The sequence below is a fragment of the Caballeronia sp. ATUFL_F1_KS39 genome (assembly GCF_023630985.1).
Lineage (GTDB): Bacteria > Pseudomonadota > Gammaproteobacteria > Burkholderiales > Burkholderiaceae > Caballeronia > Caballeronia zhejiangensis.
The window spans coordinates 1-55,846 of record NZ_JALQDZ010000039.1 but is presented as its reverse complement, the minus strand read 5'-3'; the positions used below and the strand labels follow the sequence as shown (position 1 = coordinate 55,846).

General features: G+C 64.0%; 52 protein-coding genes and 1 pseudogene (1 of these 53 cut by a window edge). 23 read left to right on the top strand and 30 right to left on the bottom strand.

Annotated elements, in window-relative coordinates:
• Positions 1-455: the beginning of an MlaA family lipoprotein gene (locus NCR93_RS19850; RefSeq protein ID WP_175982338.1), read on the bottom strand. Its footprint begins 520 nt before the window's first position; only the first 455 of its 975 coding nucleotides appear in the window; the start codon lies at positions 453-455; the stop codon falls past the left edge of the window.
• Positions 452-3,112 carry a hopanoid transporter HpnN gene (gene hpnN / locus NCR93_RS19845; RefSeq protein WP_175982337.1) on the bottom strand — a complete coding sequence of 887 codons (2,661 nt, stop codon included), beginning with the start codon at positions 3,110-3,112 and terminating at the stop codon, positions 452-454. The genes NCR93_RS19850 and hpnN overlap by 4 nt, the downstream gene beginning before the upstream one ends.
• 213 nt (positions 3,113-3,325) lie before the next feature.
• Between hpnN and NCR93_RS19840 the strand changes: the two genes are divergently transcribed.
• Positions 3,326-3,943: an MlaC/ttg2D family ABC transporter substrate-binding protein gene (locus NCR93_RS19840; protein ID WP_175982336.1), complete on the top strand. Its 618-nt coding sequence runs from the start codon at positions 3,326-3,328 to the stop codon at positions 3,941-3,943.
• Positions 3,944-3,970: 27 nt separating this feature from the next.
• Here the strand turns inward: NCR93_RS19840 and NCR93_RS19835 are convergent, their stop codons facing one another.
• The gene (locus tag NCR93_RS19835) at positions 3,971-4,609 is read right to left on the bottom strand and encodes a response regulator (protein WP_008354278.1); all 639 of its coding nucleotides are present in this window, start codon (positions 4,607-4,609) and stop codon (positions 3,971-3,973) included.
• Entirely contained in the window at positions 4,599-6,026 is a 1,428-nt protein-coding gene (locus NCR93_RS19830; protein ID WP_175982335.1) for a cache domain-containing protein, read from the bottom strand. The genes NCR93_RS19835 and NCR93_RS19830 overlap by 11 nt, the downstream gene beginning before the upstream one ends.
• A gap of 195 nt (positions 6,027-6,221) precedes the next feature.
• Between NCR93_RS19830 and NCR93_RS19825 the strand changes: the two genes are divergently transcribed.
• From NCR93_RS19825 to NCR93_RS19815, 3 genes and pseudogenes are all read left to right on the top strand, one after another.
• Positions 6,222-8,306 carry a carbon starvation CstA family protein gene (locus tag NCR93_RS19825; RefSeq protein ID WP_008354280.1) on the top strand — a complete coding sequence of 695 codons (2,085 nt, stop codon included), beginning with the start codon at positions 6,222-6,224 and terminating at the stop codon, positions 8,304-8,306.
• A gap of 11 nt (positions 8,307-8,317) precedes the next feature.
• Positions 8,318-8,512, top strand: a complete 195-nt coding sequence (locus NCR93_RS19820) for a YbdD/YjiX family protein (RefSeq protein WP_008354281.1) — start codon at positions 8,318-8,320, stop codon at positions 8,510-8,512.
• Between the two features lie 79 nt (positions 8,513-8,591).
• Positions 8,592-8,699, top strand: a pseudogene (locus tag NCR93_RS19815) (PIN domain-containing protein); the annotation flags it as partial.
• Positions 8,700-8,765: 66 nt separating this feature from the next.
• Here NCR93_RS19815 and hpnH read toward each other — a convergent pair.
• Together hpnH and ispH are read right to left on the bottom strand one after the other, a co-directional pair.
• Positions 8,766-9,920, bottom strand: coding sequence for an adenosyl-hopene transferase HpnH (hpnH, locus tag NCR93_RS19810; RefSeq protein WP_008354282.1), 1,155 nt, complete (start codon positions 9,918-9,920; stop codon positions 8,766-8,768).
• Between the two features lie 13 nt (positions 9,921-9,933).
• Positions 9,934-10,896 carry a 4-hydroxy-3-methylbut-2-enyl diphosphate reductase gene (gene ispH, locus NCR93_RS19805; RefSeq protein WP_008354283.1) on the bottom strand — a complete coding sequence of 321 codons (963 nt, stop codon included), beginning with the start codon at positions 10,894-10,896 and terminating at the stop codon, positions 9,934-9,936.
• A gap of 431 nt (positions 10,897-11,327) precedes the next feature.
• On the opposite strand from ispH, the gene NCR93_RS19800 reads away from it, so the two are divergent.
• The gene (locus NCR93_RS19800) at positions 11,328-12,530 is read left to right on the top strand and encodes a glycosyltransferase (RefSeq protein ID WP_008354285.1); all 1,203 of its coding nucleotides are present in this window, start codon (positions 11,328-11,330) and stop codon (positions 12,528-12,530) included.
• A gap of 10 nt (positions 12,531-12,540) precedes the next feature.
• On the opposite strand, the gene NCR93_RS19795 is transcribed toward NCR93_RS19800, so the two are convergent.
• From NCR93_RS19795 to hpnA, 4 genes are all read right to left on the bottom strand, one after another.
• Complete coding sequence (locus NCR93_RS19795; protein WP_008354286.1) at positions 12,541-13,059, bottom strand: hypothetical protein; 519 nt, start codon at positions 13,057-13,059, stop codon at positions 12,541-12,543.
• A gap of 104 nt (positions 13,060-13,163) precedes the next feature.
• Positions 13,164-14,675 carry a tetratricopeptide repeat-containing glycosyltransferase family protein gene (locus NCR93_RS19790; RefSeq protein WP_175982334.1) on the bottom strand — a complete coding sequence of 504 codons (1,512 nt, stop codon included), beginning with the start codon at positions 14,673-14,675 and terminating at the stop codon, positions 13,164-13,166.
• 152 nt (positions 14,676-14,827) lie between these two features.
• Positions 14,828-17,074 carry an NADP-dependent isocitrate dehydrogenase gene (locus NCR93_RS19785; protein ID WP_175982333.1) on the bottom strand — a complete coding sequence of 749 codons (2,247 nt, stop codon included), beginning with the start codon at positions 17,072-17,074 and terminating at the stop codon, positions 14,828-14,830.
• A gap of 244 nt (positions 17,075-17,318) precedes the next feature.
• Positions 17,319-18,329, bottom strand: a complete 1,011-nt coding sequence (gene hpnA, locus NCR93_RS19780) for a hopanoid-associated sugar epimerase (RefSeq protein WP_175982332.1) — start codon at positions 18,327-18,329, stop codon at positions 17,319-17,321.
• Between the two features lie 161 nt (positions 18,330-18,490).
• Between hpnA and NCR93_RS19775 the strand changes: the two genes are divergently transcribed.
• From NCR93_RS19775 to NCR93_RS19755, 5 genes are read left to right on the top strand one after another with little or no spacing between them, the layout of a single operon-like run.
• Complete coding sequence (locus tag NCR93_RS19775) at positions 18,491-21,637, top strand: response regulator (protein ID WP_241814289.1); 3,147 nt, start codon at positions 18,491-18,493, stop codon at positions 21,635-21,637.
• Positions 21,634-22,479, top strand: coding sequence for a CheR family methyltransferase (locus NCR93_RS19770; RefSeq protein ID WP_008354292.1), 846 nt, complete (start codon positions 21,634-21,636; stop codon positions 22,477-22,479). Before NCR93_RS19775 ends, NCR93_RS19770 begins: the two co-directional genes overlap by 4 nt.
• Before the next feature lie 2 nt (positions 22,480-22,481).
• Entirely contained in the window at positions 22,482-23,078 is a 597-nt protein-coding gene (locus tag NCR93_RS19765) for a chemotaxis protein CheB (protein ID WP_175982331.1), read from the top strand.
• Positions 23,079-23,100: 22 nt separating this feature from the next.
• Positions 23,101-24,240, top strand: a complete 1,140-nt coding sequence (locus tag NCR93_RS19760; protein WP_175982330.1) for a hybrid sensor histidine kinase/response regulator — start codon at positions 23,101-23,103, stop codon at positions 24,238-24,240.
• A 48-nt stretch (positions 24,241-24,288) separates the two neighbouring features.
• Positions 24,289-24,585: an acylphosphatase gene (locus NCR93_RS19755; protein ID WP_008354295.1), complete on the top strand. Its 297-nt coding sequence runs from the start codon at positions 24,289-24,291 to the stop codon at positions 24,583-24,585.
• Here the strand turns inward: NCR93_RS19755 and egtD are convergent.
• On the bottom strand, positions 24,582-25,550 hold the full coding sequence (gene egtD / locus NCR93_RS19750; RefSeq protein ID WP_033535963.1) for an L-histidine N(alpha)-methyltransferase: 969 nt from the start codon (positions 25,548-25,550) through the stop codon (positions 24,582-24,584). The genes NCR93_RS19755 and egtD overlap by 4 nt on opposite strands.
• A gap of 374 nt (positions 25,551-25,924) precedes the next feature.
• On the opposite strand from egtD, the gene rarD reads away from it, so the two are divergent.
• Positions 25,925-26,902 carry an EamA family transporter RarD gene (gene rarD, locus NCR93_RS19745; protein WP_175982329.1) on the top strand — a complete coding sequence of 326 codons (978 nt, stop codon included), beginning with the start codon at positions 25,925-25,927 and terminating at the stop codon, positions 26,900-26,902.
• Positions 26,903-27,107: 205 nt separating this feature from the next.
• Here the strand turns inward: rarD and NCR93_RS19740 are convergent, their stop codons facing one another.
• Positions 27,108-27,815, bottom strand: a complete 708-nt coding sequence (locus NCR93_RS19740; protein WP_239295346.1) for a hypothetical protein — start codon at positions 27,813-27,815, stop codon at positions 27,108-27,110.
• Between the two features lie 151 nt (positions 27,816-27,966).
• On the opposite strand from NCR93_RS19740, the gene NCR93_RS19735 reads away from it, so the two are divergent.
• Positions 27,967-28,284: a hypothetical protein gene (locus NCR93_RS19735; RefSeq protein ID WP_175982328.1), complete on the top strand. Its 318-nt coding sequence runs from the start codon at positions 27,967-27,969 to the stop codon at positions 28,282-28,284.
• A gap of 111 nt (positions 28,285-28,395) precedes the next feature.
• Positions 28,396-28,746, top strand: coding sequence for a hypothetical protein (locus NCR93_RS19730; RefSeq protein ID WP_175982327.1), 351 nt, complete (start codon positions 28,396-28,398; stop codon positions 28,744-28,746).
• A gap of 91 nt (positions 28,747-28,837) precedes the next feature.
• Here NCR93_RS19730 and NCR93_RS19725 read toward each other — a convergent pair whose 3' ends face one another.
• From NCR93_RS19725 to NCR93_RS19715, 3 genes are all read right to left on the bottom strand, one after another.
• A complete protein-coding gene (locus NCR93_RS19725) occupies positions 28,838-29,413 on the bottom strand; it encodes a transglycosylase SLT domain-containing protein (protein ID WP_008354302.1) in 576 nt (191 codons plus the stop codon).
• A gap of 105 nt (positions 29,414-29,518) precedes the next feature.
• Positions 29,519-30,928, bottom strand: coding sequence for a DHA2 family efflux MFS transporter permease subunit (locus NCR93_RS19720; RefSeq protein ID WP_033535971.1), 1,410 nt, complete (start codon positions 30,926-30,928; stop codon positions 29,519-29,521).
• A gap of 117 nt (positions 30,929-31,045) precedes the next feature.
• On the bottom strand, positions 31,046-31,594 hold the full coding sequence (locus NCR93_RS19715; RefSeq protein WP_175982326.1) for a phosphonate degradation HD-domain oxygenase: 549 nt from the start codon (positions 31,592-31,594) through the stop codon (positions 31,046-31,048).
• Positions 31,595-31,698: 104 nt separating this feature from the next.
• Between NCR93_RS19715 and NCR93_RS19710 the strand changes: the two genes are divergently transcribed.
• Together NCR93_RS19710 and NCR93_RS19705 are read left to right on the top strand one after the other, a co-directional pair.
• A complete protein-coding gene (locus NCR93_RS19710; RefSeq protein ID WP_239295348.1) occupies positions 31,699-32,019 on the top strand; it encodes a hypothetical protein in 321 nt (106 codons plus the stop codon).
• Positions 32,020-32,107: 88 nt separating this feature from the next.
• Positions 32,108-32,701 carry a J domain-containing protein gene (locus NCR93_RS19705; protein ID WP_175982324.1) on the top strand — a complete coding sequence of 198 codons (594 nt, stop codon included), beginning with the start codon at positions 32,108-32,110 and terminating at the stop codon, positions 32,699-32,701.
• A 6-nt stretch (positions 32,702-32,707) separates the two neighbouring features.
• Here NCR93_RS19705 and NCR93_RS19700 read toward each other — a convergent pair whose 3' ends face one another.
• The 3 genes from NCR93_RS19700 to NCR93_RS19690 all read right to left on the bottom strand — a co-directional run bounded on the left by NCR93_RS19700 (position 32,708) and on the right by NCR93_RS19690 (position 34,004).
• Entirely contained in the window at positions 32,708-32,956 is a 249-nt protein-coding gene (locus NCR93_RS19700; protein ID WP_008354307.1) for a hypothetical protein, read from the bottom strand.
• 341 nt (positions 32,957-33,297) lie between these two features.
• Positions 33,298-33,669 (bottom strand): VOC family protein, encoded by a 372-nt coding sequence (locus tag NCR93_RS19695; RefSeq protein WP_250457980.1) that lies wholly within the window; start codon positions 33,667-33,669, stop codon positions 33,298-33,300.
• Positions 33,670-33,680: 11 nt separating this feature from the next.
• Positions 33,681-34,004, bottom strand: coding sequence for a hypothetical protein (locus NCR93_RS19690; RefSeq protein WP_175982322.1), 324 nt, complete (start codon positions 34,002-34,004; stop codon positions 33,681-33,683).
• Between the two features lie 245 nt (positions 34,005-34,249).
• Here NCR93_RS19690 and NCR93_RS19685 point away from each other — a divergent pair, with 245 nt between their 5' ends.
• The 3 genes from NCR93_RS19685 to NCR93_RS19675 all read left to right on the top strand — a co-directional run bounded on the left by NCR93_RS19685 (position 34,250) and on the right by NCR93_RS19675 (position 38,269).
• Positions 34,250-36,445, top strand: coding sequence for a SulP family inorganic anion transporter (locus NCR93_RS19685; RefSeq protein ID WP_175982386.1), 2,196 nt, complete (start codon positions 34,250-34,252; stop codon positions 36,443-36,445).
• Positions 36,446-36,498: 53 nt separating this feature from the next.
• On the top strand, positions 36,499-37,026 hold the full coding sequence (locus NCR93_RS19680; protein WP_239295350.1) for a DUF3280 domain-containing protein: 528 nt from the start codon (positions 36,499-36,501) through the stop codon (positions 37,024-37,026).
• Between the two features lie 172 nt (positions 37,027-37,198).
• Complete coding sequence (locus NCR93_RS19675) at positions 37,199-38,269, top strand: beta-propeller fold lactonase family protein (RefSeq protein WP_033535973.1); 1,071 nt, start codon at positions 37,199-37,201, stop codon at positions 38,267-38,269.
• A 236-nt stretch (positions 38,270-38,505) separates the two neighbouring features.
• Here the strand turns inward: NCR93_RS19675 and NCR93_RS19670 are convergent, their stop codons facing one another.
• Positions 38,506-40,809 carry a TonB-dependent receptor gene (locus tag NCR93_RS19670; protein WP_175982320.1) on the bottom strand — a complete coding sequence of 768 codons (2,304 nt, stop codon included), beginning with the start codon at positions 40,807-40,809 and terminating at the stop codon, positions 38,506-38,508.
• Between the two features lie 176 nt (positions 40,810-40,985).
• Between NCR93_RS19670 and NCR93_RS19665 the strand changes: the two genes are divergently transcribed.
• Complete coding sequence (locus NCR93_RS19665) at positions 40,986-41,990, top strand: ATP-binding protein (protein ID WP_175982319.1); 1,005 nt, start codon at positions 40,986-40,988, stop codon at positions 41,988-41,990.
• Here the strand turns inward: NCR93_RS19665 and NCR93_RS19660 are convergent.
• From NCR93_RS19660 to NCR93_RS19615, 10 genes are read right to left on the bottom strand one after another with little or no spacing between them, the layout of a single operon-like run.
• A complete protein-coding gene (locus NCR93_RS19660) occupies positions 41,936-42,610 on the bottom strand; it encodes a response regulator (RefSeq protein WP_175982318.1) in 675 nt (224 codons plus the stop codon). The genes NCR93_RS19665 and NCR93_RS19660 overlap by 55 nt on opposite strands.
• Positions 42,607-43,803 carry a pyrroloquinoline quinone biosynthesis protein PqqE gene (gene pqqE / locus NCR93_RS19655; protein WP_175982317.1) on the bottom strand — a complete coding sequence of 399 codons (1,197 nt, stop codon included), beginning with the start codon at positions 43,801-43,803 and terminating at the stop codon, positions 42,607-42,609. The genes NCR93_RS19660 and pqqE overlap by 4 nt, the downstream gene beginning before the upstream one ends.
• A 4-nt stretch (positions 43,804-43,807) precedes the next feature.
• A complete protein-coding gene (gene pqqD / locus NCR93_RS19650) occupies positions 43,808-44,116 on the bottom strand; it encodes a pyrroloquinoline quinone biosynthesis peptide chaperone PqqD (RefSeq protein WP_008354319.1) in 309 nt (102 codons plus the stop codon).
• Positions 44,113-44,859 (bottom strand): pyrroloquinoline-quinone synthase PqqC, encoded by a 747-nt coding sequence (gene pqqC / locus NCR93_RS19645; protein WP_008354320.1) that lies wholly within the window; start codon positions 44,857-44,859, stop codon positions 44,113-44,115. The genes pqqD and pqqC overlap by 4 nt, the downstream gene beginning before the upstream one ends.
• A 22-nt stretch (positions 44,860-44,881) precedes the next feature.
• Positions 44,882-45,802, bottom strand: a complete 921-nt coding sequence (pqqB, locus tag NCR93_RS19640) for a pyrroloquinoline quinone biosynthesis protein PqqB (RefSeq protein ID WP_175982316.1) — start codon at positions 45,800-45,802, stop codon at positions 44,882-44,884.
• Entirely contained in the window at positions 45,799-46,371 is a 573-nt protein-coding gene (locus tag NCR93_RS19635; RefSeq protein WP_008354322.1) for a cytochrome b, read from the bottom strand. The genes pqqB and NCR93_RS19635 overlap by 4 nt, the downstream gene beginning before the upstream one ends.
• 46 nt (positions 46,372-46,417) lie before the next feature.
• Positions 46,418-47,239, bottom strand: a complete 822-nt coding sequence (locus NCR93_RS19630; protein WP_008354323.1) for a formylmethanofuran dehydrogenase subunit C — start codon at positions 47,237-47,239, stop codon at positions 46,418-46,420.
• The gene (fhcD, locus tag NCR93_RS19625; RefSeq protein WP_175982315.1) at positions 47,236-48,177 is read right to left on the bottom strand and encodes a formylmethanofuran--tetrahydromethanopterin N-formyltransferase; all 942 of its coding nucleotides are present in this window, start codon (positions 48,175-48,177) and stop codon (positions 47,236-47,238) included. The genes NCR93_RS19630 and fhcD overlap by 4 nt, the downstream gene beginning before the upstream one ends.
• Positions 48,178-48,180: 3 nt before the next feature.
• The gene (locus tag NCR93_RS19620) at positions 48,181-49,875 is read right to left on the bottom strand and encodes a formylmethanofuran dehydrogenase subunit A (protein ID WP_008354326.1); all 1,695 of its coding nucleotides are present in this window, start codon (positions 49,873-49,875) and stop codon (positions 48,181-48,183) included.
• Complete coding sequence (locus NCR93_RS19615; RefSeq protein ID WP_175982314.1) at positions 49,872-51,134, bottom strand: molybdopterin-binding domain-containing protein; 1,263 nt, start codon at positions 51,132-51,134, stop codon at positions 49,872-49,874. The genes NCR93_RS19620 and NCR93_RS19615 overlap by 4 nt, the downstream gene beginning before the upstream one ends.
• On the opposite strand from NCR93_RS19615, the gene NCR93_RS19610 reads away from it, so the two are divergent.
• Positions 51,133-51,351 (top strand): hypothetical protein, encoded by a 219-nt coding sequence (locus tag NCR93_RS19610; protein ID WP_175982313.1) that lies wholly within the window; start codon positions 51,133-51,135, stop codon positions 51,349-51,351. The two genes, NCR93_RS19615 and NCR93_RS19610, sit on opposite strands and share 2 nt — an antisense overlap.
• A gap of 726 nt (positions 51,352-52,077) precedes the next feature.
• Here NCR93_RS19610 and NCR93_RS19605 read toward each other — a convergent pair.
• Complete coding sequence (locus NCR93_RS19605; protein ID WP_175982312.1) at positions 52,078-52,809, bottom strand: HisA/HisF-related TIM barrel protein; 732 nt, start codon at positions 52,807-52,809, stop codon at positions 52,078-52,080.
• A gap of 13 nt (positions 52,810-52,822) precedes the next feature.
• On the opposite strand from NCR93_RS19605, the gene NCR93_RS19600 reads away from it, so the two are divergent.
• The 3 genes from NCR93_RS19600 (at position 52,823) to NCR93_RS19590 (ending at position 55,646) form a co-directional block, all read left to right on the top strand.
• Entirely contained in the window at positions 52,823-53,863 is a 1,041-nt protein-coding gene (locus tag NCR93_RS19600) for an ATP-grasp domain-containing protein (protein WP_033536946.1), read from the top strand.
• Positions 53,860-54,990 (top strand): hydantoinase/oxoprolinase family protein, encoded by a 1,131-nt coding sequence (locus NCR93_RS19595; RefSeq protein ID WP_175982311.1) that lies wholly within the window; start codon positions 53,860-53,862, stop codon positions 54,988-54,990. Before NCR93_RS19600 ends, NCR93_RS19595 begins: the two co-directional genes overlap by 4 nt.
• Before the next feature lie 68 nt (positions 54,991-55,058).
• On the top strand, positions 55,059-55,646 hold the full coding sequence (locus NCR93_RS19590; RefSeq protein ID WP_175982310.1) for an amino acid kinase family protein: 588 nt from the start codon (positions 55,059-55,061) through the stop codon (positions 55,644-55,646).
• The last annotated feature ends 200 nt before the right edge of the window (positions 55,647-55,846 follow it).

Below are 55,846 nucleotides of genomic sequence, written 5' to 3'. Positions count from 1 at the left end.
CCCGATGGCATGCCGTAGTGCCCGAGCGTCAGCCCGAAATCCTGATGATGCTTCGGCAGACCCGCCGGCGATGCGATATCGATCAGACCGCCGATGCCGAATACCGAGTTCATCGCGATACGCATCAGATCTTGCGTCGCATCGGTGATCTTCAACTGCAGCAGGTTGTTCGCGAAGTTGGAGAAATCGCCGAGATTCGAGAAGAAGTTGCTGACGGCCGTGCGGAACGGGCTCGGCGTGTAATCGACGTAGAACTGCGCGACCGGCTTGGCGACATAGGTATCGAGCGTGTCGTTGAACGTGAAGATCTTGCGGTTCATCGGTTCGAGCGGATCCTTCGGATTGCGATCCGGGCCGGTCGCGCATCCCGTCGTCGCGAGCGCGCCCACAATCGCGAGACTCAAGCCCAATTTACGCACAGCACGAGCGGTCAAAGCCGTCGATCCCGACTTCATTCTTCAATTCCTCTTAGGTTGTCATGTCGTTGCGCCGCCCTGAGCTTCGCGCGCGCCGCCGCGCGCACCTTGCGCGGCTTGCCCATCAATACCGGCTGAAAGACCACCGCGCCGATCAGCGTGCAAAAGAGCGACAGCGCCAGCAGCCGTCCCATGCTGGACGTGCCCGGATGATGGGAAAACCACAGGCTGCCGAATGCGGTCGCGGTCGTGGCCGCACTGAACATAACGGCATGCGTGAGACTGGACTGAAGCAGCCGGGTCTGGCCGGAACGCCACGCCATCACGAAATAGATCTTGAAGGCGACGCCGACGCCCAGCATCAGCGGCAACGCGATGATGTTCGCGAAGTTGAGCGGCATCCTGAAGACGACGCACAATTCCAGCGTGACGATCGCGGAAACGAGCAACGGTACCAAAGTTCTCAGAACGTCGCCAAAACGGCGCAGCGCGATCCACAGCAGCACCGCGATCGCGATCAGCGAATAGAGCGCCGCCTGCTCGAACGCCTTGATGATCGTTTCCGCCGAATGACGCACGGAGATCGGCCCGCCGATCGCGTTCGGCTCGGCTTTCTGCACGGCATCGGCGAAGTGCGCGAGCAGCGCGTCGTCGTTGGGATCGACGCCAGGCGGAATCTTCGGCGCGACATCGACGAGCGCCTGGCCGTTCGGCGTCACGAACGACGCGACCATGTGCGGCGGCAGCGTTTCGCGCGTGATCTCCGCCGGCGTGAGCAGCGCGCGCAATTGCGCGAGCGCGATACGCAGCGGCTCGGCCATCGCATGCTCGGCGCGATCGCGCGTCGCGGCGTCGGCTTGCGCCAGCTTCGCGAGCGTTTCGGACAGATGCTTCGCTTCCTTATCGCCCGGACCGGGATGCTCGTCGGCGGCGAGCGAGAGCTGGCTCGATACGCGCTTCAACGCCGCCACGCGCACGGCGTCCGTCACGGGCGAGGCCGTCTGCTGATCGAGCGCGGGCAAAAGCTGATCGGCGGCGGCCTTGATCAGTTCGAGCTTCTTCGGCTGATCGCCGGGAATGAGCGACGAGAGCGTCGTGGCGCTGTCGACTTCCGGCAGCTTCTTCAGCTTCGCGGCGATGGCATCCGCATCGGCGAGCGAGGGCGCGAGCACGGCGACGTCGTTCACCGCGCCTTCCGGCGAGTCCTGCAGCGAGATGAGCGTCGCCATCGACTCGGTGTGCGGATCCTTCAGATGCAGCGGATTGAAGTCGAATCGCAGATTGAAGAGCAGCGGCAGCGCGCCGATCACGATGACGAGCGTGCCAATCAGCACCGGCTTGCGATGCCTGTCGAGGAACTCGTCGACGGGCGCAAGAATCGGAAAGCCCGGCGATTGCGCTTCGCCCGGCGGCGCGAACACCTTGATGAGCGCGGGCAGCAGCGTCATGTTGGTGGCATACGCGACGAACATGCCGACGCCCGCGATCAGCCCCAGCTCCGACACGCCGCGATACGCGGTCGGCAGAAACGAGAAGAAGCTCGCGGCGGTCGCGGCGGCGGCGAGCGTGAGCGGCACCGCGACATGGCGCGCGGTTTCCGCGAGCGACACATCGAGCCGCTTGTGCTTGTAGCGCTCTTCGCGATACTTCACGCCGAACTGGATGCCGAAGTCCACGCCGAGTCCGACGAAGAGCACCATGAACGCGACCGAGATCATGTTGAGCGCGTGGACCATCATGAGTCCGAGCGCCGCCGTGATCGCGAGCCCGACGAAGAGCGTGATGAACACCGCGAGGATCATGCGCTTGGAACGCAGCGCGACCCAGAGGATCATCAGCACGACGAGGAAGGTCAGCACGCCGTTGAGCACGGCGCCGTCCTGCACGGACGCGAACTCTTCGTCGGCGAGCGGCTGCGCGCCCGTCAGATGCAGCGTCGCGCCGTACTTCTTGTCGATGCCGAGTTCCGCCGCCTTCGCGCGGATCTCTTCCGAGGTGCCCGCCGCCGCCTTCAGCGCGTTGAAGTTCAACTCCGGCAACACGGTGACAAACGCGCGCCCGGGCGCATCGTTCGGCGATGAATCCGCGAGGCCGCGCCATGAGAACGCCGCCGGCTGATTCGCCAGCACGCGATCGAGCACGGTCGCGCTCTTGCCGAGCAAGCCGGCCATCTGGCCGAGATTGACCTGTCCGAGCGTCAGCGGCAGGTTGAGCGTGGTGTTGAGCGTCTGCGCGAGGCCGGTGAGCGTCGGGTCGTGCGCGAGCGTATTGATGAGCGGACGCGCCTGCACGAGCTGTTTCGTGACCTGCTCGACCTTCTCCGTCGGGAGATAAAGCAGTCCGTTGTGCTCGAAGAACTCGCCGCCCGCCGGTTGCGACACCGACCTGAAGCGCTCCGGCTCTTTCGCGAGCGCGGCGGCGAGCGCGCTTGCGGCGGCATCGGCGAATTCCTGCGCGGGCGCCTGAACGACGATCAGCAATGCCGCGCCGCGCTGCGGAAACGCTTCCTCGATGGCCTTGCTGCGCGCGGCCCACTCCGGCTCCGTCTCGATCAGCTGGCTGACGTCGGTGCTGATCTTGAAGTGATGGACGACATAAATCGTGGACAGCACGCCGAGCAGCAGCGAAACGGCGATAATCCACGCCGGCCGGCGAATGGCGAGGGTGACGAAGCGAGTAATGTTGGACGTCAGCATGAAGACGTTACCTGGAGTGCCTGTTATTTTTGCGCGCGCGAGCGCGTGAATCGCATGATGCCGCGCAAGTATACCGGGCGCACTGAACGGTCCGTCCTTGAACTGTTACGCTGGCAAGGTGTCGATATACTGACTCGCAGCCGCCTGGCCGCTCCTGCAACGTCCGAAGGCCGCACTACCCGCGCCACCAAACCTGATTAGAGAACGGGTGCCATGAAACGCTATCTGTCTATTTGCTTCGCTTTCCTCCTTGCCTCGATGTCTTTCACAGGCGAGGCATTCGCACAAACGAGTCCCGATGCCGTCGTCAAGAATGCCGTCGAAGGCACGGTCAAGGCCATGAAGGCCGACCCGCAGGCGCGCGGCGGCGACATGGCGAAGATCACGCAACTCGTCGAGACGCGTTTCCTGCCCGCCACCGACTTCCAGCGCACGACGCGCATCGCGGTCGGCAAGGCGTGGGCGACCGCCACGCCCGAGCAGCAGAAGCAGCTTTACGACCAGTTCCAGACGCTGCTGGTCCGCACCTACGCGGCATCGCTCGCGCAGCTCCGCGATCAGGACGTGACCTTCAAGTTCGACGCGCCCAACGTCGACGCCAACGCGAAGGACACCGTCGTCGAATCACATGTCATTTCCACGGGCGGCGACAATCCGGTGCGCTATCGCCTGCAGAAGACACCGCAGGGCTGGAAAATCTACGACATCGACATGATGGGCGCATGGCTCATCCAGGTCTATCAGCAACAATTCGTCGGTCAGCTGCAAAAGGGCGGCGTCGACGGTCTCATCAAGTTCCTTTCCGAGCATAACGCCCGTTCCGCGGGCTGATCGCTCTCTGTCAGGCCGGGCCGGGCTTCAGGTGCGGCGGTGCTCCACCGCGAATTTGATGAGTTCGGCCTGTCCGTCGATATCCAGTTTGCGCTTCATGTTCTGTCGATGCGTTTCCACCGTCCGCACCGACAGCCCATGCTGCTGCGCAATCTGCTTGCTCGATAAGCCTTCGGCGAGCGCATCCAGAATGTCGAGTTCGCGCGGCGTCAGGCGTTCGAGCGGCGTCTGCATCGACTGTGCCTGGATCATGCGCGCGGCCAGCCCGGCACTGAAAAACGTCTTGCCGGCGAGCACCGCGCCGATCGCCTGAATGATCTCGGCGGCGGGCGAATCCTTCAGCACGTAGCCGCTCGCGCCCGCGCGCACCGCCTGCTTCACGTATTCCACGTTGTCGTGCATCGACAGCATCAGCACGCGGATACCCGGATGCCGCTCGTGGAACAGCGCCGCGAGTTCGATTCCGCTCATGCCGGCCATGCCGACGTCCATTAGCGCGAGATCGGGCGGATTCGCTTCGTCGGCGGCGAGCGCGAGCGCTTCCTTCGCGTTGCCGGCCTCGCCGATCACGCGCAGATGCGGCACGGAGTCGAGCCGCGCGCGCAAGCCGTCGCGCACGAGCGGATGGTCGTCGACCAGAATGATGCGGGCGATTTCAGCGCTCATCGGTATGTCCTTGAAGATTCGGTGCGGCGAGCGGCAGCGGTACGCGCGCCACGATCGACGTGCGGCCCGGCTGCGAGTCGATCGCGAGCGTGCCGCCGAGCGTGTCGAGCCGCTCGCGCATGTTGCGCAGGCCGATGCCGCTCGCCGGATCGGAAAACGCGTCGTGCGCGTCGAAGCCCCGGCCGTTGTCGGTGATGTCGAGCGTGACGGCGTGCGTCGCGATATCGAGCGTGACCGCCGCGCGCGAAGCCTGCGCGTGCCGCGCGACGTTGGTCAGCGCTTCCTGCGCGATGCGGAAGAGCACGGTATTGACGGGATCGGGCAGCGTCGCGCGTTGCGGTGCACAAGGCTTGCCGTCGGCGGTCGCTTCGAAGCGCACTTCGGGGCCGTCCTGTCCGTCGAATTCGCGCGCGAGCTGTTCGAGCGCGGCGGCGAGGCCGAGATCGTCGAGCATCGCGGGACGCAGCGCGTGCGAGATGCGGCGCACTTCGCGCAGCGTGCCGGAAAGGCGTCCGAGGCTCGTCGCGAGCGCGGCTTCGGCGGTCGGTTCGCGCGCCGCGCTCCGTTCGAAACGCGCCAGCGCCGATTCGAGCAGCAGCTTCACGGAGACGAGCATCTGGCTGATGCCGTCGTGCAATTCGCGCGATAGCCGCGCGCGTTCCTGTTCCTGCGAATCGACGACTTGCCGCGCGAGGCGCTTCAACTTCGCGTCCGCGCTGCGGTGCTCGCTGATGTTGAGCACCGCGCCGCACACCGCGATGATCGCGAGCCCGAAAAGCGCGATCGCGCCGATCCACATGAGCGTGCGGCGGATATTCCCGGCTGCCTGCGAATCGATGCGCGCGAGCGTCGTCTCGACATCTTCCAGATAGATGCCCGTGCCCATCATCCAGCCCCAGCGTTCGAGCGGCACGACATAGCCGAGCTTCGGCGCGATCAGTCCGGTCGACGGACGTCGCCACACGTAGCGCACATAGCCGCCGCCTTTCGACGCCTGTTGAATCAGCTCCTGGATGGTCAGCGCGCCGTTCGGATCGCGCATGAGCCAGAGATCGCGTCCGACGAGATCCGGCTGGCGCGGATGCATCAGCGACGTGCCGCGCATCGTGTAGACGAAAAAGTAGCCGTCCTGCCCGAAGTCGAGACGTTGAAGCGCGTCGAGCGCGAGGCGGCGGCGTTCGTCGTCGCTGCGCGGATCGTCGGCGGGTGCGTCGTAATAAGGCGCGATCGCGCTCGTCGCAATCTCGACGTAATGGCGCAGTTCGATCTCCTTGCTCGTCAGGTACGCGGCCTGCGTCGTGTCGTGCTGCGCTGCCGCGAGCGCTTGCGCCTGCTGGCGCACGCCGTAGGTGATGCCGCCGATCGCAAGCGCGAACGGCACGATCGCGAGCAGGAAGATCTTTGCCTTGAGATTCATCGATACAGGGTGTTCACATTCGAAGCCGCGGCGCGCCGCTTGCTGGAAACACAGGGTTTTCCGCTACGTGAAGCCACGTAGCGCGCATAAGTAGTTATGCGCTTGTAAGCGCCCGGGCGAAAGCGAATACTACCGCCCAATGCGCTATCACGGCGCAATCATCGGCCCGGAAGGGTCAATAACTAAGGAGACGCCATGAATCGGGCTTCCGGATTCCTGGTCTGGATCGCGCTCGCGCTACTGGGCGCGTTCGCATTCGGCACCATCGCGCTCGCGCACGGCGAGCGGATCAGCGCACTATGGATCGTCATCGCGGCGGTCTGCGTCTATCTCATCGCTTACCGCTTCTACTCACGCTTCATCGCGACGAAAGTGCTGCAGCTCGACGGCCTGCGCATGACGCCGGCCGTTCGTCACAACGACGGTCTCGACTACGTGCCGACCAACAAGTACGTGCTGTTCGGCCATCACTTCGCGGCGATCGCGGGCGCGGGTCCGCTCGTCGGCCCGGTGCTGGCGGCGCAGATGGGCTACACGCCCGGCATGCTGTGGATTCTCGCGGGCGTGGTGTTCGCGGGCGCGGTGCAGGACTTCGTCGTCCTGTTCATCTCGACGCGCCGCGATGGCCGCTCGCTCGGCGATCTCATCAAGATGGAACTCGGCACCGTGCCCGGCGTGATCGCGCTGTTCGGCGCGTTCCTCATCATGGTGATCATTCTCGCGGTGCTCGCGCTGATCGTCGTGAAGGCGCTGACGAATTCGCCGTGGGGCACGTTCACGGTTGCCGCGACGATTCCGATCGCGCTCTTCATGGGTGTCTATACGCGCTACATTCGTCCGGGACGCATCGGCGAGGTGTCCATCATCGGCTTCGTCGGTCTGATGCTCGCGATCGTGTACGGCGGACAAGTCGCCGAATCCGCGACGCTCGCGCCGTACTTCACGTTCACCGGCGTGCAGCTCGTGTGGATTCTGATCGGCTACGGTTTCGTGGCGTCGGTGCTGCCGGTATGGCTGCTGCTCGCGCCGCGCGATTATCTGTCGACGTTCCTCAAGATCGGCACGATCCTCGGCCTCGCGATCGGGATTCTCATCGTCGCGCCCGAACTGAAGATGCCGGCCTTCACGAAGTTCGTCGATGGCACGGGTCCCGTGTGGTCGGGCAATCTGTTCCCGTTCCTCTTCATCACGATCGCATGCGGCGCGGTGTCGGGCTTCCACGCGCTGATCTCGTCGGGCACGACGCCCAAGATGATCGACAACGAAGTCAACATGCGCTTCATCGGCTACGGCGCGATGCTGATGGAATCGTTCGTCGCGATCATGGCGCTCGTCGCCGCGTGCGTGATCGAACCGGGCGTCTACTTCGCGATGAACAGCCCGGCCGCGCTGCTCGGCTCGACGCCCGAAGCGGTCGCGCAGACCGTCTCGGGCTGGGGCTTCGTGCTGACGCCCGACATGCTGACGTCGACGGCGAAGGCGGTCGGCGAGACGACCATCGTCGCGCGTGCCGGCGGCGCGCCGACGCTCGCGGTCGGCATGGCGCACATTCTTCATCAGGTGATCGGCGGCCCGGCGATGATGGCGTTCTGGTATCACTTCGCCATTCTGTTCGAGGCGCTGTTCATCCTCACCGCCGTCGATGCGGGCACGCGCGCCGGCCGCTTCATGCTGCAAGACTTGCTCGGCACGTTCCACCCGGCGCTGCGCCGCACGGAATCGCTGCCGGCCAACCTCGTCGCGACGGGCCTGTGCGTCGCCGCGTGGGGCTACTTCCTGTATCAGGGCGTGGTCGATCCGTTCGGCGGCATCAACACGCTGTGGCCGCTCTTCGGCATCTCGAATCAGATGCTCGCGGGCATCGCGCTGATGCTCGGCACCGTGGTGCTGTTCAAGATGAAGCGCGAACGCTATGCGTGGGTCACGCTCGTGCCGACTGCGTGGCTGCTCATCTGCACGTTGACGGCCGGCTGGCAGAAGATTTTCGATGCGAATCCGAAGGTCGGCTTCCTCGCGCACGCCGGCAAGCTGAAGGACGCCTACGACGCGGGCAAGGTGATGGCGCCGGCGAAGTCGCTCGCGGAAATGCAGCGCATCATCTTCAACGATTACGTCGATGCGGCGCTTGCCGGCCTGTTCATCTTCGTGGTGTTGAGCATCGCGGTATATGGCGTGCTGGCCGTGCTGCGGGCGCGTCGCGAAGCGAAGCCGACCGTGCGCGAAACGCCGTTCGAAGCGATGCCTTCCGGCGCTTCCACCGCGGTGCGCGCGGGCCACTAAGGAGTCGAGCGATGTTCAGCGATCTTCGGCAGGCAGGACGGTATCTCGGCCAGACGATGCGTCTGATGGTCGGGATGCCCGATTACGACGCATATGTCACGCACATGCAGACGACGCATCCCGACAAGCCGGTGATGAGCTACGCGGAGTTCTTCCGCGAGCGGCAGGAGGCGAGGTACGGGTCGGGAGCGGGGAAGTGCTGCTGAGTTGATGCTGCTGGGTGGTGATTGAAGATAACGCGACGGTGAGAGCCGTCGCGTTTTTTTTGGGCGCTGCGCGAGGTGCGATCCAGCCGACCGCATGATAGTCGCGACGGCGCGTTCGCTATCCGCTCCGCTGGTGACCAAGGACCGGCAGATTCTAAGCTACGAACACGTCACGACGATTCGGTAGCAGAGAAAACAAAAAGGGCGAATGACCCAAGCCATTCGCCCTTTCCACGCTCCGTTCAACCGAAGCTCAATTCACCGCCGCCGCCGTCTTCGCGCCCTTGTTCTTCTGCGCGCGGCCGATCTCTTCCAGCTTGATCTCGACGTGCTTCGAGAACACGTACTCGGCCGGACGCTGCTTGTCGATCGGCAGATCCTTCGCGAACGCGCCCGTCGTGCGCGGGCCCGACAGCGCGATCTTCGCGGCCTTCAGCGGATGCGCCACCGTGTCCATCACGGCGGTCGCCTCGAAGCCGCAGTGGACCATGCAGTCCGCGCACTTCTCGTACTTGCCCGTGCCGTACTTGTCCCAGTCGGTGGTTTCCATCAGTTCCTTGAAGGTCTTCACGTAACCTTCGCCGACCAGATAGCACGGCTTCTGCCAGCCGAACACCGTGCGCGCCGGGTTGCCCCACGGCGTGCATTGATACGTCTGGTTGCCCGCGAGGAAATCGAGGAACAGCGTCGACTGGCTGAACGACCAGTTCTTGCCGTTGTTGCCGCGCTTGAAGATCTCGCGGAACAGGTTCTTCGTCTTTTCGCGATTCAGGAAGTGCTGCTGATCCGGCGCGCGCTCGTAGGCATAGCCCGGCGAAACCGTGATGCCGTCCACGCCGATCGGACCGAGCGTGTCGAAGAACTTCGCGACGCGTTCCGGCTCCGCATCGTTGAACAGCGTGCAGTTGATGTTCACGCGGAACCCGCGGCGCTTCGCTTCCTTGATGGCCGCGACAGCCTTGTCGTACGTGCCCGGCTGCGAAACCGAGTGATCGTGCGCCTCGCGATCGCCGTCGAGATGCACGGACCAGACGAAGTACGGGCTCGGCTCGTAATCGTCCATCTTCTTTTCCATCAGGAGCGCGTTCGTGCAGAGATACACGAACTTCTTGCGCGCCATGATGCCCTTCACGATCTGCGGCATTTCCTTGTGCAGCAGCGGCTCGCCGCCCGCGATCGACACGACCGGCGCGCCGCATTCGTCGACGGCTTCGAGGCATTCCTGCAGCGACAGACGCTGGTTCAGGATCGGATCCGGATAGTCGATCTTGCCGCAGCCGTTACAGGCGAGATTGCAGCGGAACAGCGGTTCCAGCATCAGCGCGAGCGGGTAACGCTTGGTGCCCGTCAGGTGTTGCTTGAAGATATAGGCGCCAACGCGGGCCTTCTGGAGCATCGGGATAGACAATTGTGTCCTCTCCTTATTCTTCGCGAACCGCGGCTGCCGCAACGGCGGCGACCGGCTGAGTGAGCTTCGCGGGGAGTTTGAATTCGACCTTTTCCTCGCGGCCGTTCATCGTCGTGACTTCGACGTGTCCGAACGCGCGCAGGGCATCGATCACATGTTTGACCATTTCCTCGGGCGCCGAAGCGCCCGCGGTGATGCCGACCGTTTGCACGTCGGCAAACCATTCCGGCTTGATCTCCGAACCGTCCGCGACGAGATAGCTCGGAACGCCGCTCTCGGCGCCGATTTCCCGCAGGCGGTTCGAATTGGAACTGTTGGTGGCGCCGACCACGAGCAGCACATCGACTTGCGTGCTCAGCTCGCGCACGGCGGCCTGGCGATTCTGAGTCGCGTAGCAGATGTCGCGCGTGTCCGGGCCGACGATATCCGTGAAGCGGCGCTGCAGGGCATCGATGATGCCGCGCGTGTCGTCCACGGAAAGCGTCGTCTGCGTGACATAGGCGACGGGCGTATCGGGCGCGAGCGTCATTGTCGCGACTTCGGCTTCGCTCTGCACCAGCACGACGACGCCGGGAATCTGCCCGATCGTGCCTTCGACTTCCGGATGACCCGCATGGCCGATCAGAATGAGCGTGCGCCCCTGCGATACATACTGGCGGCCCTGCACATGAACCTTGGTGACGAGCGGGCAGGTCGCGTCGAGCACGTCGAGCCCGCGCGTCCGCGCATCTTTCTCGACGCTCTGCGCGACGCCGTGCGCGCTGAAAATCGCGACCGCGCCGTGCGGCACTTCATCGAGTTCTTCGACGAACTTTGCGCCCTTGCTGCGCAGGTTGTCGACCACATGACGGTTATGAACGATCTCGTGACGCACATAAACCGGTGCGCCATGCCGTTCGAGGGCCCGATCGACGATTTCGATCGCACGGACCACGCCCGCACAAAAGCCGCGGGGTTGAGCAAGGATGATACGCATATTCGAACGAACTCCGACTGGCGCGGGTCTCGGGTTAGCCGGCGCGAAGCTCGCACTTTCCCGAAGACCTGGCCACGAACGACGCTCGGAAGCGTCAGGAAGGCCGGGGAAAGCAGACCGGAAAAAAAGACACGGTGGGATCGGTCTGCGCGCCGAAGTTGACCGCGTATTCTAACGCGTTCCCTTTTTGGGTGCTCAATGCCCGCTTCACTTCGCGACGCGCTTCGGCACACGCAAATACGGCGATTTTGAGAACCCAGTAAACTGTCGGACGCTTCGGACCGCATGGCGGCGAGATCCGCGCCACGCGCCCTTGCCGCGCGGCCTCGCGGACCGGCTCGCCGCGCTGTTTCCCCGGTGTATTTTTCGCGCAACGCCGGGTCCATCGCGCGCATCGGCTGCGCCACTGTTTTCAAGCTAATCGTTTACTCATGCTATTGATCGCCTGGCTGTCTTTCTTGATCTGGATCGTGCTGCTGTTCGCCCGCGGCGGATTCTGGCGCGCGCAACCCGCGCCGGCGCTATCCGATACGACGATCCACGCTGTCGGCAACGCCGAGATCGCGCGCCGCGGCGCATGGCCCGCGCTCGTCGCCGTCGTGCCTGCGCGCAACGAAGCCGACGTCATCGGCCGCGCGGTCGGCTCGCTGCTCAAGCAGGACTATGCGGGCGCGTTCCATGTGATCGTCGTCGATGACCACAGCACCGACGGCACCGCGAACGTCGCGCTCGCCGCCGCCCGCGATCTCGGCCTCGAAGACCGTCTGACGATCCTGACCGCGCAGCCGCTGCCGCCGGGCTGGTCGGGCAAGGTGTGGGCGCAGTCGCAGGGCATCGGCGCGATCGACAAGCTCGGCCTGCCGGCGGAATTCCTGCTGCTCACGGACGCGGACATCCACCATCCGGCCGATGCCGCCACGCAACTCGTCGCGCGCACGATTCTCGAAGACCGCGATCTGGTCTCGCTGATGGTCCGTCTGCGCTGCGATTCCCTTTGGGAAAAGGCGCTGATTCCGGCGTTCGTCTTCTTCTTCGCGAAGCTTTATCCGTTCGAATGGGTCAACGACGCGAAGAAGGCGACCGCCGGCGCGGCAGGCGGCTGCATGCTGGTGCGCCGTTCGGCGCTCGTGGAGGCGGGCGGGATCGAATCCATCCGGCAGGAACTGATCGACGATTGCAGTCTCGCCGCGCGCATCAAGCATCGCGCGGGCCGCAACGACGCGCGCCCGATCCGCCTCGATCTCGCCGAGCACAGCGTGTCGCTGCGTCCGTACGATAGCTGGCGGGACATCTGGAACATGATCGCGCGCACGGCGTTCACGCAATTGCGCTATTCGCCTCTGCTGCTTGCCGGCACCGTGCTCGGCATGGCGGTGATCTATCTCGCGCCGCCGGTGCTCGCGCTGGCATACGGCGCGAGCGCGTGGCCCGCATGCGCCGCGTGGGCGCTGATGTGCATCGCCTATGGTCCGATGCTGCGCTACTACCGCAGATCGCTGTTGTGGGCGCCGCTCCTGCCGCTCGTCGCGTTGTTCTACGTCAGCGCGACGATCGGCTCGGCCGTGCGGTACTGGAGCGGGAAGGGCGGGCAATGGAAGGCGCGCGTGCAGGCGCCGACGCAGGAAGGTTCGTAAACGCGGCTTCTCACTTCTTCGTCAACATGGCATACAGCTCGATGACCATGTTCGGCGAGAACGTGAACGGCACCCAGCCGTGCCCGGCGTGGCGCAAGACCAGCAGGCGGTCGCCGTTCGCGTATTTCTGCGTCGCCATCACGGGATTCTTCGTGGCGGCGAAGCGCCATCCCGGTGCAATGCCCGCAGGCTGATCCGGCGACATCGACGCGCGCACGTTCGACAATTCCTCGATCAGTTCCGACACACCTTCCGGGCTCAGCTTCACCGTCTTGCCCGCGATCGTCATTTCGACCGCATCGCGCTCCGGGCGCGACACGACGAGCGTCGGGGGCTCGTTCAGCGCGGGCGGTTCGGCGGGCGCGTCGGCATCGACCGGTTCGCGCACATCGCGCAAAGCGGGCGGTTCGTCCGATACGGCGGGCGGAGCGGCAGGCGAGCCGGCGGATGAGCGCGCAGATGCGGCAGCGGTCTGAAGGAGCGTATCGAGGCTCGACTCCAGCGCGCCGAGCTGGTCTTGTAGATTCATGCGAGTGTGTCTGTAACGTGCGTGCTAGCAGTGAGGCCCCGATTCTACCCGCTGGACTTCTCCGATACCGCCACACCTTGTAACGAAATGCACGCAACCGTGTGTCAGACGACGCGCTCGCCGAGGTTTTCGAGTTCGGTGCGCACGCGCGTCAGCACGTCGGTCCAGTCGCCGCGCTTCGTCTGCGTGAAGAGGCGCATGTCCGGATACCACGGCGTGTCGTCGCGATCGCGCAGCCACCGCCAGCAGCCCGCGAAGCGATTCAGCAGCCAGACGCGCTTGCCCATCGCGGCGGCGAGATGCGCGACCGACGTATCGACCGCGATCACGAGATCGAGTCCGTCGATGAGCGCGGCCGTGTCCGCGAAGTCGCCGACGCGGTCCATCCAGTCGGCGATCTGGCCGGCGAACGCGGGCGGCAGTTGCTTGTCGGCGTGCTCGGCCTTTTGCAGGCTGATCCATCGCACGCCGCGATACGAGAGCAGCGGCGCGAGCGTTTCCGGCGCGATGCTGCGCCGTTTGTCGCCGCGCGAATGCGTGTGGCCGCCCGCCCAGACGAGACCGACCGCCGGCATCGAGCGCTCGCCGATTCGTTCCGCCCAGAAACGCGCGCGTTGGGGATCGGCGCGCAGATAGGGCGTCGGCGCGGGAATATTGCCGATGCGCGTGCCGAAACACATCGGCAAGGACATCAGCGGGCAATGGTGCGTCCACACGGACAGATCGACGGCGTCTCCGTCGACGAGAACGATGTTCGGCCAGCGCGCGCACAGCGATTCTTCGAAGAGCCGCCGCAGCGGCGCCGGACAGACATAGCCGACGCGCGCGAAGCGTTCCAGCGCCATCGGCAGGTAGCGGCAGAATTGCAGCGCATCGCCGAAGCCTTGTTCGTGCAGCACGAGCAGGCTCGCGCCGGCGGGAAGCGGGCCGCCGCGCCAGAGCGGAATCGGCAACTCGGGCGCGCGTGCGCCGAGCGTCTGACCGTCCGTCTGAAAGCTTGCCCAACGGTGCTCGAAATGCGGCCACGCTTCGTCGTAGCGTCCCGCCGCGAGCAGCGCATGGCCGAGATTGCTGTGCGCTTCGAGGTTGTCCGGATCGAGCGCGATGGCGGCTTTCGTATGCTCGATTGCCGTGTCGAGATCGCCCAGACGGTTGAGTACCGCGCCCAGATTGTTATGCGATGCCGCGTGATCCGGCCGATGCCCGAGCGCTCGCCGATAACTCTGCGCCGCCGCTTCCATCTGCTCGTCGAGTTGCAGCGCAAGTCCGAGGTTGAACCAAAGCAGGGCGATGTCGCCGTAATCCGGAAAGCGCTCATCGGCGATGCGCAGTCCGAGGCGCGCGCTTTGCGCCGCGGCCGGGAAGTCGCGCAGGTGCAGCTGCGTCACGCAAAGCGAGTTGCAAAAGCCCGGATGCGCGGAAAGTTCGATGGCGCGTGCGAGCCACGTTCGCGCGTCTTCCGGCTTGCGCAGCACCAGCGCGATCAGGCCGCGCAGATGAAGCGCATCGGCGTTGCGCGGATTCTCGGCGATGGCTTCATCGGCCAATTCGACGGCGATGCCAAACGCGTGCTCCGCATAAGCTCGACTGGCGCGCTGGATGAGATCGTTCTGCATGAGGTTTCCTGTCGGGGCGGACAGTGTATGCAGAGGCGAACCGGCGTCTGTAAAGATCGTTGGATGCGGCGCGCGCAAAAAAAAAAACCGGCATGCCCGAAGGCGATGCCGGTTTCATCACCGAAGCGCGAAAGAACGCGCTCCAGCCCAACTTACTTCGCGCGCACCTGTTCGAGCGCGGCATTGAACGTCTTGCTCGGACGCATCACGGCTTCGAGCTTCTTCTCGTCCGGCTTGTAGTAGCCGCCGATATCCACCGCATTGCCCTGCACGGCGGCGAGTTCATCGACGATCTTCTGCTCGTTCTCGGCCAGCGTCTTTGCGAGCGGCGCGAACTGCTCGGCGAGCGCCTTGTCTTCCGACTGCGACGCGAGTTCCTGCGCCCAGTACATCGCGAGATAGAACTGGCTGCCGCGATTGTCGAGCTGGCCGGTCTTCGGCGACGGGCTCTTGTTGTTGTCGAGCAGCTTGCCGGTGGCCGAATCGAGCGCCTTCGCGACGAGCTTCGCACGCGCGTTGTCGTTCTTGATGCCGAGCTCTTCCAGCGACACCGCCAGCGCGAGGAATTCGCCGAGCGAGTCCCAGCGCAGATGGTTTTCCTGCACGAGCTGCTGAACATGCTTCGGCGCCGAGCCGCCCGCGCCCGTTTCGTACAGGCCGCCGCCCGCCATCAGCGGAACGATGGAAAGCATCTTCGCGCTCGTGCCGAGTTCCATGATCGGGAACAGGTCGGTGAGGTAGTCGCGCAGGATGTTGCCCGTGACCGAGATCGTGTCCATGCCGCGGATCACGCGTTCGAGCGTGTAACGCATCGCGCGCACTTGCGACATGATCTGGATGTCGAGGCCGGTCGTGTCGTAATCCTTCAGGTACGTCTCGACCTTCTTGATGAGTTCGGCTTCGTGCGGACGATACGGGTCGAGCCAGAACACGGCCGGCGTGCCCGAGTTCTTCACGCGCGTGACGGCGAGCTTCACCCAGTCGCGGATCGGCGCGTCCTTCACGAGGCACATGCGCCAGATGTCGCCCTTCTCGACTTCCTGCGTCAGCCCTTCGAGGACTTCGCCCGTCGCGTTGTCGACGATGCGCGCCGTGCCGTCTTCCGCGATCTCGAACGTCTTGTCGTGCGAGCCGTACTCTTCCGCCTTTTGCGCCATCAGGCCGACGTTCGGCACCGTGCCCATCGTCTTCGGATCGAACGCGCCGTTGGTCTTGCAGAAGTTGATGATTTCCTGATAGATGCGCGCGAACGTGCTTTCCGGAATCAGGCACTTCGTGTCTTGCGGACGGCCGTCGGCGCCCCACATCTTGCCGCCCGCGCGGATCATCGCGGGCATGGATGCGTCGACGATCACGTCGTTCGGCGCGTGCAGGTTCGAGATGCCCTTGGCCGAATCGACCATGGCGAGCGCCGGGCGCTTCTCGTGGCACGCGTGCATGTCGCGGATGACTTCATCGCGTTGCGATTCCGGCAGTGCTTCGATCTTCGTGTACAGATCGACGAGACCGTTGTTCACGTTGATGCCGAGTTCTTCGAAGAGCTTGCCGTGCTTGGCGAACGCGTCCTTGTAGAACACCTTCACGGCGTGGCCGAAGACGATCGGGTGCGAGACCTTCATCATGGTCGCCTTGACGTGCAGCGACAGCATGACGCCCGTGTCGAACGCATCCTGCATCTGGTCTTCGTAGAACTCGACGAGCGCCTTCTTGCTCATGAACATGCTGTCGACGATCTCGCCTTCCTGCAGCTTGACCTTCGGCTTCAGCACGATGGTTTCGCCGCGCTTCGTCACGAGTTCCATGCGCACTTCGCGGGCTTTATCGTTCGTGACGGACTTTTCGCCGTGATAGAAGTCGCCGTGTTTCATGTGCGCGACGTGCGTGCGCGACGCCATGCTCCACTCGCCCATGCTGTGCGGATGCTTCTTCGCGTAGTTCTTCACGGCGAGCGGCGCGCGGCGGTCCGAGTTGCCTTCGCGCAGCACCGGGTTCACGGCCGAGCCGAGGCACTTGCCATAGCGCGCGCGGATGGCCTTTTCTTCGTCGTTCTTCGGCTCTTCGGGATAGTCGGGCAGCTTGTAGCCCTTGCTTTGCAGTTCCTTGATCGCGCTCGTCAGCTGATGCAGCGACGCGCTGATGTTCGGCAGCTTGATGATGTTGGTGTCGGCGTCCTGCGTGAGTTCGCCGAGCTTCGCGAGGTTGTCGGGGACCTTTTGCTCGTCGGTCAGGAATTCGGGGAATTCGCCGAGGATGCGGGCCGCGACGGAGATGTCGCTCGTCTCGACGTTGACGCCCGCCGGCGCGGTGAAGGCACGGATGATCGGCAGAAAGGCGCTGGTCGCGAGCAGCGGAGCTTCGTCGGTCAGGGTGTAGATGATGGTGGGTTGCTGATTACTCATCGCTTGTCTCGACATCCGAAAACAGGTTGGAAAAAACCGCCGGCCTCGTCACCCCTCCGGCAACAAACCGCTATTCTGCCTGATTTTGCAGGGCGCGCGTGTGAATTTCGGCTTGCGAAATTGGCCAAAACGGGCGTTTTTCTTGCGAATTCAACGACTTAATTTTTTTCGAGTCTTATACAAGAGTTGCTGTCTTCCGGCCGCGTCGCGATGGCCGGAACGTTTCACGAAATGATTTGGCGCTTCATCCAGCGAGATACCCGTTCTCCCGGAACCAGTCCAGCGCGTCCTTCAGACCTTGCGCGTACGGCCGCGCGGCGTAGCCCAGCTCGCGTTCCGCCTTCGCCGACGTGAAGTACATCTTGTTCTTCGACATGCGCAGCGCGTCGACGGTCACGAACGGCTCCTTTCCGCTCACTTTCGCGAACAGTTCCGCGCCGATCGCGAGCGGATAAAGCGGCCCGCGCGGCAGCTTGATGGTCGGCGGCTTGCGCCCGACGAATCCGGCGATGTCCGCCAACATCTGCTGCAAGGGCAGATTCTCGCCGCCCAGGATATATCGCTCGCCGATCTTGCCGCGTTCGAGCGCGAGAAAGTGCCCGTTCGCGACATCGTCGACGTGCACGAGATTAAGGCCCGTATCGACGAACGCGGGGATCTTGCCCGTCGCCGCTTCGACGATGATGCGCCCGGTCGGTGTCGGGCGCACGTCGCGCGGGCCGATCGGCGTCGACGGATTCACGATCACCGCCGGCAGCGCGTTCTGCGCGACCATGCGCTCGACCGCGCGCTCCGCGAGCACCTTGCTGCGCTTGTATGCGCCGATGGTGCTCTGCGCATCCGACGGCTTCGTCTCGTCGACGATCGCGCCCGAGCTCGTCACCTTGAGCGTCGCGACGCTGCTGGTATAAACGATGCGCTCGACACCTTCGGACAGCGCCGCGCGCATCGTCGCTTCGGTGCCTTCGAGATTCGCGCGTTCGATTTCGGCCGGATCCGGCGCCCAGATGCGGTAATCGGCGGCGACGTGAAACAGGAAGCGGCAGCCCCTGAGCGCGGCGTGCATGGACGCTTCGTCGCGCATGTCGCCGACGACGATCTCCGCGTCCAGCGATTCGACGTTCTTGCGCGGGCTGGTCTTGCGCACGAGCACGCGCACGTCGAAACCGCGTTCGATGGCGAGCCGCGCGACCGCGGAACCGACGAACCCCGAAGCACCCGTGACGAGCACGCGAGAGCCGGAAAAATCAGTCATTCTTACCTCGTTGAAAACGTCCGTGCGGCCTCGATTGTAACGATTGCCGCGCCGAAAAAAGGCTGCAAAGCCCGATGTGACAAGGGCTTGCGGCTCATGCTATGGTCCTCGCCTGCCGCGGCCGCGAGGACCGCGCAAAACATGGACACAACCGGTAAGCGATGCCTCAAGACACTCGAAACCTAAGCGCCTGGATTTACCTCGCAATCGCAATCACGCTCGCCGTGGTGTTCTGCATCGACGTGCTCACGCCGATCCGCATCGCGATCTGGGTGTTCTACGTGCTGCCCGTCGTGCTCTGCGTCTGGGCCGACCGCCCCGCCGTGCCGATCGTCACGGCGGGCGTCTCGACCGTGCTGACGCTCGCAGGATACGCACTCGCCGCCACCGATCCGAACACGAGCCGCGACGTGCTGCAGATCAACCGCGCAATGGGCATCGTCGTCATGCTCGCGCTCGCAGCGGTGGCGCATCTGTATATCAAATCGCGGCTCGCCGTACAACGCACGACCTGGCTGCAACAGGGCATCGTGCAACTCGCGCAGAAATTGCGCGGCGAGCAGTCTCCGGCTTCGATCGGCGTGAGCATCCTGCGTTCGATCATTCCGTACGTGAATGCAAAAGTCGGCGTCGTCTACGCGCTCGAAGGCGATGCGCTCGTGCGGGTCGCGTCGTGGGCGCTGCCGGACGATGCCAGCGCGCCAGCGAGGATACCGCGCGGCCAGGGACTCGTCGGACAGGCAGTCGAAGAGGCGCGCGTGCTCGAATTGCGCGACGCGTCCGCGCACTATCTGAAGGCCGGTTCGGCGCTGGGATCGGCGGCGGCGTCGCGCGTCGTGATCGCGCCGCTTCTCGCCGATGGCGACGTCGTGGGCGCGATCGAACTCGGCTTCGTCGGCAACGAAGGCCGTTTCGACGATACCCGCGCGCTGCTCGACATGGCCTCGGAACCGATCGGCATGGCGCTGCGTTCGTCGCGGTATCGCGCGCGTCTCGTCGAACTGCTCGAAGAAACGCAGCGCCAGAGCGAGGAATTGCAGGTCCAGCAGGAAGAGTTGCGCGTGTCGAACGAGGAACTGGAGGAGCGCGGCCGCGCGCTGCAGGATTCGCAGGCGCGTCTCGAACAGCAGCAGGCCGAGCTCGAACAGACCAACGTGCAGCTCGAAGAGCACACGCAACATCTGGAGCGGCAAAAGTCCGAGCTGATGCAGGCGCAGCAGGAACTGACCGCGAACGCGCTGGAAATGGAGCGCGCGAGCCAGTACAAGTCGGAGTTTCTCGCGAACATGTCGCACGAACTGCGCACGCCGCTCAACAGTTCGCTGATCCTCGCGAAACTCTTGCAGGACAACAAGCAAGGCAACCTGACCGAGGAACAGGTGCGCTTCGCCGCGACGATCCATTCGTCGAACAGCGATCTGCTTTCGCTCATCAACGACATTCTCGATTTGTCCAAGGTCGAGGCCGGACAGATGGACGTGCAGTTCGCGCACACATCCGTCGATGCGATCCTGCAGACGTTGCAGCAATCGTTCGCGCCCATCGCGGCGAACAAGGGCGTCGAATTCGTCACCGCGCACGGCGAGAACGTGCCGCAATACTTCGTCACCGACAGCCAGCGGCTCTTGCAGGTGCTGCGCAATCTGCTGTCGAACGCATTCAAGTTCACCGAGCGCGGCCGCGTGACGGTCGCGGTCGAGCGCGCCGGCGACAACGCGCTGCGTTTCGATGTGCGCGACACGGGCATCGGCATCGCGCGCGACAAGCAAGAGATGATCTTCCAGGCGTTCCAGCAAGCCGACGGCACCACGAGCCGCAAATACGGCGGCAGCGGCCTCGGATTGTCGATTTCGCGCGAGTTTTCGCGACTGCTCGGCGGATCGGTGTCCGTGTCGAGCGAACTTGGGCAGGGCAGCGTGTTTTCGGTGACGCTGCCGATCGCGGCGCACGAAGGCACCGTCACCGCGAAGCTCGATACGATCGGTCACATGCGGGAAGCGCAGCCCATGGCCGCGCCCGCGCCCGCGCCTGCGCCAGCGCCTGCGCCTGCGCCGGTACAGCCGATGCCGGCGCCCATGGTCAGTCCGGAGCCGCTCGGCATCGCCGACGACCGCGCCGACCGCAAGCGTCCGGATCGCGTGATTCTCGTCATCGAGGACGATCAGCCGTTCGCGCGCATCCTCTACGATCTCGCGCACGAACTCGATTTCGACTGCGTGCACGCGGCGACCGCCACGCAAGGCGTCGAGCTCGCGCGTTCGCTGCAGCCGAACGGCATTCTGCTCGATATCGGTCTGCCGGATCAGTCGGGCCTCACCGTGCTCGAATGGCTCAAGCACGATCCGCTCACGCGTCACATTCCGATTCACATCGTCTCCGCGACCGATCACGCCGATGTCGCGCTGCATCTCGGCGCGATCGGCTACACGCTGAAGCCGAGCGCGCGCGAAGAACTGGCGCACGCGATCCGCAAGCTCGAAGCGCGCTCGTCGCAGGGCATGCGCCGCGTGCTCGTCGTCGAGGACGATCCGGCGTTGCGTCAGAGCATTCACGCGCTGCTCGCGAGCGACACGGTGGGCATCGTCGAGGCAGGATCGATCGCGGAGGCCATCGAGGAGATGCAGCGCGTGCCGTTCGATTGCGTCGTGATGGATCTCGCGCTGCCCGACGGCTCCGGTTACGAACTGCTCGAACTCGTGTCGACGAGCGGCGGGCACGCGTCGCCGCCGGTCATCGTCTATACGGGACGCCTGCTGTCGCAGGAAGAAGAGCAGCGCCTGCGCCGCTATTCGAAATCGATCATCATCAAGGGAGCGAAATCGCCGGAGCGTCTGCTCGACGAAGTGACGCTGTTCCTGCATAGCGTGGAAAGCGCGCTGCCGCCGGAGCAGCAGCGCATGCTGCGCGCGGCGCGTCAGCGCGACGACGTGTTCGAAGGCCGCACGATCCTGCTCGCCGAAGACGACGTGCGCAACATCTTCGCGCTGTCGCGCGTGATCGAGCCGCTCGGCGCCACGCTCGAAATCGCGCGCAACGGACGCGAAGCGCTCGAAGCGCTCGCGCGCCGCAGCGATATCGACCTCGTGCTGATGGACATCATGATGCCCGAAATGGACGGCCTGACCGCGATGACCGAAATCCGCAAGCGCACGGAGCACGCGCGTCTGCCGATCATCGCGCTGACGGCGAAAGCGATGCCGAGCGATCGCGAGAAATGTCTCGAGGCAGGTGCGGACGATTACATATCGAAACCCATCGACGTGGATAAGCTCGTGTCTTTATGTCGGGTTTGGTTGCGGCAGCGATGAACATGGCGAACGACGGCAGTCACGACGAAGAAGCGACGTTCGACATCGAACTGAAGCTGATTCTGGAAGCGATCTACCTGCGCTATCAGCACGACTTCCGGCATTACTCGATGAGTTCGCTGAGAAGACGCCTCGCGCAAGCCGTGAACGATCTCGGCCTGCCGACGCTCTCGCATTTGCAGGAGCGCATTCTGCGCGATCCGGCGCTGTTCGCGCGGCTGTTCCAGTACCTCACGGTGCAGGTGAGCGAGATGTTCCGCGATCCGCACTACTTTCGCGCGATTCGCGAGCAGGTCGTGCCGATTCTGCAGACGTATCCGTCGATCAAGGTCTGGGTCGCGGGATGCAGCACCGGCGAGGAATTGTGGTCGCTCGCCGTGCTCTTCGCCGAAGAGAAGATCGCGGATCGCACCGTGTTCTACGCGACCGACATCAACGCCGAAGCGCTGCGTCAGGCCGAGAGCGGCATCTATCCGCTGGAACGCATGGCGAGCTTCAGTCAGAACTATCTGGCGGCGGGCGGCAAGCGTTCGCTGTCGGACTACTATCACGCCGCGTACGGCGCGGCGAAGTTCTCGCAGACGCTCAAGTCGCGCGTCGTGTTCGCGGATCACAGTCTCGCGACCGACAGCGTGTTTCTCGAAGCGCATCTCGTGTCGTGCCGCAATGTGCTGATCTATTTCGATCGCGCGTTGCAGGATCGCGCGCTCGGTCTGTTCAGCGATTCGCTCGTGCGGCGCGGATTTCTCGGGCTCGGCAGCAAGGAAAGCCTGCGCTTTTCCACCTATGCAGACCGCTTCGCGGATTTCAATGCGCGCGAGCGGCTTTACCAGAAGGTGTGACGATGTTCGACGCGCATCGCATCGGAGCAGTCGTGATCGGCGCATCGGCGGGCGGCGTCGAGGCGCTCAGTCATCTGTTGCCCGCGCTGCCGAAGACGTTCGTGCTGCCCGTGCTGATCGTCGTGCATGTGCGGCAAGGACAGCCGAGCCTCTTGCCGGGATTGTTCGCGTCGCGCTGCGAACTGGCCGTCGAAGAGCCGTTCGACAAGGACGAGATCGCGCCCGGCACCGTGTATTTCGCGCCGCCGGGATATCACATGCTCGTCGAGGCGGAAGGCGGCGCGGCGCCGGCGATCGCGCTGTCGGTCGATCCGCCGGTGCGCTTCTCGCGGCCATCGGTGGACGTGCTGTTCGAATCGGCGGCGCATGCGTATGGCGAACGTCTGCTCGGCATCGTGCTCTCCGGCGCGAACGACGACGGCGCCCGCGGCGCGCGCGCGATCCGCGAGGCGGGCGGCGCGTGCTGGGCGCAGAACCCGGAGACGGCCTCGGCCCCGGCGATGCCGCTCGCGGCGATCGCTGAGGACGCGGTGAATGAAGTACTGACGCTCGATGAAATGGCGTTGCGGCTGTCGCAATGCATCGGCCGGCAGCCATGAAAAGAAGGCAAGGAGTCACCAGATGACGCAACCCATCCACGTGCTGATCGTCGATGACATTCGCAACAACATCACCGCGCTCGAAGCGTCGCTCGCGCGGCCGGATCTGTCGGTGCTGAAGGCCGAGTCGGGCCCCGCCGCGCTGGAGCTGCTGCTCAAGCACGAAGTCGCGCTCGCGATCCTCGACGTCAACATGCCGGGCATGGACGGCTTCGAGCTCGCCGAACTGATGCGCGGCAGCCCGCGCACCGCGCACGTGCCGATCATCTTTCTCACGGCGACGGCGCAGGACGCGAGCCGCACGTTTCGCGGCTATGAAGCGGGCGCGGTGGATTTTCTCTACAAGCCCTTCGATTCGCGCATCCTCAATTCGAAGGTCGATGTCTTCATTCAGATGGAGCGTCAGAAGCAGCAACTCGCGACGCAGCTCGCGACCGTGCAGCAACTGCTCGATGCGAACGAAATGCTGATGGCCGTGCTCGGTCACGATCTGCGCACGCCGCTTTCCGCGGTCATCGCGTCGGCGGAATATCTCGCGCGTTTCGTGCAGGACGAGAACGTGGCGAACATCGGCACGCGCATCAAGTCGAGCGGCATGCGCATGGTGCGGATGGTGGATCAGTTGCTGAACCTTGCGCGTCTGCGTGGCGGGCGCGTGACGCTGCAGCCGCGCGCCGTCGAGTTGATGACGCTCGCGAAGAATATCGTCGATGAATACGAGGCGCGCGTCGGCAAGGGGCGCATCTTCGTGCTGCGTCAGGGCGACACGCTGTTGCAGGGCGACGGCGATCTGCTGTCGCAGGTGTTCTCGAATCTCATCGGCAACGCGCTGCAGCACGGCCACGAAGGCTCGGCGATTCAAGTGCGCCTCGACGGCAACGCCGAGGACATCACCATCGCGGTGCAAAACGCCGGCGAGATTCCCGCGGACGTTCTGCCGACGATCTTCGCGCCGTATCGATCGGGCCGGCGTCAGAACGAGTCGAGCGGCCTCGGGCTCGGGCTTTACATCACGCGTGAAATCGCGCAGATGCATGGCGGCGACGTATCCGTGCGCTCGACGTCCGAAACGGGCACGGTGTTCGAAGTGAGGTTGCCGCGCGTGCCGCATCCGCGCTCGGGCGAACACGCCGACATGGCGCAGCCCTTTCGCCTGAGTTGAAGCGCGTGTCTACAATGCGCCTATGAACACTGGAAAGGAGTGAGCGCGATGCCGGGCCCGGATCTGGATACGAGAATCGAAACCTATTACGTGCGTGTGCGCGGCGTCGTGCAGGGCGTCGGTTTCAGGCATCACACGGTGCGCAAGGCGCATGCGCTGGGCGTGCGCGGCTGGGTCGCCAATCTTGATGACGGCTCCGTCGAAGCGGTCGTGCAGGGCGCGGCCAATCAGGTCGATCTGATGCTCGAATGGCTGCGACGCGGGCCGCCGCATGCCCGCGTCACCGAGTTTCACAGCGAGGAGCGCCACATCGAGAAACGCTACGAGCGCTTCGAGCAGCACTAACGCGCGACCAGCAGGCTCTCCGCGAACTGCCATTCCTCGTCGCGCCACTGATGCGTGCATTCGAAGCCCGCATCGGCGGCGATGGGCGCGACTTCATCGGCCGCATATTTGTGGCTGCTTTCCGTCCAGATCGTTTCGCCTTCGCGGAAGTCCACGCGCAGATCCGCGCCGCGCACGCGTACGGAAAGCGCGCGCTTCGCACGCAAATGCATCTCGACGCTGCGCGCATCCGGATTGAAGCGCGCGACGTGCTCGAAGGCGTCGATCGGAAAGTCGCCGCCCAGTTCGCGATTGATGCGCGCGAGCATGTTCAGGTTGAACGCGGCCGTCACGCCGATCGGATCGTCGTACGCGGCGATCAACACCGGCAGCGGCTTGATGAGATCGGTGCCGAGCAGAAGCGCGTCGCCAGGCTGCAGCATGCCGCGAATCGAGCACAGGAACTTCGTCGCCGCAAGCCGCGCGAAATTGCCGATGGTGCTGCCGAGAAACAGCACGAGCAGTCTTTCGCCGTCCTTGCGCTTGGCGCTGACTTCGGAGAGTCCGGCGAGGTAGTCGCGTTCATGTCCGACAATCGACACGCGCTCGATATCGCTCAGTTCGCGCCGGCACAACTGCAATGCGGTGCGCGAAATTTCAATCGGATGATAGGCGGTCGGCTGCTTCTTACACAGCGCTTCCAGGATGCGGCGCGTCTTGCGGCCGCTGCCGCTGCCGAGTTCCGCGACCTGAATGTCGCCGGGCATCGCCGCGACGATATCCGTCGCGTGGTCCTTCAGCACGCGCTCTTCAGCGCGCGTCACGCCGTACTCGGGCAGCGCGGTGATCACTTCGAAGAGGGCCGAACCCACTTCGTCATACAGATACATCGACGGCAGTTCTTTCTGCGGACGCTTGCTGAGTCCTGTGTGCACAGCCTCTGCGAAGGCATTGTTGAAGCGGGGGGAAAGGGCAGCTTGAGTCATGACGTCTCCATCGATGCGGCGTTTTCTTCGCGTGCCACCGGGAAACGATGGCACGGCGCGTTGTTGCAGCGGATGCTTCGACGTGAGCGGCGGATGATCGCGCGGTGTGCCGCTCGGACTGAGGGACAGGCCGGCTGAACGCGCCGGACCGACAAGGGTCGCCGATCAACATGACCGGCAAAAGACAACCGCAAGAGACAATGTTCACGCGGCAGAGTTCATGCCGAATGCGAAGCATGAAGGAAGCAAAAAGCGGGCGCGCGCGGCAGTTTTCTTTGAAGCGCGTTCCGAAAACAAAGCGCTCGCGGCGTTTAGAATGCGCAGTTCACGTTGTGTCCGGCTTGCATTCACCTTCAACGCGCAGCGACTTCCCGATGAATCAGCATGACCTCGCGCGCGGCATCGCGCTGTCCGTCGCGGCTTCCGCGCTCTTCGCGCTCATGTCGGGCTACACGAAATGGCTCGCGCCGCTCGACGGCCTCGACATCTTCGCGTGGCGTATCGTGTGGACATTGCCGGGCGCGCTCGCGCTGGTCGCGGTGAGAAAGCGCTGGCCGCAATTATGCGCGCTCGTCGCGAGGCTCGCCAAAACGCCGCGACTGCTGCTGATGTTCGCGATCACGGCCGCGCTGCTCGGCCTGCAATTGTGGATCTTTCTCTGGGCGCCGCTGCACGGGCGCGCGCTCGAAGTATCGCTCGGCTATTTCCTGCTTCCCCTCGCGATGGTGCTGCTCGGACGCTTTCACTACGGCGAGCGGCTCGATGGATTCCAGTGGGCAGGCGTCGCGGCGGCGACCGTCGGCGTTGCGCATGAGCTCATCGCCACGCATGCGTTCGCATGGCCGACGCTCGTCGTGATGCTCGGTTATCCGCCGTACTTCATGTTGCGTCGACGGCTCAACGCGGACCCGCTCGTGTCGTTCGCGGTGGAGATCATGCTGATGTCGCCCGTCGCCGCGCTCATGCTGTTCGCGCGCGGCGCGTTCACGGAGGTCGCGGGCGCGCCGCATCTGTGGCTCGTGCTGCTTCCCGGACGCGGCGCATTGAGCACGATCGCGCTCGCGTCGTATCTGCGCGCGAGCCGTCATCTGCCGCTCGCGCTATTCGGCATTCTTGGCTATGTGGAACCGGTGCTGCTCGTCGGCGTGGCGGTGCTGCTGCTCGGCGAGCCGTTTTCAGCGCGCCAGCTCGGGACTTATGTGCCGATCTGGATCGCTGTCGTGCTGACGGGCGTGCATAGCGCGCGTCTTCTGATGCGCTCGCGCAAAAAGGTATCGCCGATGCCGATGAGCGAGCATCACGCGAGCGTCGAGCATGAAACCGTCGCGGATGAAATCGAGCGCGTGGATTGATCAGCGCGCCCCGTGCGTTTCGATGGGGGCGTCGTGCGGATCGCGCATGAGGTCGAGCCCGAACACGACGCCATCGAAACGCGTGCCGCGCTGATCCGAGAACATAGGCAAGTAAAAAGGCGAGCCCGAAGGCTCGCCTGAATCGAACGCACCGGTTTGTTGATATGCAATGCCCGATGCGCAATGCGAGGGACGCTCGCCTCCCTTACTTCTTCGCCGCGTCGACCTTCGCATCGGCGGCCGACTTGTTCGCGTCGTTTTGTGCTTCGACTTTTTCCTTGTCGGCCTTCGCTTGTGCCACGTTGGCATCCTTCGCTGCGTCCTGCTTTTTCTTGTCGGCCTTGCTTTGTGCAGCGTGCTTTTTCTTGTCGGCTTTCGCCTGTGCCTTGGCGGCATCACCGCGAGCGTCGGAAGCCTGTTCCGGCGTGGTCGCCTGCGCTACCTTCGCGGCTTCCTTGTTGGCGTCGGCTTGCGCCGATGCCTTGTCCTCGTTCGCCGATGCCTGCGCCTTGGCGGCGTCGTGCTGTGCTTCGGCCTTCTTCTTGTTGGCGCTCGCCTGCGCCTCGGCCTTTTCGTTGTTCGCCTTCAGTTGCGCTTTGCCGGCGTCGGTGGCGGCGGTTTGCGCGAATACGGTGGAGACCAGCATGGCGGATGCGAGAGCAGCGACGATCTTCTTCATGGTTTGAAACTCCCTTGATCTTTTATTCGAGGACGCGTGGCGCGCAGTGCGCCGCGCTGACGATGAAAACGCCGCGTGCTTCGATCCAGTTGACGTTCTTCTGGTGACAAACAGTAACCAGTGGCGAGCAAATGAAACGGCATGCGGTAAAAGCGGCGGGATTGCTTGGGCGCGAGCATCTGCATTACCGAACCGGCTGAAAAAGCTGTTACGTCGTAGCGAATTCGCTTCCATTTGTAACTGTGGTTTTAACGATTGGGAATCCGAACGAATCAGCCTATTTGTAATCGTTGAAATGCGCGGTTACCAAGTAATGCAGTTATTTCTTAGCTGTCTGCTTAAGATGACTTCCACGAACCCGGCCAAACGGGAAATGGAGAAGCTCATGAAACGCACAGCACTTGTCTTGTTGATGATCGGTAGTCTGACGATGGCGGGCGAAGCCTCGGCGCACGGACACGGCGGTGGCCGCGGCCACGGCGGCGATGGCGGTGCGATCGTCGGCGCGCTGATCGGCGGAGCGGTGCTCGGTGCGCTGGTCACATCGGTCGCCAATGCTCAACCGGCTTACGCGCAACCCGTCTATCAGCAACCCGCGTATGCGGAGCCCGCCTACGCACAGCCTGTTTATGCGCAGCCGACGCAGCCGCCTGGCTACTGCTACGACAACTATCGCAATGCGTACGTGCCGTGCGGCTACTGATCCTCTGATCGTCTGACGCGATGAGACTCGCGGCACGTGCCTTGCGCTAATGCGGACACGGTCGTTGCACGACATACGCGACGACCGATACGCAAACTCGGGAGACTTGCAATGAACGCGACTACGAAGAAGTTGGTGATTTCCGCGCTGGTACTCGGTTTATCGGGCGGCGTCTATGCGCAAGCGGGCGGCGGCGGTTCGATGGGCGCAGGCGGCAACGGTTCGGCCGGCGCAGGTTCAGCTGCGGGCGGCAAGGGCGGCGGCGTCGGTATGGGCGGAACGGGAATGGGCGGCTCGGCGGATGGCACGACCGGCACCGGCGCGAAGAGCGGCATGGGCAACGACGCGACCAACGGCATGAGCCAGGATCAGGGCACGGTGCAACGCAGTGCGCCGAACAACGGCAACATGAATTCGGGCGGCATGAAGTCCGACGGCAGTGGCACCAAAAAGGCTTATTGAAGCGAGGCCGGCGCGCAGTCGGGTGCGATCGCCGCGACGTCATCGGGACGTGTTGCGGCATCCGCCTGGCGGCGGCGCGCGAGATTAAAGCTTATTGAGCGCTCGCCGACGCCGCATCGACGGATGCGGCCGGTTCGAACGCCTTTGCGCGCACGCTGACCTTCTCGGCGTAGGCGCGCGAACCGCCGTAGCTTTTCAGCGCGGCATCGACATCGCCCTGAGCGGACTTCACATACCCGTGCAGGATGGCAGAGCCCGTCTCGATGTTGTCTTCCGGATCCGTCAGATCGACGTTGCGCACCAGTTTCTTGTGCGCCGACGGCACCACTTGCATGAGGCCCGTTGCATTGTTCGGCCCTCGGGCGGTTTCCTTGAAGCGCGATTCGATCGAGATGATGGCGAGCAAAAGCGCCGGAGGCAGCGAATATTTCGACGCGGACGACATGACCGCCGTAGCGATGGTTTCCGCCTTTTGGCGCGCCACGCCGAATTTGCGCGTGAGCATTTCCGAAATCTTGTGACTTGCCTGCTCGGCCTTCGGGTCTTGCGCGACGGCGGACTGCGCGACCGGATTGCTGGCGGCGAGCGGATTGTCCTGTGCGTGGGCGGCAGGCGCGCCGTTCAGCGAGAGGGCAAGGGCGGCAAAGATGACAAGTACACGACGCATCGGATGGACAGATCAAAGCGGAATCGCATTATAGCCACATAAAAAAGCCTTGTGGATCATGTACTTGTCTTAAATCTGATGTTTTGTTTCGCGGATCGGAAGGAATTACGTGCGTTCGGCACGCTTGGAAGCCGGCGCCGATATGCCTTCGCCCGCATCGTCCGAGAGACGCGCGAACATCGGAAGCGAGGCCAGGACGACCAGCGCCGTCACGATGAAACCGCACGCCAGTTGCCAGCGCTCGGTATGCGCGCTGCCGGAAACGAGCATCGTCGCCTGAATCGTGCCGGCGGCGACCGTCACGCCGACCGCCTTCATCAACTGTTGCGCGGTGCCCTGGAACGAGGTCGCGGCGGCGAGGCGCGGCTTGGGCACATCGGCGAAGGCGAGCGCGCCCATCGTCGCGAAACTCAGCGACCGGCCGAGTCCGCCGAGCAGCAGGAGCAGGAAGATCGCGGCGGCGGGCCAGGCCTGCGACATCGTCGAGCAGACGAGCAGCACGGCCGCGAACACGACGCTGCCCGCGCATAAAACCGTCCGCACGGAGAAGCGCCGCAGCGCGAGCGCCGTCATCGGGCGCATGCAGAACGAGCCGAGCGCGCTCGCGAACGTGACGAGGCCGCTCGCCGTCGCGCTGTAGCCGAAGCCCGTCTGTAGCGTCAGCGGCACGAGAAAGGGCAGCGCGCCCGCGCCGGCGCGAAACAGGCTGCCCGCGACCGTCGCGGCGTGGAACGTGGGGATCGAAAGCAACGAAAAGTCGATGGCCGGATTCGGCGCGCGCCGGCAATGCAGCACGGTCGCGCGAAAGAGCAGCAGGCCGACGGCGACGCAAATCCATGGCACGCCGGCCGGCAGCACGCCGCGCCCCGCGCTCTCGATGCCGATCATGAACAGACTCAGCGACGCGCCCGACATCAGCATGCCGCGCAGATCGGGCGGCGTGCGTTCTTCGGGCGGCGAAGGCGGCAATAACTTCCAGGTGAGAAAGAGACCGGCGACGCCGACCGGCACGTTGACCCAGAAGATGCTGCGCCACGAGAGCGCGTCGGTGAGAAAGCCGCCGAGCGGCGGGCCGAGCAACGGACCGACGAGCGCGGGCATCGTGAGCCATGTCGTCGCTTGCAGCAGTTCCTCGCGTTTGACGCCGCGAAACAGGATCAGACGGCCGACAGGCACCATCATCGCGCCGCCGAGGCCCTGCACAACGCGCGCGGCGAGCAGTTGCGGCAGGTTCATCGCCGCGGCGCACGCAACGGACGCGAGCGTGAACGTCGCGATCGCCCACATGAACACGCGGCGCGCGCCGAAACGGTCGGCGACCCAGCCGCTCGCGGGAATGAAGACGGTCAGCGCAACGAGATAGGCGGTGATCGCGCTGGACAGATGAACGGCGTCGACGTTCAGATCGCGGGCCATCGCCGGGATGGCGGTCGCGACGATCGTGCCGTCCATGTTTTGCATGAAGAGCGCCGAAGCGACGACGGCGGCGGTGATGCGGAAGTTGCCGCCTTTCACGATGCGGCGCTCGTATGCGCGCTGAAGGCTTGTTGCAAGGCGCTTTCGAATGGGAATGGACGCATGGCGCACAGTCTAGCGCGATACGCGAACGTGCGTTCTTCGATGCAGCGACGCCTAACTCAGCGCGACGCTCGCCACGATTTCCATGAAATGCGGCAGCGCGGGCGTAACGCGCCGCGCGTCCTTCGCTTCATCGTCCCATCGGCGCAGCGCGATGGCATCGCGCGCGTAGGGCTTCGCGAGAAAGGCCTGCACGGTTTCATCGTCGAATATGCCGCCTTGCAATTGGAGGCTGCGCAACGAATCCGCCGACAGCCGCGCGTGATACGACGCATCGATCGCACAAAGGCAGCGTTTTGCATCGACGTGCAGGCGAATCGGTTCGAGCACGGCGTCGGAAAACAGCGGACGCAGAAACGGCAGCGCGAAGTACTGATGCAGATCGTCGATGCCGCGTTCGCTCGGTGTCTCGCCTTGCGGATTCAGCAGGTGCCCGAGATCGTGCAGCAAGGCCGCGACGATCAGCTCGCGGCTCGCGCCCGCCTGCTCGGCGAGCGTCGCGCTTTGCAGCGCGTGCTGCAATTGCGTGACCGGCTCGCCGCTATAGGCGATTGAACCGTGTTCATCGAAGAGATGACGGATGTCGTCGAGTGAAAGCGCCATCGTAAGGAAAGGGTCGGGCGGGTATGCTTGGAGCGAAATGACGCGCGATTCTCGCAAGGCTTTATGACGCGATGATGGCGCACGCAAAGCGTGCGTTGAACCTCATGCCTTTCTCTTTCCGCCGACGCCCCGAACTCGCAGGCCTCGATCGCGCTTCACGACGCGATGTGCGCCGCATCGCGTGGCATTTCGCGCAGCGTCATTGGACGCTGCATGCGCCGGCGTTCGTGTGGATCGTGTTCGTGCTGCTGCATACGCGTTATCACCTCGTACCGGAGCGGCGCGACTATCTGCTCATCACGCTTCTTATCTTCGTGGCGGGCGTGGTGAACATACGGCTGCATATCGCGCGCTATCTGAAGCCCGCGCGCGCCATCTTCGATTCGTTAGGCGCCATGGCCGCACGCGCGATCACGGGCCGCTAGCCGTTCGTGTTGCAATGCCGCATCGCGCGAAAGGACCCCGTTTTTCGCGTGTTAGGATGCTCGACGACCCGCATCCACCGAACGCAAGATGGCAACGTTATACGAAACGCTCGGCGTGGACGAGCACGCCACCGAAGAAGAAATCAAACGCGCGTATCGCAAGGCCGCGATGCGTTGCCACCCGGATCGCAACGTGGGCAACGAAGACGTCGCCCGCGCGAAGTTCCTCGAGATCAAGGAAGCCTACGCGATTCTCTCCGACCCCGCGCAACGCGAGGTCTACGACCGCATCTACACGGAAGAGATGCGCCGCTGGGAAGAGCGCGTGCGGCAGGAAGAAGCCGAACGCGAAGCGCGCGAAACGAAGGAGCGTGAAGCCCGCGAGGCGCTCTATGCGCAGCGCGTATCGCTCGCGATGCGCTTTGCATCGAAAGGCCATAATCGTGACGTCGTGTTCGGCGTGCTGCTCGGCGCGCAATGCGACGAGTCGACCGCGCGTCAGATCGCGGACAGCGCGATCGCGCTGCACGAATCGCGTCAGGAGAGGGAAGAATCGAAAGAGAAAGAGCGCGAAGAAGAACCGGTCGCGGCGAAGAAAGAAGAGAAGGAACCGGCGGCTGCCGACGCGTCGAATCCGCTCGGCGCGATGTGGTTCCAGTTCCTCAACAACCTGCGTTTCTGAACCGCCTCAGGCCGCGAGTCTTTCGCCGCGCATGTTGCTTTGCTTCGGTGCGGGCGGATACACGCACCAGTGCCCGTCATCGTGGCGGAAGAAGAACAGCGCTCGCGACACCGCGCCGTGCAACGCCTCGACGCATACATAGCGCCGCCTGTCGGCACGCGTGCGGCTGAACTGCCTCACATGCACCGGCATGCTGCCCGGCGCGAGCCATTTTTCTACCTGATAACGAAGGGACTGCTCGTTCGCGCATTTCATTTCAGTCTCCAGCACGCGGCTTTCATGTTAGGGATAACGGCCGAACACGCCGATGATTGAAGCCCTATCAGTGAAACCCCTGCCGCGACGCATCACATTCTTGACAAAGCACTTGAACTCTACGCTTCAAATCCTGAGCCGTGCCCGTTTTGGCGAAATAGCAACAGCGAGCTTGAACGCGTCTTTCGCCGTGCCCGTTGATGAAAGATGCGTAGCGCTGTTGAACTCATCGTCTTGCAACGCGATGCGAGGGTATGTGCGCGATCGGTCATATGAAATGGCCGATTCGTACGTTACCCGTCACTGGTTTCAAAGCGAACGTCGTGCCTGAGTCGTGCGAATCAGAGCGGGCGCGCGAAGCTGAGTTCGTGGCCGTCCGGATCGGTGAGATGGAAATAGCGCTCGTTCCAGGGCGCATCGCGTGGCGCGAATTGCGGCTCGAGGCCGTGTGCCACTGCTTTCCGATAGAACGGGTCCACATCGGACACATGGATGATGACGCGGCCCCAGAAACGAATCGGGTCGTGCGTCTCGCTGGTCAGATTGAGAAACGAACTGCCGAGCGCGAACGAAGTAAAGGCCTCGTTCGCGCCGCCGTGGACGATGCGAAAACCGAGCGCCTCATAGAAGCGCACGGCGCGCGGCATGTCGTTCGTCGCGAGCGTGATCGCGCTCAGGCTTTCGACGCGTGCCTCGTCGCTTGATTCTTCCATGCTGTCGTTCGTCATCCCGGATGATGCTGATGCGACACGAGCGGCAGCACCGAAAGATCCGGATGCGTGCCATCGACGATGCTCTTGCCGATATGCCGCGCATCGTCCACCGCGTCCTGCGCGCGCGTGTAGGCGTCGTCGCCGTCGGCATGGAAGTGCACCGCTTCGCCCGGCGTGTTCGCGTTCGCGCCGGGCCTGCACACATATCCGACATACACGTAGCGCTCCATCGTGCTCGGCGGCGCATGTTCGGGCGTGGGCTTCAGTTGCGGCTGCACGTGGATCTCGAAACCTTCGTAGTCGAAAACGTGCCATTGAGCGGGATCGTCAGGCATGACCGCCTCCTTGGTGTAGTGTTCGCTCGCGATTCAACGTTACTCCTGTTGGCGCGATGAAGCCACCGCGAAGCGCATTCGCGTCAGAAGAAATGCGTATGTGTGGCGCGGGAAATTGACAGCGTCTTCGCGCGCGGCGGATACTTTCCGGCGCACTTGCTTGAAGCGGATACGTCTGCCGTTGTCCCGATCCGGGAGGCGCGGTGAAGCCAGCCACGACACATCGTACTGTCCTTGCCCGCGCGATGCCGCGCATGACCGCGCTCGTCGGCGACATCACCGCGGGCACCGTGTCCACGCTGATGATGCTGTGCTACGCGATGAGCCTCGGCACGCTCATCTTCAGCGCCGATCTCGCGCGCTATGCCGAACTCGGCGTGCCCACCGCGCTCGTAAGCTGCATCGTGACCGCGTTCGTCATCGCGGTGACGAGCTCGATGCGTATGAACATAGGCGGGCCGGACAGCAACGCGACGGCGTTTCTCGTCGGCGTCGCGGCGGGCGTCGCGAGCAGCGTGCGCGCGAACGGCGGCACGCCCACGGTCATCCTGCTGACGGTGCTCGTCGCCATCGCGCTGTGCTCGCTCGTGACGGGCCTCATTCTCTTCGCGATCGGTTCATCGAAACGCAGCCGTTCGCTGCAATTCCTTCCCTATCCGGTGATGGGCGGGTTTCTCGCGGGCACCGGCTATCTTCTGATCGCGGGCGCGTTTCGCGTGCTGACCGGCGTCACGCTCGATTGGCACACGTTGCCTAAGCTCGCGCAACTGCACTGGCTTGCATGGGCGCCCGCGCTTTTCGTCGGCGCACTCGCGACGATTCTCGCGCGCACCTGGCGTCACGCGGCCGCATTGCCGATCACGCTTGCTATCGGCATCGCGCTCTTCTACGTGCTGTTGCGCGTCGCCGGCATCTCGCCCGACGATGCGCGCGACATGGGCCTCCTGCTTCAGCATGTGCCGGCGCATGCGCTGCACATTCCCGAGTTGCATCTGCCGTCGTCGCTCGCGCGCGGCGAGATCGACTGGCACGCGATCGTCGCGCACTTGCCCGAGACGCTCATCGTCACGTCGGTGTCGGCGATCACGATCATCATGAATTCGACGGCGATAGGCGCGGCCACCGGCCAGGACATCGACCTCAATCGCGAGATGCGCGCGGCCGGTCTCGCGAATATCGCGAGCGGTCTTTTCGGCGGCATGGTCGGCTATCAGTCGTATAACCGCTCGATGCTCAACGCGCGCGCCGGCGCGACGAGCCGCGCGGCGGGCGTGTTCGCCGCGCTCGCGTGCCTCTTCCTGCTGATCGCATCGCCCGATCTCGTGTCGCTCTTTCCGGTGCCCGTGCTCGTCGGCATGCAGATCTACATGGGCTTGCGTCTGATGATGGACTGGCTCGTCGGCGCATATCGCAAGCTGACGTGGCACGAGTATCTGCTCGTGCCGCTGATCCTCGCGGTGATCGCGTTCTATGGCGTCATCGCGGGCGTCGTCGCGGGCGTGGTCGCGGCGTGCGTGACCTTCGCGCTGCTCTATGGTCGAGCGGGATGCGTTCGCATGGAGTTCGACGGCCGCACGCGCACATCGAATGTCGAGCGCAGCATCGAGGAAACGCGCTTGCTGATCGATCGCGGCGATCAGATCTGCGGCGTCTGCCTGCAAGGGTTTCTTTTCTTCGGCTCCGCGAATTCGATGTTGCAGCGCATCCGCGAGCGCATTCGCTCGCATGGTCCGCGTCCGGTGCGCTATGTCGTGCTCGATTTCGCGTGGACCAACGGCATGGACGCGTCCGTGTCGCTCGCATTCGTGAAGCTGCGTCAGGCGTGCGCGGCGATCGGCGCGGATCTCGTGCTGACCGCTCTGCCGCGCAACTCGCGCGCGCTGCTAGGGCGCACGGGCGCGCTTTCGCTCGGCATCCACGAGTTCGACACGCTCGACGCCGGCCTCGAATGGATCGAAGCGCAGCAGCTCGCCACGACGACGCGCACGCTCGAACCGCGCGCGCCGGCCGGCGATTTCCGCGCGATGCTCGCGCCGCATTTCAGCGAGCGCGCGCTGCAGGGACTGGCCGCGTTCCTAGACGTATGCAATATCGGCGCGGGCGAGGCGCTCTTTCGTCGAGGCGATGCGGGCGATGCGCTTTACATCGTCGAAGAAGGGCGCGTGACCGTGTCGCTGCCGCTCGCCGATGGCCGTTCGGTGCGGCTGCGCTCGTTCGGTCCGGGCACGATCATCGGCGAGATGGCCGTGTACACGCATGCGCCACGCAGCGCGGATGTCGTCGCCGACGAACCGGCGCGCCTGCGCCGTCTCACGCTCGCGGCGCTGCGCAAGATCGAGCGGGACGATCCATTGACCGCGCAGGAGTGGCATCGCTTCGTCGTGAAGATGATGGCGTCGCGGCTCGCCATCGCCGATGAAGCGTTGCGCGCGGCGTCGTGATGACAGGCATGCGATCTGCTTTTGCCGGGAAGCACAACGCCGGGGCCTTCAACATGACACACACTGTCCGCGCGATGCGCGCGCTTGCGCTCGCCATCGTCATGACGAGCGCGCTTGCCCAGAGCGCGCCGCAATCGATCGCGATGCTCGACTGCACCCTCATCGACGATAACGCCGCCTACAACGACGCCGAAATCGACCGCATTCAGAGCGCGCGCCTCGCGATGGTGAGCGGCGCGTTTCGCGACGACTTGCGCGAGCGCGCGCTCTTTCGCGTCGCCGACAATGCGAAGGCCAGCGATCTCATCGCGACGCTGAAAAGCACGCAGGACATGAACGCGTGCAACGGCTGCGAACTGCGTGTGGCGAAGGAACTCGGTACATCGCGCGTCGGCGTGTGCTGGGTGCAGAAGATCAGCAATCTCATCCTCAACATGAACCTGCGCGTCGAAGACGCGAACAGCGGCGCGATGCTCTTTCAACGCTCCGTCGACATACGCGGCAACACCGACCTGTCGTGGAAGCGCGGCGCGAAGGCGCTCGTCGATCTCCTTGCAAGCGATCCATCCGCGACGCGCTAGATTGGCGCCACGCGAAAAGTCCAGCGGAATTCGGGAATTTCTCCCGGCCGATGCCGTTGCCTCGGCTGCGCCGATTGGGCTAAGTTGAGGCTGCCGGCACGCGCGCCGTGCCGTGCTGCGCGCGTGCGCTCACGAACTCGAACAATCGGTATCGAAACCGCTGGAGACGACCATGCAAGTCAGATTCAAGGCGGCGCGCATCGCCTGCGCGTCGGCGATCGCGACATCGCTTGCGTTTGCATTGGCGGCGAACGTCGCCCATGCCGCCGCGCCGACCGCCTACGTGACGACCGAAAACGCCGGCGTCGGCGTGATCGATCTCGACACGCTCGCGCTCGCGACGACCTGGGATGTCGGCAAGGACGGCCCGCGCGGGCTGTCGCTCAACAAGGAAGGCACGCGTCTTTACGTGGCGAACAAGGCGACGAGCGATCTCTCGGAGATCGATACGTCGACGGGCAAGGTCACGCGGCGCGCGAAGATCGGCAAGAATCCCGAGTTCGTGCGCGTGTTCGGCGGCTATGCGTATGTGACGTACGAGCCGGGTGAAAGCGGCGGCCCGCCGAAACCGGGCCAGCCGGAGAAGGACGACGACGACGCGAATTCGCCGCCCGCCGAGATCGCCATCGTCGATCTGAAGACCATGAAGATCACGCATACGGTCAAGAGCGGGCACGAGACCGAAGGCGTCGAGTTCTCGCCGGACGGCAAGCTGATCCTCGTGACGAACGAGGGCGACGATACGGTGTCGGTGTATCGCGTCGGGACGGGCAAGCCGGTCCGCACGGTGAACCTCGACAAGGGTTCGCGTCCGCGCGGCATCAAGGTGTCGCCGGATGGCAAGCAGTATGTCGTCACGCTGGAGAACGCGAACAAGTTCGTCGTGCTCGATGGCAAAAGCCTGAAGACCGTGAAGACCGTCGATACGAAGACGGGCCCGTATGGCGTTTCGTTCGATCCTTCCGGCAAGCGCTTGCTGATCGCGGCATCGCGCGACAAGACCTTGCAAGTGTTCGACGGCTCGACCTACGAGCATAGGAAGGATGTGCCTGTCGGTCAGCGCTGCTGGCACTTCAGCTTCACGCCCGACGGCTCGAAGCTGCTGCTGGCCTGCGGACGTTCGAACGCGGTGTACGTGCTCGACGGATCGGACTACAAGGAAGTCAAGCAGATCGGCGATCTGCCGCTGGCGTGGGGCATCGTCACTTATCCGCCGAGCGCGGGGTCGATCGTCGGGCGTTGAGCGGCAAGGAGGCGTTGCCGAGTGTGAAATGGCCGCATTGCGCGGCCACTTCCATTCGTGCGCCGTGGCATTGCGCATATTGCAACGTCGATCACGACGAATGCGCGCGAGGGACAGGACGCATCCGCGCAGCGAGGAAGACAGGCTTCGCTGTCAGGCTTCGCTTTGGGAAGGCATCAACGCGCGCGGCATTCCGTGGAAGTCGTATCAGGATTGAGCCGCGCTATCACGTCATATCACTTCCACGCATACCGCATCCCCACCCACACGCCACGCGGCGCACCGACGCCGAGAAACTGCTCGTTCACCGTCGCGCCGTTGTTGAACGTGTGATTCGGCCCGTCGAAGAAGTTCTCGCCGAGAATCGCGAAGTTCGCATAGCGCTTGTTGAGCAGGTTCTTCACGGTCGCATAGACCTGCAACTGTTTGGTCACGTTGTAGGTCGTGTCGAGATCGATCAGGAAATAGCCCGCGACGCTGCCGTTGACGTCCTGATTGTTTTCGTCGCCACGCGCGAAGATATTGCTGCGATACGTGAGATTCGTGCCGATGTTCCAGTGCGCAAACGGGTTGTAGTCGATGCGCATCTTCACCGTATTCGCCGGAATGCCCGGAATGCGGTCGCCCGAATGCACGGTGATGTTGCCATCGGCGTCCGCGCTCGAATTGCTCGCGCTGCTTTCCGTCCACGTCGATCGATACGTCGCGTTCACATAGCTATAACTCGCCGCGATGCCCACCGGTCCCCATTGCGTGCGGCCCGCGAGTTCGAAACCTTGCCGTCGCGTCTTGCCGACGTTCTGAAAATAGCCGAGCGTGCTGCCCGCGCCTTGCGCGCTGACGAACTGGATGTCGTCGTCGAGCGTCGTGCTGTAGGCCGCGGCGCTCCACTGCGTATGACTGCCGAGACGCCCGCGCGCGCCGACTTCGAACGTCTTCGAGATCACCGGCTTAAGATCCGGGTCCGCGATGAAGTCATTGGGCAACGAGCACGGCGCGGCGGGGTCCGCGCACGCGAGTTCGATTGCGGTCGGGGAGCGCATGCCTTCGTTGTACGTCGCGTAGGCGGTGAAGTTCGGCGTCGGATTCCAGTTGAAGCCCACGGCCGGGTTGAAGCGCGAGAACGTGTGATTCCCGTCGAGCAGCGGCTGCACGCCGCTCTCGTCGCCGATGGTCGCCTTCGCCCAGTTGTAGCGTCCGGCGAGCGTCATCGACCATTGTTCGTTGAACGAGAACGTATTCTCGAAGTAGATGCCGAGATTCGAGTTGTGCGTCTTCGCGTCGGTCGTCGGTGCGAACGGACCCGTGGCGATCGTCGCGCGGTTGTCTTCGAATGCGGCCGGCTGCTCGGCCTGCGTGAAATGCGAATTGGCGAAGTCGCCCGCCGCGCCGACGATCAATTGATTGTCGTGATCGAAGAGCCTGTTGAGCAAGGTGAGTTGCAGGCTCGCGCCGTAGCTGTCCGTCACGATCACCGACTGGTCGTTGAAGGCTTGCGTGAGTTCGTCGGCATCGTCGCCGTCCGGATCGAAATCGTCGTTGACGTTCGAACTCACGTTCTTGTTGCGATAGTGGCGATAGTACGCGTTGCCGCTCAACTGCACGTTCGGCGTGATGTAGTGCTCGGCGTTGATCGTCAGATAGCCGACCTGATTCTCGTTCGTGTCGGGAAACGTGTACGCCTGACGGAAGTTGTCCATGAACGAGCGCGGAATCGTCTGCGAGCCGTTCAGCGTGTTGTCCGCGCCGCCCATCGAAACGGAGACCGTCGTGTCGGCGTCGGTATAGCGGATCTTGCCGAACGCCTGGCGCAGCTTGCTCGCGTTGTGATCGGCCCAGCCGTTGTCGTTCGTGACGTTCGCGGTGAAGTAATAGTCGAGATGATCGCCGATCGCGCCGCCTTGCTCGATCTGCGCATACTTGCGTCCGAACGAACCGAAGCCGACATCGACGTTGCCGCCCGGATTGCTGCGCCCGTTCTTCGTCGTTACCGCGACCGCGCCGCCGAGCGTGTTCAGGCCGAACGTCGGATTCGACCCGGGGATGATCTGCATCGTCTGGATCGCGGCCTGCGGAATCAGATCCCAGTTGACGACATCGCCGAACGGCTCGTTGATGCGTACGCCGTCCATGAACACCGACAAGCCCTGCGGCGTGCCGAGCAGCGGCGACGCAGTGAAGCCGCGATAGTTGATGTCGGTCTGCCACGGATTGCCTTGCGCGTCGTTGGTATCGACGCTCGCGACGTTCTTCTCCAGATAGTTCGTGACGGTCGGCGAATGCTGCACCTGGATCTCGCTGCCCTTGATCGTTTGCACGTTCGCGGGCACTTTCTCCAGCGGCGTGCCGACGCCGACGAGCGGCGTGGTCCCGACGACGACGATCGAAGGCAGTTCGGTTGTCGGCGTCGTATCGGCTGGCGGCGTCTGCGCCCATGCCGCCACAGTGATGCTCGCGAACGCGCCGCCGAAGACGAGCCGCAGCCCCGCTCGGGGTTTGAACGGATGCGCGGGCGCGCGCAGGCGCGGCATGCTCTTCATCATCGTCTCCTCTTTATATTTCGATTCACGCGCCGAGCGTGTTTCTTTCGATGAAAGCGTCGCATAAGACAGCGCGCGTGGACCGGGAGCTTTTCCCGATCGCGCAGGGAAGCGTTCCCAATTGCGTTCCACCCACCGCACGGCGCGATGACGCCGTGCGTAGAATGCATTCCACGATGCCGACCGAATCCTTGCCCTCTTTCGCGAAAGACGCCGACCGCCGCGCGCCGCGCTCGCCGGTGTGGCGCGACCTTGCTTGCGTGCTCGCGGCGACGCTGATCGCGGCCGCGCTCTTTGCGCGTTTCGATTTCAGCGAGTACGCGTATCGGCTGACGCGCAGCGCCGAACGCTTTCAAGTCGATGAATTGCCGCCGACGCTCGTCGTGCTCGCGATCGGTTTCGCGTGGTTCGCGTGGCGGCGTTATCGCGAGGCGCAATCGGAAGTGCGCAGACGGCGCGCGCTCGAAGAAGAGGCCGAGCATCTGCTTGCGGAGAATCGTCGCCTTGCGAATCAGGCGCTCGCCGCGCAGGAGACCGAGCGGCGTCATCTCGCGCGCGAGTTGCACGACGAGCTCGGGCAATACCTCAACGCGATATCGCTCGATGCGGGGCGTATCCGCGATTTGTCGGCTACGCGCGAGGCGGAGATTCATCGGCTGTCGCTTGCGCTGATGCAAAGCGCGACGCATGTGTATCGCGAGATCGGCGGGATGATTCGCAGGCTGCGTCCCATCGGCCTCGATGAATTCGGCTTGCCGACGGCGCTCGAACATTGCGTCGATGGCTGGCGCGAGCGCTTGCCCGATGTGACGTTCACGCTCGCTGTCGACGGCGATTTCGACAATTTGAGCGATGCGCTCAACATCACGCTGTATCGGCTCGTGCAGGAAGGGCTGACGAACGTATCGAAGTTCGCACGGACTTCACGCGTGGAGATTTATCTGGCGCGCGCGCCGGAAGAAATTGTCGTGACGATGGCCGATGACGGCCCGGGCGTCGATCTCGCGAAGCCGCGCAAGGGACTCGGTTTGATCGGCATGCGCGAGCGCGTCGAAGCGCTCGGCGGCGAGTTTCAGATCGTGAGCGAGCCGGGCGCGGGTTTTCTGTTTTGCGCGCGCGTGCCGGCTCAGGCGGGGCTGCCGTTGCCCGCGACCGCCGACGAAGCGAAATCGGCGAAGTGAAGCCCCAGGCGGTTCGCGATCTGTGCCAACTGCACGCCGTTATCCGCGCCGAATTTTTGGCGGATCACCGATTGATGATTCGCAACCGTCTTCTGGCTCAAGCCTAACTTCTCCGCGATGCTCGGCAGCGTATAACCCTGCACGAGCAATCTCAGCACCTCGAATTCGCGCGCGGATAACTGCCGTCCTTCCTGAATGCTCGCGCGCAATGCAAGCGCTTGCGACACATCGGGACTCAGATACGAAACGCGCCGCGCAACCGAACGCACCGCTTCGACGAGCACATCGGGCGCGCTCGCCTTCGTCACATAACCGCGCGCGCCCGCATCCAGCGCGCGTCGCACGAAGATCGCTTCTTCATGCACGCTGAAAATGAGCACATGCGCGTGCGGCTCGCGCGCCAGCATGCGCCGCATCGCCTCGATGCCGCTTGCGCCCGGCAACGCGAGATCCATCACGACGACATCCGGCTGCAGCGCGCAAAACTTCTGATAAGCCTCGGCTGCATCCGCCGCTTCGCCCGCGACGTTCACATCGGGACTCAGTTCGAGCAGACGCTTGTAGCCTTCACGCACGACGGCGTGATCGTCCACCAGCAGCACGGAGATATCGGCAGTCATGGCTTGTCTTCTCCTTCTTTTGAACCACTACCGGAGGCCTCGGCCGCGATGCGCTTCGAGTTCGCATCGTTGCGAAAGACGATGGGTTGCTCTTGCGGTTCCTGCCGTGCCGATGCAGCGCGCACGACTTCGATCACGCGCTCGTGATGCGGGGACTTGTCGCAAACCGGATCGGCATTCGCGGGGTCCTGCGTCAGCAGATACGCCTGACAGCGGCAGCCGCCCATGTCGATGGCCTTCTCGTCGCAACTGCGGCACGGCTCCTTCATCCAGCCGAAGCCGCGAAACCGGTTGAACGCATCGCTCTCGTACCAGATGTCCTTGATCGGCATATCGGTGACGTTCGGAAACGTGAGGCCCGGCAATGACCGCGCGGTATGACACGGCAGCGCGGCGCCATCGGGCGCGATGCCGAGAAACACCGAGCCCCAGCCGTTCATGCAGCGCTTCGGTCTGCGCTCGTAGTAATCCGGCACGACGAAGAAGATCTTGCACCGGTCGCCGATCTCGCCGCGATAGCGTTCGACCACCGCTTCGGCTTCGTCGAGCTGCTCTTTGGTCGGCATGAGTTGCGCGCGATTCTTGTGCGCCCAGCCGTAATACTGCGTGTTCGCGAGTTCGAGATACTCCGCGCCCATCGCGAGCGCCATGTCGATGATGCGTCCGATATGCGGCAGGTTATAGCGGTGAAGCACGCAATTGAGCACCATCGGAAAGCCATGCGCCTTGATGAGATTCGCGACGCGCTTCTTGTAGTCGAAGGTCTTCGTGCTGGAAAGGAAGTCGTTCAATTCCTGCGACGAGTCCTGAAACGAAAGCTGTATGTGATCGAGCCCGGCGTCCTGCAACGCACTGATGCGCTTCTCCGTCAGACCGATGCCCGATGTGATGAGGTTCGTATAAAAGCCGAGCTTGCGCGCTTCGCCGACGAGCGTTTCGAGATCGTCGCGCAAGAGCGGCTCGCCGCCGGAGAAGCCGAGTTGCGCGGCGCCCAGCGCGCGTGCCTGACGCAATACGTCGATCCATTGATCGGTGTCCAGCTCGCGCGTGTGATCGGCGTAATTCACCGGGTTGTAGCAGAACACGCAATGCAGCGGACAGCGATACGTGAGCTCGGCAAGCAGCCAGAGCGGCGGCGCGACGGTTGCGTCTTCGTGCTCGGGCTTCGCAATCGGTTCGGACAAGTCGGTCATGACGCTACTCCAGCCAGCCTCGCGCACGCGCGCCGGCGATGAACGCGCGCACGTCGTCGCCGAGGCCGGTCGCATTGAACGCCTGCTCCAGATCGGCGACGAGCGCGGGGATATCGCGCGTGCCGTCGCATCGCAGAAGAATCTCCGATGCGCTCTGATTGAGCTTCACCATGCCTTCCGGATAAAGCAGCACATGCGCGTTCTGCGCAGGTTCCCATTGCAGCCGGAAGAGGCGTTTTAGTTTCGGATGCAACGAATCGTCCGGCGCTTCGACGGCTTCCTGCTTGCGTTGAGTCGGGTTCGTATCGCTCATTGCGGAAAAGCCTTTTCGATGGAATCGAGCATGGTCCAGAGAATATCGAGCTTGAACTGCAGGATATCGAGCGCGCGTTGCTGTTCCTGACGCGTCGTGAAATGCGCGAGCGTCACTTCGAGACCGTGCTCGACATCGCGCTGCGCAAGCGACACGCGCGAGCGGAAATAAGAAAGCCCTTCAGGCTCGATCCACTTGTAATGCTCGGGCCATGTCGCGAGCCGGTCCTTGTGAATCTGCGGCGCGAACATCTCCGTAAGCGATGAACACACCGACTCCTGCCACGGCGCACGCCGTGCGAAGTTCACGTAGGCATCGACGGCGAAGCGCACGCCCGGCGTCACCAGCTTGAGCGACCATAGATCGTCGCGCGAGAGGCCGACCGCATCGCCAAGACGCGCCCATGCCTCGATGCCGCCGGGCTGATCGTCGTAGCCATCGTGATCGAGAATGCGCAGCACCCAGCGGCGGCGCGTGTCGCGATCGGGGCAATTCGACATCACCGCCGCATCCTTCAGCGGAATGTTGATCTGATAATAGAAGCGGTTCGCGACCCAGCCGCGTATCTGTTCCTTCGAGCAGCCGCCGCTGTTCATCTTCACGTTGAACGGATGATGAATGTGATACGCCGTGCCCTTCGCGCGCAACTGCGCTTCGAATTCGTCGCGCGTCCACGCGGGGCCTTCGTCTGTCACTTTCGTGAAGATCGGGCCTGTGGTCGGGTTGAGCATCGGGTCGAACATCTAACGGTCTCCAGTGCGAATGTCACAGCTCGAAAGTCATGCCGTCGTGCGCGACCTCGATGCCGTGCTCCGACAACATGCGCCTTTCAGGTCCATCCTCGATGAGGATCGGGTTCGTGTTGTTGATGTGGATCAGCACCTTGCGCACGCCCGCGCGATCGATCGAATCGAGCACGTCGATCATGCCGCCCGCGCCGGTTTGCGCGAGATGGCCCATATCCTTGCCGGTCTTCTTCGTGAGGCCGAGGCGAATCATTTCATCGTCGGTCCAGACGGTGCCATCGACGAGCAGCAAGTCTGCTTCGCGCATCGCATCGAGCACATGCGGCTCCAGCGCGCCGAGCCCCGGCGCATAGAATGCGCGCTTGCCCGAAGCGCGATTCGTGAACATAAGGCCAATGTTGTCGCCTGTTTCCGGCGCATCGCGATGCGGCGAATACGGCGGCGCCTTGCTCGACAGAGGCAATGCGTCGATGCCCACGCGCGGCAGCTCAGGCACGGACAACGATGCGCCATCGAGCGCGATGGGCCTGTGCTCGACGCCACAGTAATGCGAAAGAATCGACGTGATGGGAAAGCCCGTCGAGAGGTCCTGCCACACGGCGTCCGTCGTATAGAGCGGCAAGGGCGTGCCGCGCTCGCGCAGCATCAGCAGACCGGTGACATGATCGATCTGCGCATCCATCGTGATGACGGCAGCGATGCCGGTGTCGCGCACCCGGCGCGCGGGCTGCAATTCCGGGTTTGCGGCGATCTGCGCAAGAATGTCCGGCGATGCGTTGACGACCAGCCAGTCCTCGCCGTTATCGGTAACAGCAATGGACGACTGAGTGCGCGCACGCGCCAGAATGGAGCCGCGCCGCACGCCATCGCAATTGCGGCAGTTGCAGTTCCATTGCGGAAAGCCGCCACCCGCCGATGAACCGAGCACGCGAATCTTCAAGGCAGCATCCTCCGCAAGAGACCGTCGCGATCGATCAACTGATGCTTCATCGCGCCGAGAAAATGCACGATGACGAGCGCGGCCATGATCCACGCCAGATACTCGTGAATGCCGAAGAAGATCTGCCGCATGGATTTGTCGTCCCAGCCCCATTGCGGCAGCGCGATGCCCCAGAACTTCGTGCCGAACTTGTTGAACGACGAGCCGAGATAACCGGTGAGCGGCATCGCCACCATGCCAACGTATAAAAGAGCCTGCGTAATGCTCGCGGCGGCGCGTTGCCACGTTCGCATCGGCGGCAAAGGCGGCCGGCGATAAGCCAGACGTGCCAGGATGCGGAGCAGCACCAGCAGGAAAACGGTGATTCCGAGCGACTTGTGGAAGTTGATGAGGTCCGACTTGAACGGCAACCCGCGCGGCAGGCCGACCATATAGAAGCCGATGCACAGCATCGCGATGATTGCGATCGCAATTATCCAGTGCAACGCGATCATCGGGCCTGCGTAACGCTCGCTTGCGGCATCGATACGGCCGTCGCGCGACGTTGCTGATGTCCGCGCGGTGCTCATGGCGTGTCTCCCCGGAAGTGCCAACGGTCCATTGTTCATCTCCTTGCTACGAATTGGCGATCAGCAATTCCCCCCGTCCATCGACGGCGAGATCGCCCGCGTAGCGTCGCGGCAATATCTTGCCAGCGAACTGCGAAAAGGGTGCGATCTCGCGCGCGAGCATGCGCGTGAACAGCAGCCAGAAGACGTCGAAGCCGCGCCCGCCTTCGGTGAACGTCGGCGGAATGCGGGATGGCGCATTTGCCAGCAACACCGTGCCGCGCCGCATGCCGTAGCCCAAGTGTGCGCCCACTTTCCCGCCGATGCAGACCGAGCCCGCGACGAGCCGCGACGCGGCGAAATCGCCCGCATCGCCCGCGACCAGCACGGTGCCGCGCCGCATGCGATCCGCGAGGCGCGCGCCTGCGCTGCCGTGAATCGCGAGCGTGCCGCCTGTCATGCCTTCCATGTCGCCGGGCAGCGCACTTGCGGCGAACTCGCCGGCGTTGCCGTGAATCGACAGTCGTCCGCCTTGCATCTCGCACGCGGCGAATGCGCCCGCATCGCCTCGTATGTTCAACTCGCCGCCGGACATCTTCATGCCCGCGTAATCGCCTGCAGCGCCGTGCACCGCGAGCGTGCCTTCGGTCATGTTCGCGCCGATGCGGTCGAGCCACGGCGCATCGCCTTCTATCGTGAGTGCGGGCGCATCGCTTGGTTCCTGCGCGATGTCGAAAAGATCGCCGAGCGCGCACGTTTCGCCCGCGCCTTGCAGCGTGATGCGCGGCAGTTCTGTCGCCGATATCTCCGCGAGCGTCGCGGGCAGTAATTTCGACCCGTCGACGCGAAAGCCCGGCGCATTTTTTACGCGCAACGTGATGGCGTTCATGCGCGGCTCCCGTCGATATGCTTCGACAGTTCATGCAGCTTGAAATGGTACGGCCCGAGCTTGCCGCCGTAGTTGCCCGCCGAAATGCGCAGCACCCCGCCGGCGCGCCCGATCTTCGTCGCCGCCGCGATGCCCGCGGTCATCGCCGCGCCGACATCGGCATCGGTCAAGCCGTCGATGACGATTTCGAGCACGCACGCGATGTCCGGCGTCAGCTCGCTCTTCTTCGACAAGCCGACGAGCGTCGGGCAGAACGCATCGTTCGTGGACGCCGTCGCGCCCGCATACTTCGATCCGATCTTCGATCCCGAGCGCACGACGCCGCCCGGAAACGGCGTGATGACGTTCGGCAGCCGATGCATCGCGGCGACGGCGGATTCGGCCGCATTGAGCGCGCTGTCGATGTCGCGCGCGAGAAACAGCAGATTGCCGCCGCCGACCGCTTTCACCGTCGCGGTGAATTCCTCGCAGACGAACTCGCCGTCCATCACGGGCACGCGCCAATAGCGTGTGCCGTCGAGCACTTTCGATATTTGATAGCCGTCGCCGAAGAAGCGCAGGCCCGCGCCGAGCGGCGCGTTGTCGGAGAGCGGCGCGCGTGTGTTGGCGGGATCGATGCCGCCATAGACGGCGGTCGTCGGGCACGTCAGCACGCATTGGCCGACGCGCCGCGCGATCTGCTTGGCGAGTTCCTTCGACGATATCGCGAAGATCAGCACCGAGATTCCGGGCCTGCCATCGGGCGTTTCATCGCCGGACAGATCGCGTTCGATGCCGGCCTCGCAGCCGCAATCGATGACGGACGTCGCGAAGCCTGTCAGCGAATTGGCCGCGTGACGCGCCCACGTCGACGAATGCGCGGTGATGACGAGGCGCGTCGCTTTCATCGGGAAGGCTTCGGCGAAGGTGTCGTCGATCTGCGTGTCGTTGATACGCATGCGTCAACTCCCGTTCGAAGCGAAGCATGCGACGGGCAACAGCCGCCCGCCGTTGCAGCATGCGCAGATTTCATCGTCGCCGATCGCGATGTTCTCGAAGCGCGTCGCGAGGTTTGCCTGCGTGAATTCGCGCACGCGCTTTTCGATCGCGCGGTCGTAGTCGGGGCGCACGTAATGGATGCCGCCGGTGGGCGTCGCGAGCAGCGTGCCGTCGCGCGCGATCAGCTCGCCGTCCTTGAACACGTAAGCAGGCGATGTGAACATGCGCTCGCGATCGTCATCGTCGCGATACACGGCAATGTCCGCCGCCGCGCCTGCGCCGAGATGCCCGCGATCCGTGAGGCCGAGCAGTTTCGCGGGACCGGCGCGCGTGATGATCGCAATGTCGTAGAGCGAGAATTCGCGCGTGATTTCGCTCAACGCGCTCGCGGTTTTCGCATCGGCGTGCAGCTTGTCGAGTTGTTCGTCGCGAAAGGACTTGTCCATCAGCAAGCGGATCAGATGCGGATAGCTCGTGAACGGCGCGCCGTTCGGATGATCGGTGGTCATCGACACCCGCCACGGATCGTCGACGAGCAAAAAGATCTCGAGCCCGATGATCCATTGGAGCGCATTCACGAAGCTCTGTTCGCGGTACTTGAACGGCACGATGCCGCAGCCCGCATCGCATTCGATATCGCCGAGCACCCATTTGCGCGGTCGGGCCATCGGCGCGTTCTTGAACTGCATCATCGTGTCGCCGGATGCGGTGACGGTCTGACCGAAGATGATCTGGCCGACATCGATCGTCACGTTGGGCCGCGCGTTCACTGCATCGGCGATCGCGCGCGCGCCCGATGAAAACTTGCGAGGGCCTTCCATGCCGTAGCTATGGAACTGGATATGCGTCAGATGAATGGGCAGGCCATCGGCGGTGTCCATCGTTCTGATCGTCGATTCGATGTTGCCCGGCACGCCGAGATTGCTTGCGTGAACATGCAGCGGATGCGGCACGCGCAGCTCGGTGAGCGCGCGCGTGAGCGTGCTCAACACGTCGCGCGGCGTGATGCCGTAATGCGCGTGCTTTTCATCGACATCCAGCGAACGCTGATTGAACTTGAACGCCGATATGCCGCCCGGATTGACGACCTTCACGCCGAGCGCCTTGCTCGAATCGATGGTCCAGCCGACGTAATCGCGCAGACGCTCGAAGTCTTCCTTCGCAGCGAGCATCTGCAGGAAGAGCTCGTCGTTGCCCATCATCACGTAGGCGCCGTGATCGATGATCGGCGTGTCGCCCATTTCCAGATGCGCGTGGCGCGCGTTCGACGCGATCATCGCCGGCTCGAACGCGGCCGTGTAGCCCATTTCCGCATAGCGATAACCGGTGGCAAGCGTGCCGGGCGCGCACACGCCGCACGATGGCAGACGCATGTATCGGCCTTCGTTCGGACGATCGGGCACGGCACGCGGATCGTCGCGATGATCTTCGGGCAGAAGCAGCCGCGACAGATTCGTCTTTCCGCCGCCGATGTGCGAATGCAGATCGATGCCGCCCGCCATCACGATCATGCCGCTCGCATCGTAATCGCGGTCGATGCTTTCGTTCGCGGCATCGGCGACGATGCGGCCATCGCGCATATGGATGTCGCGCTTCTCGCCATCGACGCCATTCGCCGGATCGTAAAGCGTGCCGCCTTTGAGGCGCGTGACGCTCATGCGGGCCTCCTTGCCTGCGCGAGTTGCGATGCGATCGATGCGACCGTCGGCAAGGCGTAATCGCGCGCGGCGGCGAGCGGCGCGACCACCGATGTATCGACGCGAAACAGATGCCCGCCGCTGTCGATGCCCGGCGTCGCGACGGGGATGAACACGGTCGGCGCGTGGCGCACGGGGACGGCCGTCGATGGATGCGCGAGGATGATCGCGGGCACGTTCGCATCGAGCGATGCGGGCAGCGGCTCGGGCGCGAAGCTGGACACCCACAGGAGCGCGTCGATTTCGCCGCGCTGCAGCAGCGTTTCCGAGCGATAGCGATGCGCGTCGTGATCGAGCGGCAAGCCGTATGCGACGCGCGTGCGCAGCGGAAAGCCCGACAGCCATGTGATCGCCTGATTGACGGACGCGGCGCCGTCGTCGCTGGTGAGGGCGAGCGTGCCGGCGCGCGCGGTGCGATTGATCGCCTTGACGATGCGTTGCAGCGCTTCGATCGCGAGCGCGGCGTGTTGCGTCGGCAGCGCCGATGGCTCGTAGATCACCGCCGTGTACTTCGCGGCGTTGATGCGTTCGGTCAGCGCGACGAGCTCTGGCGTTGGAATCGGACGGCCGCCTTCGACGAGCGCGGACCACAGCGCGAGTGTGTCGAAGGGATCGGCGTTCGCGAGGATCGATTCGGCTTGGGCGTTGGCGGCTTTATCGATGTCACATCCGATGAATACAACCTTTGTCTCGCGGCCCTCGCTTGCGATGCGCTCGAAGAAGCGCGGATAGCGTCGCGACGGCTCGCACGCGAACACGACGATGAGATCGGCGCGCGAGCGGACTTCGGAGAGCGTCGTGAAGAACGAGCCGCGATCTTGCAGTGCGCGATTGCTGTCGGCGAGCGTGTCGCCGTGAAGGTGATCGAGGATCGCGCCGCACTGCGCGGCGAGTTCATAGAGCGCGCGTGCGCCGGACACGTCGGTCGCGAGACCGCCGAATAGCGGCCGATGTGCGTTCGACAGGATCGCGGCGGCTCGCGAGAGCGCCGACTTTTCGTCGGTGACTTGCCCGTCGATTTGGGGCTTCTGGCTTGCATCGTTCGGACCGAAGCGGGCAAGGGAGGCGTCCAGACGCGGGCAGGCGGTGTGCGGCGCTGCGAGGCGATGATCGGCGGTGGGTGCGAGCGTGATGTCGTCGCATAGTAAAGGGCAGAACGGACAGGTCCAAGGTTTTGAGGCCGCGGACGGGGCGCTCGGCGTGGTGGAGGTATCGGGCATGGTCGACCTTTTGAGCAAGGTCTATGCCGGTTTTGTTGCTTTTGCTTTTGCTTTTCGCTTTTGCTTATCGCTTTTTGATTTCGCCGGATCCCGTTGTCGTGTCGGTCTATTAGCACTGCCCCTGTGCGGGGCGGCACTCACTTTCTTTGCTGCTGCAAAGAAAGTAAGCAAAGAAAGCAGCTTCCGATACGCCCGCGGTCACACGCAATTTGGGTAGTCCTCTCGTCCATCGTGGGCTGCCTAAAGAGTGCCCTCATAGGCCCAACCGGGCTTGGCTCGCGCACGGTCCGTCTCATCGCACCACATACCAAACTGGTTCAGCACCAAATAGCTCCAGCCCGCTTCGCGGCCGACCGGTCAATCGGGAATGCGCGTGCTTCGCTACTAACATCTTTATCGCACTGCGCGCGCAAACCGATGGTTTCCCTTGCAGACCCAGCGGCAGCGCGTAGCGCTGTGCCGAAGCTGTTTCGTGCTGAACCAGCGCGCTCAACGTATTCGGGCGGCAGACCGTGCGCGAGCCAAGCCCGATTAGGTGTTTGAGGGCACTCTTTAGGCGAGTGCCGCCTGTGACGAGAGGACTACCCAAATTGCGTGTGACCGCGGGCCTGAAGAGCTGCTTTCTTTGCTTACTTTCTTTGCAGCAGCAAAGAAAGTGAGTGCCGCCCCGCACAGGGGCAACGCTAATAGACCGACGCGAGACCGGGATCCGGCGACTACTGGAAGGAAAGTGACTACCGCCCGCACAGGGGCAATGCTAATAGACCGACGCGAAACCGGGATCCAGCGAAACCCCCGCCGGGAAAGGCGAAAAAAACTGCTCCGCATTGCAACACACTGTCACCCATGAATCACCATATGCAACACCTGCTTCCCAAACGATTACACCTGAAACGCGCCCCGAAAGCCGTTGGCATAAAAATTGAGTTCGATGCCAAGGAAGTCAGAAAGAAGCCCCGCGATGCACATCGCCCTGAGATAAGGCGCCATCGTGAATAGCGGAAGCGACGAGCCAGGCAGAAGCGCCGCTGCGCTCGGCGAGCGCGAGATCATCGGCATGGCGGATTCCACCCGCGCCGATCACCTCCCGCGCCCCGGCAAGCGCCCGCACGTCAGCGAACGTGTCGAGATCGGGCCCGCCATACGCGCCCACATGATCGAGCGTCATCACGATCACGCGCGACGGCCACCATCCGCTCTCGCCATGCGTCGCCCCGAGCGCGCGCCCGCCGCGATAGTCGAGCGAAAGTATCGGCTCGAAGCCGCAAGCCGATGCCTCGGCGATCGCGCCGACATCGACGAGCGTTTCGGTGCCGAACACAGGCAGGATCGCGGCAGGCGCCGCTGAACGCGTCAGCCGCAAGACGCGTTCGATGAAAGCGCGCATCGGCAGAAACGCGGTAAAGCCCGCGTCGAGCCAGATGCGCAGGCCGTCGCCGAGGGCATCGCAAATCGCGGCGAGCGCGGCATCGTGCGCGCCGCGCGAAAGGATCGCGCCCAGATCGGCGACGTACAACGTGCGCGCGCCGGTCGCGGCGACGAGCGCGCGGGCGATCGCAACAGGATCGCTCGTCGCGCACAACGAGGACTGGATCGGCCGATAGCGCGAACGCTCGCCGCGCACCGCGCGCACCGCGTGGCCGTCGAGCAGATCGAGAACGGGTATCACCTGCATGGATGGCTTTCCTTTGACCAAGATCTTTGTATTCGAGTATCTCACCGGCGGCGGCATCGATCCGGACGCGGCAGGCGCAGGCAGCCTCGCCGATCTCTCCGCGCTCATCGTCGAAGGCCGCGTGATGCGCGACGCCATCGCCGCCGATCTGCGCGCGCTGCCCGGCATCGACGTGACCGTCGCAAGCTCGCGCTTCGAGCAACTCGACGGCGCAAGCGGCTACGTGCGCGCGCATCCGGGCGAATCGCTCATCCGCTTCGTGGCCCGCGTGGCGCGCGAGCATGACTATGCCTGCATCGTCGCGCCCGAGTGCGACGGACTGCTGCTCAAGCTCTACGACGCCGTCGGCCAGGCGCGCTGGCTCGGCTGCGCGAAGGAAGCGATCCGCGCGGCATCGAGCAAGAGCGCGACGGCCGCGTGTCTCGCCGCGCGCAGCATCGCCGCGACGCGCGCGCTCGAACCGGAAAACGCGGCCGCCGCAATCGGCCGGCGCTGGGTCGTCAAGCCCGACGACGGTGCGGGCGGCCTCGATACCTACGTCTACGACGACCTCGCCGCCGCGCGCGCCGAATACGCCGCGCGCGCGGAAGCGGGCCGCAATCCCGTGCTGCAGGAATGGGTCGACGGCGAGCCGTTGAGCCTTTCGCTGATCTGCCGCGACCGGCTCTCGCGGCTCGTGAGCATCAACCGGCAGCGCATCGGATTGTCGGATGCGGCGGGATCGGAACGGCGCGAGCGCATCGTTCAGTTCGATGGCGTCGATGTCGACCGCATCGACCGGCATGGGCCGCAAGGACGCGCGCTCGAACGGCTCGCACTGCGCGTCGCCGATGCGTTTCCGGGGCTGCGCGGCTTCGTCGGCATCGATGTCGTGTGGCATCCCGAGCGCGGGCCGGTCGTGATCGAGGTGAATCCGCGTCTCACGGTCGCGTATGCGGAACTGAGCCGGCGCGGCGGCAGGAATCTCGCGGCGGAGCTGCTCGCGGCGCATCGCGTGCCCGGCTTCGACGGGGATGCCGGATTGCTGCGCGCGTGCGCCGGAGCGTCGTCATGACGGCACCGACATTGCACGATGCGCCGGTGTTCGGCTGGGACGTGGGCGGCGCGCACGTCAAGGTGTCGATGGCGACGCGCGCGGGCGTGCTCGCCGACGTCGCGCAATGGGCGTGTCCGCTGTGGCAGGGCATGGCGCACCTGGAACGCGCGATCGACGCGATGTTCGAGCGCTGGCCCGCCGCCGCCGATCCGGCCGCGCGCCACGCCGTCACGATGACGGGCGAAATGGTCGATCTCTTCGCCGACCGTGCCGACGGCGTGCGTGCGTTGACGCGCGCGCTTGCGCAAAGGCTCGGGCCGCGCACGATGTTCTTCGCCGGCGACGCGGGCTGGCTCGCGCGCTCGGCGTGCGCGGAACACTGGCGCAAGGTCGCATCGGCTAACTGGCTCGCGACCGCGCAATGGGTCGCGGCGTGCCTGCCGGATGCGCTGCTCGTCGATATCGGCAGCACGACGACGGACATCATTCCGATCGTCGGCAGACGCGTCGTGGCGCGCGGCACCAGCGACGCCGAACGGCTCGTGAGCGGTGAGCTCGTGTATCAGGGCGTGGTGCGAACGCCGTTGTGCGGGCTCGCGCATCGCATCGCGTTTCGCGGCGAGCACGCCGGCGTGATGAACGAATGGTTCGCGACGACCGCGGATGTCTATCGTCTGACGGGCGAGTTGTGGCCCGAGCACGACCAGCATCCGAGCGCCGACAACGGGCCGAAGACGCAGGCTGCGAGCCGCGTCCGGATTGCGCGGATGATCGGCCGCGACGCCGCCGATGCGAGCGATGCGGAGTGGCGGCGTTTCGCGCAGGGCTGGCGGCGCGAGCAGTTGCGCGCGCTGGAGACGAATCTGGCGCGCGTCGTTGCGCAGGATGCGGCGCTGGCGGCGGCGCCGATCGTGGGCGCGGGTTGCGGGCGCTTTCTGGCGGCGGCGCTGGCGCGGCAGGAGGCGCGCAGCTATGTCGACTTCGCGCGTCTCGCGGGTATCGACGGCGACGATGCGACGCGTGCCGAATGGGTATCGACGTGCGCGCCGAGCGTGGCGGTTGCGCTGCTGGCGTCGATGGCGATGAAGGGCGCGGGAGGCAACGAAGCGCATCTGTCGAACGATGCATCGGCGCGCGCTGCGTGATAGCGTGCGAAACATAGCGAAGGATGCGGGTGCGTGGCCCGCCGGCTTGATCGAACGAGGACAGGAATATGTGGGTGGTGAAGATCGGGGGAAGCCTGAGTCACGACCCGGCGCTGCGCGAGTGGTTGACGCGGCTATGGGAAGTGGGCGGCGGGCGCGTCGTGATCGTGCCGGGCGGCGGCGATTTCGCGGACGCGGTGCGGCAGTATCAGCAGGAGTGGCATTTCGACGATCTCGCGGCTCACAACATGTGTCTGCTCGCGATGGCGCAGTACGCGATTCTGATGCAGGGCGTGGTGCCGGAGCTCGTGCTGGCGTCGAACGAGGATAGGATTCGGCGCGCGTTGCGCGATGGGCGTGTGGCGGTTTGGGTTCCGACCGATCTGATGCGCTCGACGCCCGATTCCATGACGAACTGGGAGACCACTTCGGATTCGCTCGCCGCGTGGCTTTCTACTTCGCTTAATGCGGAGCGGTTGATGATCGTGAAGTCTTGCGAGGTCGAGGCGAATGCGCCGCTCGAGGCGCTAACTTCTAAAGGCATTCTGGATCGGCGGTTTGCGGCTTATGTGCGGGATGCAAATTATGTCGTCGAGGTTTTGAGTAAGTCCGATGTAGGGGTTATGCGGGATCGATTGCTCAACGTGGCGGTTTGAATTTTCTTCGCTTTTGGTTTTGCTTATCGCTTTTGATTTCGCCGGATCCCGTTTTCGTGTCGGTCTATTAGCACTGCCCCTGTGCGGGGCGGCAGTCACTTTCTTTGCTGCTGCAAAGAAAGCAACTGTATTGAGCGTCAAGGGTTGAGTTGGTAAGGATCATGGTTTTGGGGGATTCCAAGTTGTGCCGTCGCGCATCA

What these genes read in the sequence shown, in the direction of transcription:
- hpnN (WP_175982337.1), bottom strand. Translation starts at nt 3,112, where the DNA reads ATGCTGACGTCCAACATTACTCGCTTCGTCACCCTCGCCATTCGCCGG.
- NCR93_RS19840 (WP_175982336.1), top strand. Translation starts at nt 3,326, where the DNA reads ATGAAACGCTATCTGTCTATTTGCTTCGCTTTCCTCCTTGCCTCGATG.
- NCR93_RS19835 (WP_008354278.1), bottom strand. Translation starts at nt 4,609, where the DNA reads ATGAGCGCTGAAATCGCCCGCATCATTCTGGTCGACGACCATCCGCTC.
- NCR93_RS19830 (WP_175982335.1), bottom strand. Translation starts at nt 6,026, where the DNA reads ATGAATCTCAAGGCAAAGATCTTCCTGCTCGCGATCGTGCCGTTCGCG.
- NCR93_RS19825 (WP_008354280.1), top strand. Translation starts at nt 6,222, where the DNA reads ATGAATCGGGCTTCCGGATTCCTGGTCTGGATCGCGCTCGCGCTACTG.
- NCR93_RS19820 (WP_008354281.1), top strand. Translation starts at nt 8,318, where the DNA reads ATGTTCAGCGATCTTCGGCAGGCAGGACGGTATCTCGGCCAGACGATG.
- ispH (WP_008354283.1), bottom strand. Translation starts at nt 10,896, where the DNA reads ATGCGTATCATCCTTGCTCAACCCCGCGGCTTTTGTGCGGGCGTGGTC.
- NCR93_RS19800 (WP_008354285.1), top strand. Translation starts at nt 11,328, where the DNA reads ATGCTATTGATCGCCTGGCTGTCTTTCTTGATCTGGATCGTGCTGCTG.
- NCR93_RS19795 (WP_008354286.1), bottom strand. Translation starts at nt 13,059, where the DNA reads ATGAATCTACAAGACCAGCTCGGCGCGCTGGAGTCGAGCCTCGATACG.
- NCR93_RS19790 (WP_175982334.1), bottom strand. Translation starts at nt 14,675, where the DNA reads ATGCAGAACGATCTCATCCAGCGCGCCAGTCGAGCTTATGCGGAGCAC.
- NCR93_RS19785 (WP_175982333.1), bottom strand. Translation starts at nt 17,074, where the DNA reads ATGAGTAATCAGCAACCCACCATCATCTACACCCTGACCGACGAAGCT.
- hpnA (WP_175982332.1), bottom strand. Translation starts at nt 18,329, where the DNA reads ATGACTGATTTTTCCGGCTCTCGCGTGCTCGTCACGGGTGCTTCGGGG.
- NCR93_RS19775 (WP_241814289.1), top strand. Translation starts at nt 18,491, where the DNA reads ATGCCTCAAGACACTCGAAACCTAAGCGCCTGGATTTACCTCGCAATC.
- NCR93_RS19770 (WP_008354292.1), top strand. Translation starts at nt 21,634, where the DNA reads ATGAACATGGCGAACGACGGCAGTCACGACGAAGAAGCGACGTTCGAC.
- NCR93_RS19765 (WP_175982331.1), top strand. Translation starts at nt 22,482, where the DNA reads ATGTTCGACGCGCATCGCATCGGAGCAGTCGTGATCGGCGCATCGGCG.
- NCR93_RS19760 (WP_175982330.1), top strand. Translation starts at nt 23,101, where the DNA reads ATGACGCAACCCATCCACGTGCTGATCGTCGATGACATTCGCAACAAC.
- NCR93_RS19755 (WP_008354295.1), top strand. Translation starts at nt 24,289, where the DNA reads ATGCCGGGCCCGGATCTGGATACGAGAATCGAAACCTATTACGTGCGT.
- egtD (WP_033535963.1), bottom strand. Translation starts at nt 25,550, where the DNA reads ATGACTCAAGCTGCCCTTTCCCCCCGCTTCAACAATGCCTTCGCAGAG.
- rarD (WP_175982329.1), top strand. Translation starts at nt 25,925, where the DNA reads ATGAATCAGCATGACCTCGCGCGCGGCATCGCGCTGTCCGTCGCGGCT.
- NCR93_RS19740 (WP_239295346.1), bottom strand. Translation starts at nt 27,815, where the DNA reads ATGGAAGCGAATTCGCTACGACGTAACAGCTTTTTCAGCCGGTTCGGT.
- NCR93_RS19735 (WP_175982328.1), top strand. Translation starts at nt 27,967, where the DNA reads ATGAAACGCACAGCACTTGTCTTGTTGATGATCGGTAGTCTGACGATG.
- NCR93_RS19730 (WP_175982327.1), top strand. Translation starts at nt 28,396, where the DNA reads ATGAACGCGACTACGAAGAAGTTGGTGATTTCCGCGCTGGTACTCGGT.
- NCR93_RS19725 (WP_008354302.1), bottom strand. Translation starts at nt 29,413, where the DNA reads ATGCGTCGTGTACTTGTCATCTTTGCCGCCCTTGCCCTCTCGCTGAAC.
- NCR93_RS19715 (WP_175982326.1), bottom strand. Translation starts at nt 31,594, where the DNA reads ATGGCGCTTTCACTCGACGACATCCGTCATCTCTTCGATGAACACGGT.
- NCR93_RS19710 (WP_239295348.1), top strand. Translation starts at nt 31,699, where the DNA reads ATGCCTTTCTCTTTCCGCCGACGCCCCGAACTCGCAGGCCTCGATCGC.
- NCR93_RS19705 (WP_175982324.1), top strand. Translation starts at nt 32,108, where the DNA reads ATGGCAACGTTATACGAAACGCTCGGCGTGGACGAGCACGCCACCGAA.
- NCR93_RS19700 (WP_008354307.1), bottom strand. Translation starts at nt 32,956, where the DNA reads ATGAAATGCGCGAACGAGCAGTCCCTTCGTTATCAGGTAGAAAAATGG.
- NCR93_RS19695 (WP_250457980.1), bottom strand. Translation starts at nt 33,669, where the DNA reads ATGGAAGAATCAAGCGACGAGGCACGCGTCGAAAGCCTGAGCGCGATC.
- NCR93_RS19690 (WP_175982322.1), bottom strand. Translation starts at nt 34,004, where the DNA reads ATGCCTGACGATCCCGCTCAATGGCACGTTTTCGACTACGAAGGTTTC.
- NCR93_RS19685 (WP_175982386.1), top strand. Translation starts at nt 34,250, where the DNA reads ATGCCGCGCATGACCGCGCTCGTCGGCGACATCACCGCGGGCACCGTG.
- NCR93_RS19680 (WP_239295350.1), top strand. Translation starts at nt 36,499, where the DNA reads ATGACACACACTGTCCGCGCGATGCGCGCGCTTGCGCTCGCCATCGTC.
- NCR93_RS19675 (WP_033535973.1), top strand. Translation starts at nt 37,199, where the DNA reads ATGCAAGTCAGATTCAAGGCGGCGCGCATCGCCTGCGCGTCGGCGATC.
- NCR93_RS19670 (WP_175982320.1), bottom strand. Translation starts at nt 40,809, where the DNA reads ATGAAGAGCATGCCGCGCCTGCGCGCGCCCGCGCATCCGTTCAAACCC.
- NCR93_RS19665 (WP_175982319.1), top strand. Translation starts at nt 40,986, where the DNA reads ATGCCGACCGAATCCTTGCCCTCTTTCGCGAAAGACGCCGACCGCCGC.
- NCR93_RS19660 (WP_175982318.1), bottom strand. Translation starts at nt 42,610, where the DNA reads ATGACTGCCGATATCTCCGTGCTGCTGGTGGACGATCACGCCGTCGTG.
- pqqE (WP_175982317.1), bottom strand. Translation starts at nt 43,803, where the DNA reads ATGACCGACTTGTCCGAACCGATTGCGAAGCCCGAGCACGAAGACGCA.
- pqqD (WP_008354319.1), bottom strand. Translation starts at nt 44,116, where the DNA reads ATGAGCGATACGAACCCGACTCAACGCAAGCAGGAAGCCGTCGAAGCG.
- pqqC (WP_008354320.1), bottom strand. Translation starts at nt 44,859, where the DNA reads ATGTTCGACCCGATGCTCAACCCGACCACAGGCCCGATCTTCACGAAA.
- NCR93_RS19635 (WP_008354322.1), bottom strand. Translation starts at nt 46,371, where the DNA reads ATGAGCACCGCGCGGACATCAGCAACGTCGCGCGACGGCCGTATCGAT.
- NCR93_RS19630 (WP_008354323.1), bottom strand. Translation starts at nt 47,239, where the DNA reads ATGAACGCCATCACGTTGCGCGTAAAAAATGCGCCGGGCTTTCGCGTC.
- fhcD (WP_175982315.1), bottom strand. Translation starts at nt 48,177, where the DNA reads ATGCGTATCAACGACACGCAGATCGACGACACCTTCGCCGAAGCCTTC.
- NCR93_RS19620 (WP_008354326.1), bottom strand. Translation starts at nt 49,875, where the DNA reads ATGAGCGTCACGCGCCTCAAAGGCGGCACGCTTTACGATCCGGCGAAT.
- NCR93_RS19610 (WP_175982313.1), top strand. Translation starts at nt 51,133, where the DNA reads ATGGTCGACCTTTTGAGCAAGGTCTATGCCGGTTTTGTTGCTTTTGCT.
- NCR93_RS19615 (WP_175982314.1), bottom strand. Translation starts at nt 51,134, where the DNA reads ATGCCCGATACCTCCACCACGCCGAGCGCCCCGTCCGCGGCCTCAAAA.
- NCR93_RS19605 (WP_175982312.1), bottom strand. Translation starts at nt 52,809, where the DNA reads ATGCAGGTGATACCCGTTCTCGATCTGCTCGACGGCCACGCGGTGCGC.
- NCR93_RS19595 (WP_175982311.1), top strand. Translation starts at nt 53,860, where the DNA reads ATGACGGCACCGACATTGCACGATGCGCCGGTGTTCGGCTGGGACGTG.
- NCR93_RS19590 (WP_175982310.1), top strand. Translation starts at nt 55,059, where the DNA reads ATGTGGGTGGTGAAGATCGGGGGAAGCCTGAGTCACGACCCGGCGCTG.